The following is a 54,303-nucleotide window of genomic DNA, read 5'->3' as shown; positions in this document are numbered from 1 at the left end:
CATCCTGCGCTGGTTTCAGAAGCCGCCCGCCTGCGGCCTCTGCCTGGCCGAGCACCTCCGCGACATTTTCTTTGTGCCGGACGTTATGCGCGAGGGTGATTGCTCCCTGCCCAATTCCGGCAGGGTCAATGCCAATATCGTCAGCCAGTTTTTCCACGGGATAAAGACCGAGGGTCTGCCCTGTCAGATCAAAAGCGATCACCCCGTCCGGGCTTTGCGTGCGGCGCCAGCCAAGTCGTTCGTAGAACTCTGCAAGCGCGGGTATATCCCGGGCCGCAAGCGTGATCAGACTGACGCGCTGTTCCATTCAGTGATTTCCCGCCGCGTTCAGAACCTCGGTGACTGCACTTTCAATGAGACCCAGACAAGGGCCGTCGGAAAACCGATGATCCGCGTCCTTGACCAGCATCAGCCGCATGTCAGGGCAGGTTGCATGCTCGAGCAGCCGAACAGCGGTCTGTGTACTTACGGCGGTATCAGCCGTGCCCTGCAAACACCGCACCGGAAACGGAAGTTCCAGTGCGGATCTCAGAACGAGCTGATCGCGCCCGTCCGAAATCATGCGTCCGGTGATCACATAGGGCTCCATGTAGTCCGACGGGATTTCGATCCGCCCATCGCGGGCCAGATCCTCTTTCTGTGCATCTGTGAACGACGCCCAGTAGCCGTCTTCTGTAAAGTCCGGTGCGGCGGCGATCGTGACCATGCCAACAATCCTTTCGGGCATCCGGCGGGCCAGCAAAAGCGCCTGCCACCCCCCCATGGAGGACCCCACAGGTAGCACGGTGCCCCTGACAACTTCCGACAGGATGTCGAAAGTGTCCTGTGCCCAGTCTCCGATACACCCCTCCTCAAAAGTGCCCGAAGACCGACCATGCCCGGAATAGTCAAACCGCAGAAAGGCCCGCCCTGCAGACCGTGCCCAGTCTTCGAGATGCAGGGCTTTGGTGCCTTCCATATCGGATTTAAGCCCGCCCAGAAAAACAATGCAGGGGCCTTCGCCGGCGTGGTGATGATAAGCCAGTCTGCGTCCGGCCGGGCTCGCGAAAATCTGTGGGTCAGGCATAGACACCTCCATTTGCGGCAGATCATGCGACGGCGCAGAGAGCCGCCGCAACCGGATTTTTTACGTTACTATATTGTCACGTGACTGTTTAGTAACCTATAAGAATGTATGGATTCGATTTTCAAAGCTCTGGCCGACCCTGCCCGCAGACAGCTGCTCGACAGCCTGCGCGCCAGACCCGGTCAGAGCCTGCAGGACCTGACGGAGCAGTTCGACATGTCGCGTTTTGGCGTGATGAAGCATCTGGGCGTGCTCGAAGAGGCCCGGCTCGTCGTTACCCATAAGAAAGGCCGGTTTAAGTACCACTACATCAACGCCCTGCCCCTGCAGGAAGCGACAGACCGCTGGATCGGGCCCCTGCTCGAACAACCGGCGGCACGAGCGGTGATTGACCTTAAAACCCAACTCGAAGGACCACGGAAGATGACCAAACCCGATTTTATGATGCAAACCTATATCAACTGCACACAGGACGCCCTGTGGCACGCGCTGACCGATCCGGACGCCAATGCAGCCTACAACTTTGTTGCCGGAAGCTGCGAACGCGATGGCAACAAACTGGTGTTCCGCATGCCGGATAAGAACCTCATGCTTGTGCTGACGGAAACGAAGCTGACCCCCAAAACGCGCATCGAGAGCACCTTCGAGCCGCACTGGGCCGGACCGGATGTACCGCTGGAAGCGTCACGTTTTGTCTACATGATCGACCCACAGGGCGATAATTGCCTGCTGACGGTCGAGCACTACGACATTCCTGCCGGTCAGGAAGGGGTCGCAGATGGCTGGCACCGTACGCTTGCAGGGCTGAAGACATGGCTCGAGACCGGCCGTGCCGTGAAATTCTCGCACAGCGAGGAGGCATGAGATGGACAATCCGGCGCTTTCAACCGAACTCGGGATCGTTGTTATGCTGTGTATTATCGCCGCGTCACTGTGGATCCCCTACATCATCGGGGTCAACAAACACCCGCAGACCGGCGTGGACAGCTTTGCTCGACCGCCATCGCTGGAAGGGTTTCCGGAATGGGTGCACCGGGCGCACCGCGCACATCTGAACCTGCTGGAGCAACTCCTGCCATTTGCCGTTCTGGTGCTGATCGTGGATCGTGTGGACGCCTATTCGGCCGTCACGCTCTGGACCGCCATCGTCTTTTTCTGGCTGCGCATCGCACATGCCGTCGGGATGATCTCAGGCAAAGCGCGGATGCCGGTCCGGCCCCTGCTTTTCACTGTGGGATGGCTGTGCTGTCTGGTGATGGCAGGGGCCGCCTGGATGGGCTGAGCCCGCCCGCATCCGGTGCGGTTACCCGCCTACGTAGGGTGACGCGCCGGGGCGGTAAAATATCTTCTGGTTGTGAAGACGGCCCAGCAGCTCTTCATTTTCGCGCTGGTCGGCCTCAATCACCCCGACTGATTGCAGATCGGCGGGGTTTTCTTCGGACAGCGCGCGGCGCATACGGCACAGCTCGCGGCCACGGGCACGCAGGGCCTCTTCAATCAGATCCACGTCATGAATGCTCAGATCGAACGATTTGTTATAGCGTGGCATCTGGTTCCCCTCGGTGGCTGTGGCGGTGCGCCGGTATGTCGGATTTAACACGGGAAATGTCGCAGTCAACGTATTCTTGGGTATACAATGGCGGTCTGGCTGCCATTCATCCTTGACAGCCGACGCGCGCAAGGCGATGAGCGCGGCACCATAACCCGCAACCGGGCGTCTCGTAGGCGCCAAACCGACGAGGAGTGCCCCCGATGGCCCAGATCTCCCTTACTTTTCCCGACGGCAATGCACGCGAATATGACGCGGGCGTCTCTGCAGGCGATGTCGCTGCCAGTATCTCGACCTCACTGCGCAAAAAGGCGATCAGTGCGACCGTGAACGGGGCGCATTATGATCTGGCCTGGCCCATCGAGGCAGATGCGAGCATCGCAATCCACACCATGCAGGATGAAGAACAGGCAAACGAGCTTGTCCGCCACGACCTGGCGCACATCATGGCGCGCGCTGTTCAGGAAATCTGGCCGGACACCAAAGTCACCATTGGCCCGGTCATCAAAGACGGCTGGTACTACGACTTTGACCGCGCCGAGCCCTTCACCCCCGAAGATCTCGGCCTGATCGAAAAGAAGATGAAAGAGATCATCAACAAACGTGACCCCGTGCGCACCGAGGTCTGGGACCGGGCGCGGGCCGTGCAGTTCTATGAAGACAATAACGAGCCCTACAAGGTCGAACTGATCGACGCGATCCCCGGGGACGAACCGCTGCGCATGTACTGGCACGGCGACTGGCAGGATCTGTGTCGCGGCCCGCACCTGCAACACACCGGGCAGGTGCCGGGTGATGCTTTCAAGCTGATGTCGATTGCCGGTGCCTACTGGCGCGGCGACAGCGACCGCGCCATGCTGCAACGCATCTACGGCGTGGCCTTTACCGGCAAGGAAAAACTGCGCGCGCACCTGAACATGCTGGAAGAGGCCGCCAAGCGCGATCACCGCAAACTGGGCCGCGAGATGGATCTGTACCACATGCAGGAGGAAGCCCCCGGGCAGGTCTTCTGGCACCCCAACGGCTGGTCTATCTATACCACCCTGCAGGACTATATGCGCCGCAAGCAACGCGCCGCCGGCTATGTCGAGGTGAACACACCCCAGGTCGTGGACCGCAAGCTGTGGGTAGAATCCGGACACTGGGACAAATACCAGGAGCATATGTTCATCGTCGAAGTGGACGAAGAGCATGCGCGCGAAAAGGCGATTAACGCGCTGAAACCAATGAACTGCCCCTGCCACGTGCAGATCTTCAACCAGGGCCTGAAATCCTATCGCGATCTGCCCCTGCGTATGGCCGAGTTCGGCTCCTGCAACCGCTATGAGCCTTCGGGCGCGCTGCATGGGATCATGCGGGTCCGTGGCTTTACCCAGGACGATGGTCACATCTTTTGCCGCGAAGACCAGATTGAGGCGGAATGCGCCAGCTTCATCAACTATCTGTCGTCTGTCTACAAAGATCTCGGTTTTGAGAGCTTTGAGATCATGTTTGCGACCCGCCCCGAAAAGCGTGTCGGATCCGAAGAAAGCTGGGATCATGTCGAGGCCGCCCTGGAAAACGCGATCAAGGCAACCGGGCATCCCTATACCCTGGATGCAGGCGAAGGCGCGTTTTACGGCCCGAAACTCGATTTCAAACTGACCGACGCGATTGGCCGCGAATGGCAGTGTGGCACCTTCCAGGTGGACCCCAATCTGCCGGAACGGCTGGACGCGACATATGTCGGCGAGGACGGTGCGAAACATCGCCCCTATATGCTGCACCGCGCCTGCCTTGGCTCTTTTGAGCGGTTTATTGGCATCCTGATCGAGAACTCCGCGGGCAAACTGCCGTTCTGGCTGGCGCCGCGGCAGGTTGTGGTGGCCTCGATCATCTCTGACGCCGACGACTACGTGCACGAGATCGTTGCAGAACTGAAAGCAGCAGGGGTGCGCGCCGAAGCCGATGTCCGCAATGAAAAGATCAACTACAAAGTGCGCGAACACTCAGTTGGCAAAGTGCCCGTTATTCTGGCCGTGGGTGCCCGCGAGGTTGAGGAACGGACAGTGACGGTGCGCCGCCTCGGCGAGAAACAGACACGAGTTGAGCCGCTCACAGATGTAACAATTGCGCTGGGACGGGACGCGACGCCCCCCGATCTGTTGTAACATTTAAGGCAGGAGCAGGCGGTTTTCAGCTGCATTCGTGTCCCGATTGTAACAAAACACGCCTGTTCCGCTGCCAGCGCCGATATTTGCTAATCCCTTGCTAACGGTGATGTGACACACAGGCTCGTGAATGGTAACCTGGCGGCCCAAAAACTAGGTTATGCTCACAACAGGCCACGTTGGCCGGTAACAAGGGAATGTACACATGTCGAATACAATGAAATCCGTTGCAATCGCAGGTGCCGTCGCCGCAGCGCTCGTCGGTCAGTCCACCACAACTGCCGAAGCCGCCGCAAAAGAAAAATGCTATGGCGTTTCGCTTGCCGGTGCCAACGACTGTGCAGCCGGACCGGGCACAACATGCGCGGGCACGTCCACAGTCGACTATCAGGGCAATGCCTGGACACTGGTTGATGCCGGCACATGCGCCGAGATTGAACTGCCTGCCATGGCAGATGGCACACCCCGTGAAGGCTCGCTCGAAGAGCTGAGCCGCGACCTGCCGGCATAAGCCACAGGCCAACGATTACTTCAGGCGGCCGCGCGCCGCCTGAACACCTTATTTCAGCCCAGGCCGACCGAACAGACCGGAGCGACAGATGCTGGACAATTCTTCCCGTTTTGACCGCCTGCCCGATGGGCCCGGCGTCGGCTACAAACCCCAGCATTTCTCAGAACTGATGCAGGATCCCGGGCCCGTGTCCTGGATCGAAGTCCATGCGGAAAACTACATGGGCGACGGTGGCCGCCCTCTCGCGCAGCTGCGTGCGCTGTCAGAGCAGTTTGCAGTTTCCGTGCATGGCGTCGGTCTCAGCATCGGTGGTGAAGGCGCACTGGACAGGGATCACCTCGATCGTCTGAAAAAGCTTGTCGAATGGCTGCAGCCCGCCAGTTTTTCCGAACATCTCGCCTGGTCCACCCACGGCGCCGAGTTTCTCAACGATCTGCTGCCACTGCCCTATACCAACGACACGCTGACGCGCGTTGCGGCACATATCTCGCAGGTTCAGGACACGCTGGGCCGCAGGATGCTTCTGGAAAACCCGTCCAGCTACCTCGCCTTTGCCGAAAGTACGTGGTCAGAAACTGATTTTCTGACCGAACTGGTGCGCCGCACCGGTTGTGGCCTGCTGCTGGATGTGAACAACGTGTTCATTTCCGCCACAAATCTTGGGTATTCACCGCAGGATTACATCGACGCCTTTCCTCTGGATGCCGTTGGCGAAATCCATGTTGGCGGGCACGACGAAGACGCAGACGACAACGGCGCGCCGCTGCTGATAGACAGTCACGGGAAACCTGTCGCAGATCCGGTGTGGTCGCTGCTGTCGCTGACACTGGCCACATCCGGCCCGCGCCCGGTTCTTGTGGAATGGGACAATGATGTACCCCTGTGGCCCGCCCTGAGGGCAGAGGCCGTCCGGGCGGCACAGGCCCTGCAACCGGCAGGCCAATGACCGTTTCGCAGACAGAATTTCGCACAGCGCTCCTTGATCCACAGCGCGCAGTGCCCGCCGGGCTGCAGGATGCCAGTTCAGGACCTGCAGGCGCGCGGTTTTCTGTCTATCGCAACAATGTCGTTCACTCGCTGACAGAGGCGCTGGCGACGGCCTTTCCACTTGTCCGGAAACTGATTGGCAAAACGGCGTTTGATCAGGTCGCGGGGCTATATGTGCGCAGTCACCCTCCGGTTTCTCCGCTGATGATGTTCTATGGCGACAGCTTTCCGGATTTTGTAGCCGGTTGCGAACCGCTGGCGCACCTCGGCTATCTCGCTGACTGCGCGCGCCTCGATCTGGCCCTGAGACAATCCTACCACGCCGCCGATGCAACACCGCTTGCCCCTGAGGCTTTGCAAACAGGTCCCGATACGCTCATGGCGATGCACCTGCACCCTGCGCCTTCCACGCGCGTGCTGCGCTCCTCCTGGCCACTTTTTGACCTGTGGCGGTTCAACAATGTGGAAAATGCGCCCAAACCGGCGCCCGGCGCACAGGATGTATTGATCACGCGGCCTGACTTTGACCCCCTGCCCCATCTGCTTCCGCCGGGTGGTGCTGAGTGGTTCCGAGCGCTTTCAGACAATGCGTCGCTGTCCCAAGCACAGACAATCGCAACAGAAAACACACCCTCTTTCGATCTTGCCGCCACGCTCTCGCTTGCACTTTCAACACAGGCGTTTGCCGCGCTCTGACCCAAGGCCCGAACAAAGGACTGACCGATGATTTCCCTCTACAACTCCCTGACCGAACGCCTTTCCTGCGCAGACTGGCTGCTGTCTACTCTGGCACGCCTGATCTTTGCGGCGACACTGCTGTTTTATTTCTGGGTGTCCGGCATGACAAAACTGGGTGAGGGTTTCGCCGGGTTGTTCTCCCCGTCAGTCGGCGCCTATGCACAGATTTTCCCAAAAGCGATGGAAGCCGTCACATACGACGTGACCCAGTTGTCCGGCTTTCACTGGGCCGTTGTCGTCGCCGGGACATGGGCCGAGTTTATCCTGCCCGCACTGATCGTCATCGGCCTGCTGACCCGACTGTCAGCGCTGGGAATGATCGGGTTTGTGGTCGTCCAGTCGCTCACCGACCTACTGGGCCACGGCGGTCTGGCGCATAAGGAAACACTGGGAGCATGGTTTGACCGGTTCCCTGACGGCGTGATTCTCGATCAGCGCGCCTTTTGGGTATTTGTCCTGTTGGTACTGGTGATCAAGGGCGCGGGTCCGTTGTCGCTGGATGCAGCGCTGCGGCGTCAGACCTGATACCCCGGGTCACGCGTTACGTCACGCCGAGGGCTGTCTGAGTGTCACGCGTCCACCCCAGATAAAGCGCATCGCCCGTGTCAATCAGCGGGCGTTTCATCAGTGCCGGATGCTCCCTGATCAGTTCAAGGGGGGCAGTAGCCCGTTCCTGTTCGTTCAGCGAACGCCAGGTCGTTGACCGTGTGTTCAGCAGCGCATCGCCGAACTGCGCCAGCGCGCGCTTCAGAAGCGATGCCGGGATGCCCTCCGCGCGCACATCAATCAGGGTCGCCGCCGGCAAGGCTCTGATCGCTTTGCGGCAGGTATCGCAGTTTTTCAGCCCGTAAATGTGCATAAATTATCCTCGCTCAGACAGTAAGATATCCGTGATCCCCGGGGGTTCCAGGGGCTTTCCCTTGATTTTCAGACGGAATGAGCAATGTCTAGTGGGTGGGACAGGCAACAATGCAACACCTGACCCTGAAGAAGCTGCGCCATAAAACCGGCGCTGCGAAAGTGGAAAGGAGGCACGGAACAATGCCTACTGGCACCGTGAAATGGTTTAATACAACCAAGGGTTATGGTTTTATAGCCCCCGAAGAAGGCGGTTCGGACGTTTTTGTCCATATTTCCGCCGTTGAGAGATCGGGACTGACCGGTCTTGCAGATGATCAGAAAGTAAGCTTTGAGCTGACCGAAGGACGCGACGGGCGTCAGATGGCCAGCGACCTGAAACTCCTCTGATTTTCCCGGGCCGCAGCAGAGCGGCCCGCATTGGAGCGCGGCAATTACGCCGGACCTGCAACCCGCAATGCACGGGAGCAGTACTGTTTTCCGCCCTGTTCAGGTGACACCGCCTGTTGCGCAGCACCGCACGGCTGTCCGGTCGACCCACTCATTCCGGGATAACATAGAGCTCCGAGTACCCGCGAAACCGCACGCGTCCGGCCTCGGTCCGCCGGGTTATGCGGTACTGCGGCCAGGCAGCGACAAACCGTGTCACCGCAATCCTGGCCTCCAGGCGCGCCAGCGTCAGCCCGATACAGACATGCGGACCGCCCCCGAAAGCCAGATGGCGATTGGGTCGGCGGGTAATGTCAAAGACGCCCGGGTTATCGAATACTGTGCCGTCACGGTTCGCGGCACCAATACAAAGATGCAGGTTTGAGCCTGCCGGGATGTGCTCACCCGCAATCATTGCGTCCTGAACCGCGAGCCGGTTGCCAAACTGGTTGGGCGAACGCAACCGCAGAATCTCTTCTGTTGCCGTATCCGCCAGCGCAGGATTGTCTGCCAGTGCAGATCGCTGATCAGGGTGATCGCAAAGCAGAGCCAGCGCACTGCCGATAAGATTGGTCGTGGTTTCATGCCCTGCATTCAGAATGAAGATGCAGTTGTGGATCAGTTCGGTCTGCGACAAGGCCCCGTCAGCGTCACCCGCAATCAGCCGTGTGAGCACATCCGTGTCCGGATCGCCGGGCTGACGCCTGCGCCTGGCAATCAGGTCTGCCAGATATTCCGAAAAAGCCACCACAGCTGCATTTCCTGCCGCTTCCTCATCGGCACCCAGGACCGGTTCCAGCGCCCCCAGAATAGCAAGTGACCATTCCCGCAGAGGTTCGCGTTCGTCATGCGGCACGTCAAGCAGGTTGCCAATCACCTCCACCGGGATACGGGAGGCAAAATCGCGGATCATATCCGGATGCTCGGGCAAGCCTGCGATGAGCCTGTCTACTGTGTCGATCAGTGCGGGCTCCAGCCGGTGCAGCGCCCGCGGCGTCAAAGACGCTGACATGATCCGTCTCACCCGCGTATGCAGCGGCGGGTCATTGAACACCAGGCTGGTTGTATGGTGTTCGAAAAGTGGAGACGCAGCACCGAACTTTGGCTCAAAGACTGCGCGCTTGTCCGAGATAAAGCGCTCAGTGTCGCGGTATATTGCGGTCAGATCGGCATGCCGTGACACCACAAATGATCCGTCGGACTGGGCGCAGACAGGTGTCTCTGCCAGCAACGCATCATAGTGCGGGCCCGGATCATCATGAAAACCGGCAGGAAGGTCTGTCAGACTGAACATCGCCTTACTCTGCCAACAGAATGCGCGCTGTCAATTGTTGCCCCTGGCCACGGACCGCGCTGAAAAGAACCGCGAAATGGCCCAATTGATATCCATTTTGGGCCACGTGAGACAGATAGACCGGGTTTTAGACAAGTTTGTAATGAGTAATCAGGGTTTTTTCCGATGATTTTCACCAGTTTTTCCTGTTTCACCCGGTCGCGACCCTTTTTCCGGGCCCGCGCCTTTACCAGATGCCAGAGCGGCGCGGCCACGTCAGATTTTGTCGTGGTAACAGCCCTCGTGGCCAGCCTGGCCGTTGGCGTTCTGGAAATCACATCCGCCGGCGCGACGGACCTCGCCACAGATGTCGGCAATGACGTTCTGGCCAGCAAATCGCCTTCGATGATACAGGAGCGCCGGTCTTCCGGCGCGCGCAGCACGGCACCGGCAGTGCCCCCGCGTCGCCCCTCAGACACTGGTGGCAATTCAGCCCCGGCCTCAGGCGGCGGTCAGACCAATACAAGCGGCAGCACACCGCCGGCTGCATCTAATGATGATACTGATAAAACTGACACAGGGCAGCAGCCCGCTGACGATAATTCTTCGGAAAAAACAGAAGCGCCCGCCGCAGCGGAAAAGCAGCAGGAAGCGCAGACCGCAGAGAAAAAGCCCAAAGACGAGGCACCCGCTGAGCCTTCGGGCAAAAGCTCTGCAGACAAGCCGGAAACCGAACCGAACACGGCGGAAAACGGCGCGTGGGCGAACAGTCAGCATGACCCGTCCTGCTTTCGCAAAAACGGAAAACTCAAAAAACGCTGCCGCTGATCACCGTCTCAGCCCGGTCTGACACGGACCAGTTCACGCACTGCACAGGCCGGGTCCGCGGGGCGAACAGTCTGACGCCTGATTTCTGTCCATTCAGTGGGCTCAAACGCCGGGAAAACCGCGTCGGGGCTGTCAATCACCAGGTCCACTTCTGTGATCAGTAACCGGTCCGCCAGTGGCATCAGCTGGGCGTATATCTGCTGACCACCAGCCCCGTAGATCCGCGTGTATCCCGCCTCGTAACAGTCGCGGACAGCCGTGACCGGGTCCGCGCGCACCATGTCTGCAAGGCTGGTATCGCGGGAAATGATGCAGTTCAGCCGCCTTGGCAGCGGCCGCACCGGCAGACTGTCCCAGGTATTGCGGCCCATGATCAGCGCACCACCCAGCGTCTCACGCTGAAACAGCTTCAGATCCTCTGGCGCATGCCATGGGATTTCATTGTTTTTCCCGATGGCCCCGTTTATGGCGCGGGCGACAATCAGTGTCAGCACATCACACCGCCACCGGGGCTTTGATTGCGGGCAACGGATCATATCCTTCGAATTCAAAGTCCTCGAACCGGAAATCAAAAATGGAGCTGACGTCCCGTTTCAGGCGCAACTGCGGAAGTGCGCGGGGTTCGCGCTGCAGCTGTTCGTTCACCTGGGTCATATGGTTCGAATAGATGTGCGCATCACCCATTGTGTGCACAAAATCGCCCGCTTCATATCCGGTCACATGTGCCAGCATGACCTGCAACAGCGCATAAGACGCAATGTTGAACGGCACCCCCAGGAACATATCCGCAGAACGCTGATAAAGCTGCAGGTGCAGTTTTCCGCCGATAATCCGGACCTGCCAGAGCGTGTGGCAGGGTGGCAACGCCATCTGGTCCACTTCTCCCGGGTTCCAGGCCGACACAATCAGCCGCCTGCTGTCCGGTGTTTTCCGGATGGCCTCGACCAGCGTGCTGATCTGGTCGACTTCCCCGATCAGCAGACGCGCTTCGGCGTCGTCGCTTTTGGAGATCTTTGGAAAATGCCGCCACTGATGACCGTAAACCGGCCCCAGATCACCATTTTCATCTGCCCATTCGTCCCAGATCGAAACGCCGTTTTCCTTGAGATAGCCGATGTTTGTATCGCCGGAGAGAAACCAGAGCAATTCATGCACAATGGATCGCAGGTGCAGTTTTTTGGTGGTGACCAGCGGGAATCCCTCGCTCAGAGGGTACCGGCACTGCATGCCAAAATAAGAGAGCGTTCCGGTACCTGTGCGGTCTGATGAGGGTGTTCCTTTGTCCAGAACGGTACGCAAAGCGTCGTGATACTGCTTCACCTGTTTCTCCCTGCCGCCATCCGCGTTGCTTTATGCGACCACAATTAACTCAATATCCGGGGGACGCAACAGCGGCGAAACCGGGTATCCACCGCCGGCTCATCGGCTTGTGATCGCCAGGCCACTGAACCGGGTGGCAACCCTGGCGCTGCGTGTTAGGTTCCGCTGCACAACCGCGAATAAACAGGAAGGCTGCTATGACGCTGAAATATCTGCACACAATGGTCCGGGTCAAAGACCTGGAGGCTTCGATTGCCTTTTACAAACTGCTCGGGCTTGAGGAAACGCGCCGGCACGACAGCGAAGGCGGCCGGTTCACACTTGTTTTTATGGCGCCTCCGGGACAGGAAGAATGTCCGGTCGAACTCACATACAACTGGGATGGAGATGATGAGCTGCCGTCTGACAGTCGCCACTTCGGGCACCTGGCCTATCGGGTCGGAAACATTTACGAGCTGTGCCAGCATCTGATGGACAACGGGGTCACCATCAACCGCCCCCCCCGGGATGGACATATGGCTTTCGTGCGCTCGCCCGACAACATTTCCATTGAACTGCTCCAGGAAGGCGACAGTCTGGCCCCGGCAGAGCCATGGGCAAGTATGGAAAACACCGGACATTGGTGATCCGGACCGCTCTGACCGGCGCGCTGTTGCTGTCAGGTGTCTGTGCACAGGCGGCAGACTGCCGCCTGGCGCTGGTTATGGCGATGGATGTGTCGAGCTCGGTTGATGCAGCCGAGGACACGTTACAGCGCGGCGGGCTGGTTGCCGCGCTGACAGCACCGGAAGTCATCCGGGCCTTCTTTTCCAGCGACCTGCCGGTTGCTCTGGCGGTGTTTGAGTGGTCCGGGCGCTACAATCAGGAAATCCTGCTCGACTGGACGCTGATAGACAGCCCGTCAAAACTGACCGGTGCGGCAGAACGCATTGCACAAAGCAAGCGCAGTCATAACGATTTTCCGACAGCCATGGGCTATGCGCTTGGCTATGGGGCTGGCCTGCTGGAACGGGGTCCGGACTGTCTTTACCGCACGATCGACATTGCCGGCGACGGGCAGAACAACGAAGGGTTTGGTCCACAACAGGCCTATAATGCCTTTCCATTTGACGGCGTGACCGTGAACGGGCTGGTCGTAAACGGTGCGGATTTCGAGGCCGAGACAGGGCTGATCGCCTTTTACAAAGCCGAAGTGCTGCATGGTCCCGGCGCTTTTATCGAGATAGCGCAGGGGTTTGACGACTATGAGCGCGCCATGCGGCGCAAGCTGGAACGGGAAGTCACACCGCCAGTCATCGGAGCGGGCCCGCTCCCCGCCACGGGAGGATGACTGTGCGGGCCTGGCAGAATGCGGCTCTTCTGGCCCTTGTTGTGCTGCCGCAGGCCGTGAGCGCCCAATGCCGTCAGGCACTGGCACTGGGGCTTGATGTTTCCGGCTCCGTCGATCTCAGGGAATACCGTCTTCAACTGGACGGGCTTGTGACAGCGCTCAACGACGCGGAAATCGTATCGCTGCTGCTTTCAACGCCATCCGCGCCCGTCAGCATACTGGTCTACGAATGGAGCGGGCCGGAAGATCAGGTTCTGCTGGTGCCCTGGACAGATATCAGAACCGTTGATGACCTCCACCAGGTCAGTGTGACCCTTTCCCGTGTCGAGCGGCGGGCCAGCACACCCGGCACCGCCCTTGGAACAGCCGTGCTCAGAGGCCGGGACTACCTGGAGCAGAAAAAAACCTGCTGGAAACGAACACTGGACATTTCAGGTGATGGGAAATCCAACCTCGGGCCGAGACCAAGGGATGTCAAAAGCGCTGTATCATCACTGGGTATCACGGTGAATGCGCTGGTGATCGGTGCTGATGCACCGGCTTCCGGCGACCGCCGTCAGGTAGAACTGGGGGAGTTGTCGTCGTACTTCCGGGCCGAGGTCATTACCGGCCCGGATGCTTTTGTGCAGACGGCTGTGGGCTTTGAGGCCTATGCCGAAGCCATGACCCTCAAGCTGAAGCGCGAGCTTGACGGTCCGGCGATCAGTGCACTTCAGTAGATGTAGCGGATCTGATCCGACCAGTAACGCTCCATCCGCTTGAGAGAAGCGGTGATATCGTCGATACCGGCAGGCCCCAGAACACCCTTGTCCTCCAAGCCCTCTGCATGGCGCAAAAAGAGCGTTGAGACCACGTCGCGGATTTTGCGGCCCTTATCCGTCAGCTTCACCCGTACCGAACGGCGGTCAATCTCGCAGCGCTGGTGGTGCATGTAGCCCATTTCAACCAGCTTCTTGAGGTTGTAGCTGACATTGCTGCCCTGGTAATATCCGCGGCTCTTCAGTTCGCCAGCGGTTACCTCATTGTCGCCGATGTTGAACAGCAACAGCGCCTGAACCGCGTTGATCTCAAGCACGCCTACCCGCTCAAACTCGTCTTTGATCACATCCAGCAGCAACCGGTGAAGACGCTCCACCAGCGACAATGCTTCCAGATAACTGATCATGAACCCATGACTCTGACTGCCCGATGGCAGGTTTGTTGGGATCTGATCCTGAACACTCATACACACGCTCCGATTCATTCTGATTTGCACAGAAATTGAGATGGAAACGCCAATATTTCGTTAAAAGTCTGAAAAACTATCGCGCGGTGTGTTTCAGGCGGGGCCTTCTGACATCTGATCCGAGATTCGGGTGATCAGATCCGCATAAGGCCCGGGCACGTCCGTCTGGCCTGTAACCCATTGATAAAGATCATGATCATTCTCGCTCAGCAACGCGTCGTAGAGGGACAGCCCGGCGTCATCCATGGTGTCCAGGCTGCTTTCCGCAAAGCGCTGCAGGATCAGATCCATTTCTTTGATGCCGCGTCTCATCGACCGCATTTTCAGACGTTTGATGCGGTGTTCATGCAATTCGGTCATGGGTTTCCGTCAACATCGCCTGCCGCAGTTTCTTTTCCAGACGCCCCAGCTGCTCGACACGTGACAGCATATCGGCACGCAGATCGCGGATCTCGTTCAGGATGTCATGTGACCCGGCAGGCAGTTCGGTCTCTGCACCCGGCGCATCCAGTCCAACGCCCTCGCCATTGATCAGCCACATCATTGAGACATTCAGCAGACCCGCCATCATCGACAGCCGGTTCGCACGCGGCTCGCTCAGGTCATCTTCCCAGGCGCGCAGGGTAGCGACACGGACGCCCAGCCGGCGTGCCAGCTCGCTCTGGTTCATGCCTGCCGCTTCACGCGCTGCGGCCACGCGGTCGCCGAAAGTTGCAGTGTCCGGGCCATACCAGTCCTGGAAATCGTTCATTCCAAAGTCTCCTTGTCCGTTAACGCGCTTGATACATCAGGGTCTCCCCCCTAACAATGCGCCTCAGTTCTATCAACCAGAGGCCGATATGGAATTGCTTTCTGCGACACTTGCACGTGTCAAACCGTCTCCGACCATTGCCGTGACAACCAAAGCCGGCGAGCTGCGGGCGGCGGGTCACGATATCATAGGTCTTGGTGCGGGCGAGCCGGATTTCGACACCCCTCAGAACATCAAGGACGCCGCCATCGCGGCGATTGCCTCTGGCAAAACCAAATATACCGCTGTGGACGGAATTCCAGAACTGAAACAGGCGATCTGCGACAAATTCAGGCGCGACAACGGTCTGACCTACACTCCCTCGCAGGTCAGTGTGGGGACAGGTGGTAAACAAATCCTTTACAACGCCCTGATGGCGACCCTGAACCCTGGAGAAGAAGTTGTTATTCCGGCACCTTACTGGGTCAGTTACCCGGATATGGTTCTTCTGGCTGGCGGGGAACCTGTAATTGCGCCCGCGACACTGGAGCAGGATTTCAAGCTGAGCCCCGAAGCGCTGGAAGCCGCCATCACGCCGAAAACCAAATGGTTCATCTTTAACTCCCCCAGCAATCCGACGGGCGCAGGCTACACCCGGGCCGAACTCAGGGCCCTGACGGATGTTCTTATGCGTCACCCTCATGTCTGGGTTATGACCGACGACATGTATGAACACCTGGCCTACGACGATTTTGAATTCTGCACCCCTGCCGAGGTTGAACCGGGTCTTTATGACCGGACGCTGACCGTCAACGGGGTGTCCAAGGCCTATGCCATGACAGGCTGGCGCATCGGCTACGCGGCAGGTCCGGAAAAACTGATCGCTGCAATGCGCAAAATACAGTCGCAGAGTACTTCGAACCCCTGCACAATCAGCCAGTGGGCCGCGGTTGAGGCACTGAACGGTACTCAGGACTATATCGCGCCGAACAACGAGATGTTCACCCGCCGTCGCAATCTGGTTGTAGAGATGCTCAATGCCATCAATGGCATCACCTGTCCGAAACCAGAAGGCGCGTTTTACGTCTATCCGTCCATCGCGGGTCTGATCGGCAAAACCTCGGCTGCCGGAACCCTGATCGCAGATGACGAGGCCTTTGCAACAGCACTGCTGGAGGAAACCGGCGTGGCCGTCGTCTTTGGCGCGGCCTTTGGCCTGAGCCCCAATTTCCGGGTCAGCTATGCCACATCGGATGACGCGCTCCGCGAAGCCTGCACCCGCATTCAGAAATTCTGCGCCGGGCTGACGGGCTGACGGGCTGACCACACGCCGGGCGCAGTCAAAGATCACGCCAGACGTCCCGCAACGCGCACGTGTTTCTCTGGTGCGGGCCATGTGCGACCTTTGGTACGGTTGGAGTGCTTAATTGCCCGCAAGAATCGGTGGATCACTGAATAAGAGCTGAAATCTCTTCAGCTTTGTCCGCCACGGCCCCGTTACATCTAAGCTAAAACTGTCAGAAATTCATGACGGGTACAGGCACCCGCCCCCTTTGAGCCGGGCGAAGCGCATATCAATACACTGAAATTATTCGGCATTTTTTTCCTATGGCACAAACCATGTGACGGTTCTGCACGCCGAACGCGCTCCGGAAGAAATGAAAAGGCATAACAGCAAAGGCTCCGGTTAAATCTTTGTTGAACGTTTTGGTGTCCAGAGTGTCCCAGTTTTAACAAACCGGGAAATCAGCAATGTTTCATCTCACCAGAATGACGGCGATGGCCGCCGTACTCTGCGCCGCCGCACCGCTTGCGGCCGAACAGGGTGTCACTGACGACACCATCAACCTCGCACAGGTTGCCGCCATGGAAGGCCCGGCCGCTGCTCTGGGCACAGGCATGCGCCAGGGTATGCTTGCCGCATTCGAGGAAGCGAACCGAGCAGGCGGCATCAATGGCCGCATGATTTCCCTGACAAGCATTGATGACGGCTATGAACCCGACCGCTCCGTGAACGAAGTACGCGATGTCATCGCCAGTGGCGATTACCTTGCCCTGGTCGGTCCTGTGGGCACACCCACAACCAAGGCCACGCAGCCTATCGCAACCGAGGCCGGTATGCCGATGATTGCGCCTTTTACCGGTGCCGGCTTCCTGCGCGCGCCTGAGCTGTCCAATGTCGTAAACGTGCGGGCCACCTATGATGCCGAAACACAGGCCTGGATTGACCATCTGGTTGACGTCGAGGGCCTGACAGATATCGCGATCCTTTACCAGGATGACGGGTTTGGTCGCGTCGGCCTGTCCGGTGTGACCAAAGCACTGGAAGCACGCGGCATGTCCCTCGTTGCCGAGGGCACTTATACGCGCAACACAGTCGCGGTGAAATCCGCCCTGCTGGAAATCCGCAAAGCCAAACCACAGGCCGTTGTCATGGTGGGCGCGTACAAGCCACTGGCGGAATTCATCAAACTGTCGCGCAAAATGAAAATGGATGCGACTTTTGTCACCATTTCCTTTGTCGGGTCCAAAGCACTTGCAGCGGAACTCGGTGCCGATGGCGAGGGCGTCATCATCAGCCAGGTGGTTCCTCAGCCGTGGGATGCCAACCTCCCAATTGTGGCCGAATATCAGGCAGCGCTGGCAGCGCATGATGCTGCAGCAGAGCCGGGCTTTGTCTCTCTGGAAGGCTATGTTGCCGGGCGCCTGACCATCGAAGGCCTGCGCAACGCCGGTGCGGATCTGACCCGTGACAGCTTCATGAATGCCATGAACACACTGGGCACAGTCGACTTTGGCGGCATGACCATGACGTTTGGCCCCGGCGACAACCAGGGCTCGGACGATGTGTTTCTGACACGCATTGAAACGGACGGCTCCTTCACGGCGATGACGCCCGGAAGCTGACACTGATAAACGGCACCGTCCGGGCATCGCGCCCGGGCGGTATCTCTTAACAATACTTCCAACTGCCATCCCCGGAACAAGAGAGAACACGAGATGATCAACGCAATTTCCGGACTTTTCGGTTCAGTACTTGTTCGCCTGGCATTGATTTTCGGCGCGCTCGCGACAATGACAACCGCTGCAATTGTCGTGAGCTGGTTTGTGTTTCAGTCGATTGCAACCAATATGGCTGTTCTCTCAGAGGAACGACTGCCAGAGCTGACGGACAGCGCGCGGGTTGTTTCAGTGGCAGATCGTTTACGGGGCGTTTTGTCTGACCTTCTGGTTGCTGACGAGCCCGAAGATCTGGAATCGCTGAGTTTCAAAACTGCGCTCATCATGAAAGATATCCGATCTGCCGCAGAAGCTTTCGGGCCGGAAAAACGCGAGGCGTTGATTGCAAAAATTGACACTGTTGAAGCGGCACTGACGAACCTGACTGCTGCAAGGACGGCCCAGTTCCAGAGTTCAGACGGTGTCGCCAGCGCCGTTGAAGAAGCCCTCGGGCAGGCGACCGTGGCAACCGGTCTGCTCGCGGAAGCATCTGACAATGCCTTTTTTGATCTGACGATTGGCGGTGAAGAAACGATTACGGCAATTGATGACACGCTGACCGACCTGATCGAGGCTGACTTTGCGCTCTATCAGTCGACGCTCGCTGTCCGCGCTGAGGTCAATCTGATTTCGGGGCTGGCACTTGGCATGACTCAGACGCGCGATACCGCCATCCGTTCTATTTTGCAGGATCTCGGCAGTGCCGCAGACAACAGACTGACAGCACTTCTGCCTGTGCTTGCTGCGTCCGCCTCCACAGAAGACGTTGCGACAACCGTCAGTATGTCGCAAACGCAGTTCAGCAAAGCGCTGAACGGAGCCCGTGGTGCGATGCGCCCGTCTGATATCCTCTCCACCAGACAGGAGATTGATGCGGCACTCTCGTCCTCTCTGGACGACATCTATTTCGAACTGGTGATCAACAGCGACGACGCCAAAACGAACAACTCCGAGGCAATTCAGTCTCTGCTTGATGACCAGGTCGCGCGCATCCGTGCTCAGGCAGCTGTTGATTCAGCCGCACAGTCTTTTTTCGCGATGGCCATGCAGGCGGCACTTTCGCGCGACGCCATGGAACTGGCCCAGCGCGCGGATATGCTCGATCTGGCCGGTCAGCGCCTGTCAGAAGCGATGGAAGGTGTTGACGCCGAGATCACCGCACCTCTCCAGGACATTCTGCAAATTGCCGATACTGAAACAGGTATCGTGTCAATTAGAGCCGCAGCCTTTGACGCTCAGGCGAGTGCCGCCGAAGCAACAGGAATTGCAGCTGAAGCCGTACGCGATATCGCAGTGACCGTGAGCGAATACTCTCAGGCCTCCAAAAAACAGATCGAAGCAACCGCAGAACAGTTGAACGGCGAAGTCCTGTCAGCTCGGTCGCAGCTTGAGACAATCGGCCTGCTGAGTGCAGCGATCGTTCTGCTGGCCCCCGTCCTCATCTGGCTGATGGTCACACGCCCGCTGAACCGGGTTACAGCGATCACCGAACGTCTGGCGGGTGGCGATCTTTCTGAAATTGAAAACGCGTCACGCTACCGCGGAGAAATCGGGCGGCTGGCTAAAGCTCTTGAAGTCTTCCGTACCGGTGCTCTCGAACGCATTCAGCTGCAGGAAGAAGAAAAGAAACGCGAGGCCGAAATGCGGGAAGCGGAGCGCAAAGCAGAACTGGCACAGCGTGAAGCCGAGGAAAAAGAGCGCATCGCTGAAGCTGAGCGCGAGCGCGAAGCCCGGGAACGCGAAAAAGCGGAACAGGCGCGGGAAGAGGCGAGCAGAAAAGTCGCCGAGGCCGAGCGGGAAGAACGCGCACGGGAACAGGAAACCGTTGTCGGCGAACTGGCTTCGGGCTTGCAAAAGCTGTCTTCCGGAGACCTCACACACTTCATCAATGCAGAATTCCCCGGGAAATATGCCGCACTTAAAGATGACTACAATCTGGCTGTCGAAAATCTCGCCGACCTGATCCGCCGCATCGGCGAAAGCGCCGGGACAATCGACACAAGCAGCGCTGAAATCGCCGCTTCTGCCGTTGATCTGTCCCGTCGCACAGAAAACTCTGCCGCGACCCTGGAGGAGACGGCAGCGGCCCTCAACGAACTGACAAGCAGTGTGTCCTCGGCAGCAAAAGGTGCCACGGATGCGTCCGGCACAGTGGAGAAAGTGCGCGCCGATGCTGAAAACAGCGAAACCATCATGCAGGATGCCGTCACGGCAATGAGTGAGATTGAAAACTCTTCGGGAGAAATCGCCAAAATCGTAGAAGTCATTGATTCAATTGCGTTCCAAACCAATCTTCTGGCTCTGAACGCAGGCGTCGAAGCCGCACGGGCGGGAGATGCAGGCAGAGGGTTTGCTGTGGTGGCCTCTGAAGTTCGTATCCTGGCACATCGTTGCTCGGAAGCGGCGCTTCAGATCAACGAGCTGATATCGGCGTCTGCCGGGCATGTTGAGAACGGTGTCACCCTGATCGACAAAACAAAGGACGCACTGGGCACTATTCTGAAAGGCATCACAGATGTATCCCGGAATGTTTCTGACATCGCGCTCTCTGCTTCCGAGCAGTCAGGCGGGATTGCTGAGATCAACACAGCCGTGGAAGCGCTTGACCGTGGCACGCAGCAAAACGCTGCCATGTTTGAGCAAACGACCGCTGCCAGCCAGTCCCTGACCGGGGAAGCGTCTCAACTGTCCAGAACAATCTCCAGTTTCCGCGTTGCGAATGAAACGGCGAACCCGAAGGCGCACGACCATCAGGACGATGAAGTCGCGTGAACCATCCGCATTTGTAAAGAGTTCCCGTTTGTCAAAAGCACCGCCTCCGGAGTGATCACAAAGTGTCCGGGTGACGACGGCGGCGGGACCAGGCAGCAAAAAGAAACGCATGACTGAATGAGAGATCAGCCAGACCTTTGATCCGGTCCTGCGCGGGCCTCGCTGGTCGCGGCTACAGTGCACAAGATGATGCGGGAGCATGGGCCCCGCCCAAAAAACGACCGCCTATGAGCAGACAATCAGCGCACTAATACACCGACCAGGCACCTCAGGTGTTAAACAGGAAATGCAGAACGTCGCCGTCCCGCACCACATAAGACTTCCCCTCTGCACGCAGCTTGCCTGCTTCGCGCGCGGCACTCTCGCCTCCAAGGGTGACGAAATCATCGTATGCAACCGTCTCAGCCCGGATAAACCCTTTTTCAAAATCGCCATGGATCACGCCGGCGGCCTTTGGCGCCGTCGTTCCTTCCCGGATGGTCCATGCACGTGCTTCCTTGGGCCCAACCGTAAAATAGGTCTCAAGATGCAACAATTCATAGCCCGCGCGGATCAGACGATCGAGACCCGCCTCTGACAACCCCATCTCTTCCAGAAACATCCCGGCTTCATCGGGTTCCAGCTGGCTGATTTCTTCTTCGATCCTGGCCGAAATAATCACATGGGAGTTTCCCTGTGCCGCGGCCATTTCCGCTACACGGGCGGAAAGTGCATTGCCCCCGGCGGCTTCTGCCTCATCCACATTGCACACATAAAGCACCGGTTTGGTGGTCAGCAGCTGCAGCATTTTCCAGGCCCGCTCATCCTCCGGATCCACCTCAACGACCCGCGCAGGCTTGCCCTGCTCCAGCACGTCCAGCGCCATCCGGAGAAGCCGTTCCTGCTGCACCGCTTCTTTGTCGCCACCGCGCACTTTGCGCACAATGTTCTGGAGACGCTTTTCAATGCTCTCGATATCGGCCAGCATCAGCTCTGTGTCGATTGTTTCGGCGTCTGCCACGGGGTCGACCTTGCCCTCCACATGGGTAACATCGCCGTCCTCAAAACACCGCAGGACATGCGCGATGGCGTCAACTTCACGGATATTGGCCAGAAACTGGTTGCCCAGCCCCTCCCCTTTGGACGCGCCTTTGACGAGCCCGGCAATATCCACAAAAGTCATGCGTGTGGGAATAATCTGACGGGACGAGGCGATCTCGGCCAGCCGGTCGAGCCGGTCGTCCGGCACGGCCACCTCACCAACGTTGGGCTCAATGGTACAAAACGGAAAATTGGCCGCCTGCGCCGCCGCGGTCCGCGTCAGCGCGTTGAACAATGTGGATTTACCGACATTCGGCAGCCCCACGATACCCATTTTGAAACCCATGACGATGTCCTTTGTTGCTGGCGCAAGTCCTTATGACCTGCGCCCGCTCAAGACAAGTCTCATCGTCCGCGCCGGTCCTCACGGGCATGAAAGATCAGCGCCCAGGCCAGGAGAATGAACATCGGATGGGTCAGCCCGCCTGAAAAGAACAGGGCGGGGATCCAGATGATAAACACCAGGATTGCGATGATCGGGCGCCCGGTCAGCAGAATCGAAAGCGGCGGAAGCAGTATGGCAAGAAGGTAATTCATGAACCCCATATAATCACCATCCGGCCCGCGTAGAGGGGAAATCCGGATTTTTTTACCCGTGGGCAGGGCGGAGCGCGCCGGACACCGGTTTTGATGCATTGATTTCCCGGGCTGATTTGGGCATTCGGGACCAGAGATTTCCAGAAGGCCGCAGAAAATGACCCGTATCGACGCCAAGTTTGCCGAGCTGTCCCGAGCAGGGAAAAAAGCATTCGTCTCCTATGTGATGGCCGGGGACCCGGATTTTGACACCTCGCTGGAGATTGTGCGCGGCCTGCCCGCCGCCGGCGTGGATGTCATCGAACTGGGCCTGCCCTTCACCGATCCGATGGCCGACGGCCCGACGATCCAGCTGGCAGGCCAGCGCGCGCTCGAAGGCGGTATGACCCTCAGGCGCACGCTCGATCTCGCCCGCGCCTTCCGGGAAAGCGACCAGGTAACGCCGATCGTTCTGATGGGCTATTACAACCCGATCTACAGCCACGGTGTGGATGACTTTCTGAAAGAGGCCGTCAGCGCCGGAATTGACGGTCTGATTGTTGTTGATCTGCCGCCCGAAGAAGACGCTGAGCTCTGCCTGCCTGCGCAAAAAGCCGGGCTGAACTTTATCCGTCTTGCCACACCGACCACAGATGACAAAAGGCTGCCGCGTGTTGTCCGGAACACCTCGGGTTTTGTGTATTATGTGTCCATCACCGGGATCACCGGCGCGGCAGAGGCTCAGGCGGGCGATGTGGGCCCCGAGGTCAAACGCATCCGCGAGGCCAGCGGGCTGCCCGTCATTGTGGGCTTTGGTGTGAATACACCGGAAAAATCGCGCTCAATTGCCAGTGTGGCGGACGGGGTCGTCGTGGGCTCGGCCATTGTGAGCCGCATTGCTGCCGGTGACAGCACGGCCGATGTGCTGGATTTTGTGCGTACCCTCGCAGACGGGGCGCATTCAGCCTGACGGATCGGGGGTGCCAGGCCGGTCACGGTCCGCATCCAGAAAGGCGCGCAGCGCCCGCAGGGCAGGCAACATGCCCACCAGGTCCGCCACATCGACACCTTTCGAAAGACGCTCCAGATCAGGCGCCAAAGCGCGGATGGTCTGATCGCGAAACGCACGTCCCGCCGGGGTCAGCCAGACCCGCTTGGACCGCCCGTCATCCGGGTTTGGCCGCACCTCCACCAGGCCATGCGCCTCCAGCCCTTTGACCGTATGGGTCATGCTGGTCTTGGGCACCTGAAACGCGCGGGCCATCTCTATCGGCGTGCGCCCGTCGCCGCGGCGCACCAGATGACTGATCACACCGAAATGCGGCGCGATCAGACCGTCTGGCAGACGCGCCTCAAGCAGCGACCTGCTCAGTTGTTCGATAATCCCTATTTCGTTGAAAACCTCGAAACAGAGCGCGACGGGATCGTCAGCCATTCAACAGTTTTGCCTCCAGCGGCCAGCGCGGCGACGGCGCCACGCCCGGACCATAGCCCACCCGCCCGAGCATTTGAACTGTCTCGCCGGGTGCGGCCAGCAGTTTATGCGCCCGGTCGTAATGCGCGCTCATCTCGGGGTATTCCTGCAGACACTGGCTGACCGGATGCAGCGACAGCCCGAGTGCTGTGCATTTCAGGTTCAGGCGCAGCCAGGCGCGCCCGGCACCGATCTGCGCCTCGCGGCTGTTGTCCGAACTGGTCAGAACCGCATAAGCCGGCGTGGCAAACAACATTTCGTTGTAGATTTTCACACCCTCCTGAAACCCGCGGCTGTCCGGGTCAGCCTGCACCTTGCGGCTGACCACACCGGCCAGCATCAGGGTCTCCAGAAAGGGTCCGCCCAGATCGATGCCATCCGGGCTGGCGTTGATCTCTGCTTTGCCAAAACGCATCAGATCAACCGATTCCATCAGCGTCCGGGGCGTCTCCATCTCTGTCACCCAGGCGTCCCAGGTCAGGGATTTCAGCTGCACGACCTGCCTGGCATCCGTGATGATCCCGGCATATTCGCTTAATGCTGCCACGGCATCGGCCGCCAGTGCGCGCGCTTCAAAGGGTTCTTTGCAGGACCGACGCGCCAGCATATGTGCCGCAAGAGGGTCTGCCGCCCCGCCCTGCGCAAAAACCGCGCGCGCGACCGGGCCTTCTTCCCCGTCCGGCCAGAGGCTGACATCCGCGCTGTAACCCGCACCCCCTGCCGCCAGCACCATCTGTTCCAGAAAGCAGCCCAGCCCTATGATGATCTGCCGGTCAAAGGGGTCGGTTTCCGGCAGCCGTTTGTCTGTGTCCTGCCACAGCAGAACCGTGTCCTCCCCCACCAGCTCAACTTTCCAGGGTTGCAGGTTGTGTGGGTTCGGCGCCAGCAGCGCAAAGCTCAGCGCGTTTTTGCGCGGATCGGCATAGCTGCCGGCAAGCTGCCAGGGTGCGACAGCGGCCTGTGGTGTGCGCGTGTTCAGAAAGGCCGCAGCGGGAATGGCTGCCGCGACAATGGCACCGCCACCGACAAGGGACAGAACTTTTCTTCGGGACAAAGTCATCTTGGATCTCCTATTAGTACAATATCGCACCAATATAGTACAATATCGCACCATTCAAGAATTTTCTGCTCTGATTTCCGAGTTGATGGCCCGCGCTGAAATTGGTAATGAAAACTAACCAAAGTGAGAAAACCCATGCCCGTCATCACAAACATCAATGATCTCAAGCGTATTTATGAGCGGCGCGTCCCGCGCATGTTCTTTGACTACACAGAATCCGGCAGCTGGACGGAACAGACGTTCCGCGAAAACACATCCGATTTTGACCAGATACGGCTGCGCCAGCGTGTGGCGGTAGACATGACAGGCAGGACCACCGCTGGCACCATGATCGGCGAGGAGGTGGCGATGCCCGTGGCGCTCGCCCCGGTGGGCATCACCGGCATGCAGCACGCCGACGGCGAAATGAAAGCCGCGCGGGCTGCGGAAAAATTCGGCGTGCCCTTCACACTCAGCACCATGTCCATCAACTCCATCGAGGACGTGGCGGGTTTCACCGGCAAACCCTTCTGGTTCCAGCTTTATATGATGCGCGACACCGACTACGTCTCCCGCCTGATCCAGCGGGCAAAGGACGCGAACTGTTCAGCACTGGTGATCACGCTTGATCTGCAGATCCTGGGTCAGCGTCACAAGGACCTGAAAAACGGCCTGTCTGCGCCGCCGAAACTGACCCTGAAGACCATGGCCAATCTGGCGACCAAATGGGCCTGGGGCATCGAAATGCTCAGCGCGAAACGGCGCGAGTTTGGCAATATCGTGGGGCATGTGCAGGGGATCTCCGACCCCAAATCCCTCAGCACCTGGGCTGCGGAATCCTTTGATCCGTCGCTCGACTGGGACAAGGTCGCCAAGATCAAAGAGGAATGGGGCGGCAAGGTCATTCTCAAGGGTATTCTGGATGCAGATGACGCAAAAATGGCGCTTAAGGTGGGTGCCGATGCCATTGTGGTTTCCAACCATGGTGGCCGTCAGCTGGACGGCGCACTCAGCTCCATCCGTGCCCTGCCCTCAATCCTCGAGGCGGTGGGCGACCAGATCGAAGTGCATCTCGACAGTGGTATCCGCTCCGGCCAGGACGTGCTCAAGGCCCTCGCGATGGGCGCAAAGGGCACGTACATCGGGCGTGCCTTCATCTACGGTCTGGGGGCCATGGGCCAGCCTGGCGTGACCAAAGCCCTGGAGATCATTCAAAAGGAACTGGACACGACGATGGCGCTCTGCGGCGAGACCGATGTGAACCGCCTGGGCCGTCATAACCTGCTGGTTCCCGAAGAGTTTGAAGGACGCTGGCAGAGCTGACCGGTCACAAACCCACACGGCGCCGGGTGGTCATAACGCCACAATGGCGGGCCCGGCCCTCTGACCCGCTGCGCGCCGCGCGGGCGGAATGACCAGGCGGAGCGCCCGCAGATACCTCAGACGCGGCCTGCTTCCTGCCGGGACATGACCGTGCGCCCCAGCGCGGGCACCAGGGCCAGGGCCGCCAGAACCATGATCCCGCCCACCAGGATAAACCCGGCGCGCAGGCCCAGCAGCTCGGATGTCAGCCCCATCAGCGGCGGCCCCATGAAAAACGCCCCGTACCCCAGCACCGACACCCGGCTGATGGCCGCAAGCCTGGCCTTTGGGGGCACCACCCGTCCCACCAGCGCCAGCGTCAGCGGGGCAATGACAGACACCCCAAGGCCGGTCAGGCCAAACCCGAAATAGGCGACAAAAAGCCCCGGCGCGGCACCGGCAATGACCAGACCAGCCGCCGCCGCCAGACAGGCCACAACCATCAGCTTCAGCTCTGGCAGACGGTCCGACAACAGATGCCCGGCCAGACGCCCGATCCCCATGGTCAGGCCCAGGATCGCCGGCCCCATCGCACCCTCTGCCGGGCCACCGCCCAGCGTGCGTTCCAGATGCAGCGTTGACCAGCCCTCTGATGAGGCCTCGACCAGAAAGGCCACCATCACCATGCCGCCACCCAGCCAGACCAGACGGGCGGGCAGCACCGTATCCGGCACCGCGTCGCTTTTGTCTGCAAGACCCACGGCCCGCCGCTCCAGCATCACAGCGGCCAGCACCACCACGATGCAGAAAAAAGCGGTGAAAATCTGCAGCGGTGTCCATGCCAGCTCGCGCAGCACCCCGGTCAGCAGGGCGGCACCCGCGTATGTAAAAGAGTACATCGCGTGGTTCAGGTTCATCAGGGGGCGGCCCAGCTGTTCCTCTTTTTCGGACACACGCACATTGACCAGCACATCCACCACACCCGATCCGACAGCCGCCAGCAACAGCCCCAGCACAAAGGCCATCGGCCCCGCCGCCGCACCCGCAGCGGCCATGCCGCCCGCCACCAGCAGTGACGAGCCGGGCAGTGCCCATCGGCCCATCAGCCGGTCGGCCAGCGGCGCCAGCCACATCGCCGCCAGCGCCCCCATTGAGGAGAAGAGTACCAGCGTGCCGTAGACACCGTCGGATGCACCGATGGCCGCCTTGATCACCGGCATCTGGGCGAAAAACGCAGCCCACGCCCCGCCAATGACCAGAAAGCCGGCGAGTGGTTTGCGCGAGACCCGGAGATCGTTCAGAATGCCCATGCGCACCCCTCGCACGGGGCCGTGTCGCCCGCAAGCAGGGCCAGCGCAAAAACCTCTTTCCAAGGCACCGATTCCGGTCTATACGCGCGGCTTCACGCGGGGCTACAGCCTTGGAGGAGCCCCGCCCTTATTTATTGGAGAGTATCAATGGCTGGAGAAATTCCGGATCTTGTCGCTCAGGAACGGACGGGGACAGGCAAGGGCGCCGCTCGTCAGGCACGCCGCGATGGCATGGTTCCTGGTATTGTTTTTGGTGGTGACACGGACCCGCTTCCGATCAACATCCCCTTTAACGTGCTGATCAAAAAGCTGCGTGCAGGTCGGTTCAAGTCGACCCTGTTCAACATGAAGGTCGAAGGACATGACGACGTCCGCGTGATCTGCCGCGACGTGCAGCGTCACGTGGTCAAGGATCTGCCGACGCACATCGATTTCATGCGCCTCAAGCGTACCACAAAAATCAACCTCTTCATCGCGGTTGAGGTTGTGGGCGACGATGTGGCTCCCGGCCTGAAAAAGGGCGGCGTGCTGACGCTGATCCGTCCGGAAGTCGAACTGGTTGTGACAGCGGGCGATATCCCCGATCACATCACAATCGACATCTCGGAAATGGAAATCGGCGACAACATCACGATCTCCTCGGTTGACCTGCCCGCAGGGGCAAAACCGACGATTGACCGTGACTTTGTCATTGCCCAGCTCTCTGCACCTGCTGGTCTCACGTCCGCCGACGAGGACGACGAAGACGGCGAAGAGGGCGATGCACCCGAGGCGGAAGCCGACGCAGAAGAATAAGATTTCCCATCACGGGAATGACGGATACGGGGCCCCTTGCGGCCCCGTATTTCGTTTCTGCAGACCCGGTGTTATGCTGCGCTGCAATATCAGGGAGCAGACAGCGTGAAACTCATCGTCGGCCTGGGCAACCCGGGGGCCAGATACGCGGGAAACAGGCATAATATCGGGTTCATGGCATTGGACCGCATCGCGGCGGATCACGGCTTTGGCCCCTGGAAGGGCAAACATCAGGGCAGTCTGACCGAGGCGCGTTTCGGCTCTGATCGCGCGGTGCTGCTCAAGCCCGAAACCTTCATGAACAACTCCGGCCAGTCGGTGCAGGCGGCCATGCGGTTTTACAAGCTGACGCCCGGGGATGTCGTGGTGCTGCATGACGAGATCGACCTCGCCCCCGGCAAGGTGAAACACAAGGTGGGCGGCGGGCACGCCGGGCACAATGGCCTGCGTTCTGTGCATGCGCATATCGGCCCCGACTATGCCCGTGTGCGGCTGGGGGTCGGGCACCCCGGTCACAAGGACCGCGTGCCCTCCTATGTGCTCAGCGATTTTGCCAAAGCAGACCAGGACTGGCTCGATGATGTGCTTCGCGGCATCAGCGACGGCGCCGCCTGGCTGGCCGCCGGAGCCCCGGACAAATTCCTCAACGCCGTGGCGCTGCGCACAGCCCCGCCGCGCTCCGGCACCGGAAACCAGAAACCCGCCGCTGCAAAAGCTGCAAAACCCGCCAAACCCGCCGCCATAGACAAACCCGCACAGCCCCGGGCAGCAGCCCCGGACACGCCCGCACCCGACGACAGAACGGCCATGCAGAAACTGCTGGACCGGTTCCGGTGAGCCTGCAGGAGGCTTTCGCCCATCAGGCTATCAGCTGCGAACGGCTCGGCTCGCCCTTTATGGGCCGCCTGCTGAACCTGCTCGCACAGGCCTGGCCCACAGACACCGCTCTGGCGCGCAAATTTGACACCTTCACCGGTGACATCGGCCCCGCCGGCCACTCCCTGCCCCTGCGCACGGCGGGCGGTCTGCATGCGCTGGTGCTCACCGGCCAGGCACCGGAGCTGGCGGCGGTCTACCCCCCGCACCAGTGCGGCGACGACAGGCTGCGTGCGGCTGTGCTGCAGGCGCTGCACACCCACGAGGCCTTTCTGCTCGACTGGACAGACAGCCCGCCCCAGACCAACGAGGTACGCCGCTCTGCTGCCCTGATTGCCGGTGCCGCCGTTGCCGCACAGCACGCCGACCTGCCCGTGCACCTGTCAGAACCGGGCGCCAGCGGTGGTCTGAACCTGATGTGGGACCACTACGCACTCGCACTGCCGGGCCACACCACCGGCCCGGATGCCCCCGTCCTCACCCTGACACCCGACTGGGACGGCCCGCTGCCACCGCAGCACCGGCCCCGCATCGCGTCCCGCGCGGGTGTCGATCTCAACCCGCTTGATCCGCGCAGCGATGCGGATCTGCTGCGTCTGACGGCCTATCTCTGGCCCGACCAGCCCGACCGCCTGGCCCTGACACGGGCGGCGGCCTCGGTGATGGACGCGCCCATCGACCGCGCCGATGCCATCGACTGGCTGGCAACGCGGCTGGATACGGCCCCCACCGGTCATCTGCACCTCGTCCAGCACACGGTCGCCTGGCAGTATTTCCCGCAGCCTGCTCAAAAACGCGGCCAGGCCCTGATCGAAACCGCAGGGGCCCGGGCCACACCCGAACGCCCGCTCGCCTGGCTCTCGATGGAAAGCGACGGCGACACCAAAGGGGCCATCGGTGCCGCACTGACCCTGCGCCTCTGGCCCGGCGATCAAACAGTCTTTCTGGGCCGGGCGGATTTCCACGGCCGCTGGATCCGCTGGCAACACCCTTAATAAGGAACGGCACCACTATGCGCAGAATAGGAAAATGGCTGGGTCGTATCCTGCTGGTGCTCTGTCTGGCGCTCATCGCCACAGGCCTGTGGAAACGCGAAGAGATCAAACGGCTGATGGCCGTCAATTCCCTCTTTGCCCCGGACCGCATCGTGCAGAACTTCTCCAACATGGATGCAGCCTTTCTGCATGTGCCCGTGCCGAAAGGCGACGCGCCGCCTTCTGATCTGCCCCGGGGCACGCCCGCCACCATGCCCGCCACCCTGGACAGCTTTGTGCGCGACCGCCATGTAACCTCCCTGCTCGTGCTGCGCGACGGCGCTGTGGTTTTTGAGGAGTATTATCTGGGCACAGGCCCCAATGATCTGCGCATCGGCTGGTCACTGTCCAAAAGCTTTCTCTCGGCCCTGACCGGCATCCTGCACCACGACGGCACCCTGCCCGATCTCGACGCGCAGGTCACAGACTGGGTGCCCCTGCTCAAAGGGGGGGCCTATGACGGGGCCACCGTGCGGAACGTCCTGCACATGGCCACCGGCGTCACCTTTGACGAGGACTATAAGGACAGGAACTCCGACATCAACCGCATGGGCCGCATCCTGGCGCTGGGGGGCGAGATGGACAGCTTTGCCGCCGGTCTGCAGGACCGTTTTGCCCCGCCCGGCAGCGACTGGAAATACACCTCCATCGACACCCATGTGCTGGGCATGGTGCTGCGCGCAGCCTCCGGGCGCTCGCTTCCCGATCTGATGTCCGAAAAAATTGTCCGGCCTCTCCGGCTCGAACGCGCGCCCTACTACCTGACCGATGGCACCTCTGTCGCCTTTGCTCTGGGCGGGATCAACATGACCACGCGGGACTATGCGCGCTTTGGCCAGATGTACCTGCAACAGGGTGAGTGGCAGGGCCGGCAGATCGTGCCTGCCGACTGGATTGTGACCGCCACAACCGCCACCGCCCCCACCGATCCCGACCAGATGGGCTATGGCTATCAGTGGTGGATGCCCCGCGATGCGCGCCCGCGCGAATACATGGGACGTGGCGTTTACGGACAATACCTCTACATCAATGAACCAGCGGGGGTGGTTATCGTGCTGACAGCCGCCGATCCGCCGTTTCAGGACCGCGCCGTCCAGCGCGAAAACCTGGAGCTCTTTCGCGCAATCGCCGACACCCGCTGAGGAGGACCCGATGGAGCCAGATGAGAGCATCAACGTACTGGGCACGGACCTGACCGTCTGTGGCACCGACCCGCTGACCGGGTTTTTCCGCGATGGCAGCTGCAACACCTGTGCCGCGGACCAGGGCAGTCACACGGTCTGCGCCGTCATGACGGCAGAATTCCTCGCCTTCTCCAAATACGTCGGCAACGATCTCAGCACCCCGCGCCCCGAATTTGGCTTTACCGGTCTGAAACCGGGCGATCCCTGGTGTCTGTGTGCGGGCCGGTTCATGCAGGCCTATGACGAGGGCTGCGCCCCTGCCGTCAACCTCACCGCGACCCACCAGCGCGCGCTCGAAGTGGTGCCGCTGTCGGTTCTGACTGCACACGCCCTGTCAGAATAGCCCGGCCCGTGCAGCGCCCCGCCGTTCAGACATCGTCAACCTTTACACCGCGCACGCCGCATTAAACCGGGCAAACGGCCCGGACCGTACGCTGCGAACCGACGTAATACCGACGTTTTACCGACGCGATACCGACAGCGGATTTTCCATATTTTCAAGGGCTGCGGGGGCCACATTCCGCCCCGGGGCCCCAAAGACCGACACGGGCCCGGCGCACGCCGGGTTAACCTCTCCCGGCGCAGGCCAGGCAAGGTCGCTCAGACGAATCGTTCAGATGGGCGCACCATGATCCGGTTCAGGCAAATTCACCCATCTCAAACCCCAGCGCTTTGGCCACGGTAAAGATGTCTTTGTCGCCCCGCCCGCACATGTTCATGCAGATGATGTGGTCTTTGGGCAGGTCCGGCGCGATCTTCATGACATGGGCCAGGGCATGGCTCGGCTCCAGCGCCGGGATGATCCCTTCCAGCTCACAGCACAGCTGGAACGCCTCCAGCGCCTCGCGGTCGGTGATCGCCACATACTGCGCCCGGCCGATCTCGTGCAGCCAGGCGTGTTCCGGCCCGATGCCCGGATAATCCAGCCCCGCCGAGATCGAGAACCCTTCGAGGATCTGACCATCGTCATCCTGGAGCAGATAGGTGCGATTGCCATGCAGCACGCCCGGACGCCCACCTGTAAGCGACGCACAATGCTCCATTTTTTCGTTCACGCCCTTGCCACCGGCCTCGACACCGATAATGCCGACCTCCTTGTCATCAAGGAAGGGATAGAAAAGCCCCATCGCGTTGGAGCCGCCGCCAATGGCCGCAATCACCGTGTCCGGGAAACGCCCCTCTGCAGCGGTCATCTGCTCGCGCACTTCCTTGCCGATGATCGCCTGAAAATCGCGCACCATCGCCGGATAGGGATGCGGGCCCGCCACCGTGCCGATGCAGTAAAACGTATCACGCACATTGGTCACCCAGTCGCGCAGCGCGTCATTCATCGCGTCCTTGAGCGTCCCACGCCCCGAGGTCACGGGAACAACCTCCGCCCCCAGCAGGCGCATGCGGAACACATTGGGCGCCTGGCGCTCAACGTCATGCGCGCCCATGTAAACAATGCATTTCAGCCCGAATTTGGCGCAAACCGTAGCCGTGGCCACACCGTGCTGGCCCGCACCGGTTTCCGCGATGATGCGGGTCTTGCCCATGCGGCGGGCCAGAATGATCTGGCCCAGTACGTTGTTGATCTTGTGCGCGCCGGTGTGGTTGAGCTCATCGCGCTTCATATAAACCTTTGCACCACCAAGCTTTTCCGTCAGCCGCTCGGCAAAATAGAGCGGGCTGGGACGCCCGACATAGTGCGTCCAGAGGTCATTCATCTCTGCCCAGAAACTGTCGTCCGTCTTGGCTCTTTCATACTGCTCTTCCAGCTCCAGGATCAGCGGCATCAGCGTCTCAGAGACAAACCGTCCACCAAAATCCCCAAAGCGGCCCTGCTCGTCCGGACCGGTCATAAAAGAGTTGAAAAGATCATTCGCCATGGCGCACCTGCTCCCGATTTCTGGCGTTCTGCCTACCGTGCGCGGGCACAGGAAACAAGGCGTTTTGCCGGGTCCGGGGGGCGGCGTTTCCGCGCGTCCCGGCGGGGACAGGCGCCGGGGCTGCGGGTGCCAGCTGCGCCTTACTCGGCGACGGGCTCTGCAGCTTTGCCTGCGTTTTCGGCACGGTCCGCAAACTGCAGGATAATGCTCTGCCCGGCGGCGGATTCCGCGTCCGGCCCCTGATCGGACAGCAGCCCCGTCACAAAGCCAAGACCGGCCACCAGAATAGCCGCAACTGCTATGGTTGTTCTGAAAGTCATCGTACCGCTCCCTAACTGGCTGAACACAAATCACAGAACTCTGTCTGTACTTTGGTTCTAACCGCCAGAGGGTGGCCGGTATGTGAACTGGATTACGGGGCCGGCACTTTTTGTGCCGCCGACACAAATTTTCTGATCAGCTCTGCGTCTTTTTCGCCCGGTGCACGCTCCACGCCTGATGACACATCGACCTGACGCGCACCGGTCAGACGCATGGCCTCTGCGACATTGTCCGGGGTCAGCCCGCCCGCCAGCATCCAGGGCCGGATCCAGTATTTACGATCCGCCAGCAGCCGCCAGTCAAAGGCCAGACCATTTCCCCCCGGCAGTTCTGCATCCTCCGGGGGCCGCGCATCGATCAGCAACTGATCTGCCACAGCCGAATAGGTATCGATGGCTACCAGATCCGCGCTTTTGGCAATGCCGATGGCTTTCATAACGGGCAATCCATAGCGCGCCCTGATCTCGGCCACCCGCGCCGGTGTCTCGCGCCCATGCAGCTGGAGCATGTCCAGCGGCACGTTCTCTGTCAGGGTGTCCAGAAAGCTGTTGTCCGCATCTACGACCAGCGCAACCTTGGCCAGGCCCGCAGGCGCCAGCGTCGCCAGATCACGGGCGGGTCCGATTTCAACATGTCTGGGGGATTTCGGAAAAAACACAAAGCCGCAATATGCAGCCCCTGACCGGGCGGCGGCCTCGACATGTTCGGGCCGGGACAGGCCACAGATTTTTACGGCAGTTTCTGACATCATCTGATGTGTTGATCACAGTGCCCGGTCACCTGCAACCGGAATAGGCCGCGCAATCAGCCGGTCTGTTCCAGCAGCGCCAGCACCTCGTCCTTGCCCTCGTGCTTTTCGCTCCTGAGCTTGCTGACCTCGCGCTGCAGCCGGCGCAGTTCCCGCGCCTGACGCGCGGCCTCTGCGCGCTGGGTATGCTCGCGGATCCACTCCCACACAAAGCCGACCAGCAGGCCAACAACGATCCCGCCAAAGATCACGAGAAAGAGCGGCAGCTCGATCTGTGGGTTCACCGCAAACCAGCCCGCCACTTCGGCCGGGATCAGTTGCAGTGAAACCATGCCACGGTTTGCAATGGCGACGGCAATCAGCGCCGCGCCGAAAACAGCAATGCAGGCATAGCGGATATAACGCATCAGGCTTTCCCGTTCAGACGATCACGCAGCAGTTTACCGGTTTTGAAAAACGGCACATGTTTTTCCTCGACATGGACAGTGGCCCCCGTGCGCGGGTTGCGCCCGACACGCGCGTCACGCTTTTTGACAGAGAAGGCGCCAAAGCCGCGCAGCTCAACGCGGTCGCCGCGTGACATCGCGCCGGTCACTTCCTCAAAGATGGTGTTCACGATGCGCTCTACGTCACGCTGGTACAGATGTGGATTTTCGTCCGCGATCTTTTGAATCAGCTCAGACCGTATCATTGCATCACCCCCCGGGATTTTTCTGACGGCATTCTGCCGACCGTTGATCAAACTATAGAAAAATTAACGCGCCACGGAAAGTCAGCCATTTAGGCATCGGCCGGTTTTTTCCGCCAGAACACCCTGTATTTGCGCAGTTTTTCATCTTGACTTGTGACAGATGGCCTCTGTTTGCCCCTCCGGCTGTGACGCCGCAATGCAGCGGCAGTGAATGATTCGGGACCTTTGCAGCCCGCAGGCTGTCTGTCCGTAACGCGCCTGCCGCGAGCCCGGCGACCGCCTTTGACGACTTTCCTTGCGCCAGGGCATACTTCTCCCTAGGGTTGCAGAACCCCGGATGGAGGCGCATTTCAATGGAACACAAAGATGGATTTGTCGTGGCGATCGGCGCGTCGGCAGGAGGTCTCAAAGCGATCCGCGCGCTGCTGACGACACTGCCGGAACATCTGAACGCACCGATTGTCATCGCGATGCACAGCAAACCGGCCTCGCAACTGACGGAAATTCTGAAAATCCAGTGCCCGCTCAAAATCAAGCGGCTGGAGGACGCAGAGACCCTGGTGCCCGGGCAGATCTACATCGTACCGGGCGCGACACATGCGTTTTTCCGCGATGGCCGCGTCAGGCTGTCCGAACCCGTGCGCAATTCAGGGTTCCGGCCCTCTATCGACGCGCTCTTTATGACGCTGGCCGCCGAATACAAAGACAGGGCAATTGCTGTGGTGCTGTCAGGCACCATGAACGACGGCACACGGGGCGCACAGGTCATCTATGACATGGGCGGGCGGACGGTTGTGCAAAACCCCGATGACGCGACATTTGAAGGCATGCCGCGCAATGTCATTCTGTCCGATCATCCTAAAAAGATCCTGTCCGCAGAAGGGTTGGGGGAGTGGATCGCCAAAGCCGTCGGCACTACCAGCTCCGAACCCGCCTGAACCGGCAACCCGGCACAAAAAAAAGCCCCGCATGACGCAGGGCTTTCTGATTTCGGGAAGTGCCCGGAGGGAACTTATTCGTCGCCCTTCAGCGCGGCACCCAGGATATCGCCCAGCGATGCACCGGAGTCGGAGGAGCCGTACTGCTCCACGGCCTCTTTCTCTTCTGCAATCTCGCGCGCCTTGATCGACACGCCCAGACGACGGGCTTTGCTGTCCACGTTTGTGATGCGGACGTCGACCTTGTCACCGACAGAGAAACGCTCGGGGCGCTGCTCGGCACGGTCACGCGACAGATCGGAGCGGCGGATAAAGGACTTCATGCCCTCGTATTCCACTTCGATGCCGCCATCTTCGATGGCTGTGACGTTCACGGTTACGATGGAGCCGCGCTTCACGCCGCCAACCGCTTCTGCAAACTTGTCGCCGCCAACCGCTTTGATGGAGAGCGAGATGCGCTCCTTCTCGACGTCAACCTCAGAGACAACCGCCTGAACCATGTCGCCTTTGCGGTAGTTCTGGATGGCTTCCTCGCCACGTTCGTCCCAGCTCAGGTCGCTCAGGTGCACCATACCGTCGATGTCGCCGTCGAGGCCAACAAACAGACCGAACTCGGTGATGTTTTTGACTTCGCCTTCGACCTCTGTGCCCTCGGGGTGTGTTTCTGCAAACACTTCCCATGGGTTGCGCATGGTCTGTTTCAGGCCCAGGGACACGCGGCGCTTGGCACCGTCGATTTCCAGAACCATGACTTCGACTTCCTGAGAGGTCGACACGATCTTGCCCGGGTGGACGTTCTTTTTGGTCCAGGACATCTCAGAGACGTGCACAAGGCCCTCAACACCGGCTTCCAGCTCAACAAAGGCACCGTAATCCGTGATGTTGGTCACGCGGCCTGTGTGTGTGGATTCCAGCGGGTATTTCGCGGCCACCAGATCCCACGGATCTTCCTGCAGCTGCTTCATGCCAAGGCTGATACGGTGTGTCTCTTTGTTGATCTTGATGACCTGCACCTTGATCGTCTCGCCGATCGACAGGATCTCGGACGGGTGGTTCACCCGGCGCCATGCCATGTCTGTGACGTGCAGCAGGCCGTCAACACCGCCCAGGTCAACAAACGCACCGTATTCGGTGATGTTCTTGACCACACCGTCGACCGTCTGGCCTTCGGTCAGGTTGCCGATAACCTCGGCGCGCTGTTCGGCACGGGATTCTTCAAGGATCGCACGGCGCGACACAACGATGTTCCCCCGGCGACGGTCCATTTTCAGGATCTGGAACGGCTGCTTGAGACCCATCAGCGGGCCCGCATCGCGCACAGGGCGCACATCGACCTGAGAGCCGGGAAGGAAGGCCACGGCACCGCCAAGATCGACAGTGAAACCACCTTTGACGCGGCCAAAGATTGCGCCTTCGACGCGCTCTTCGTCTGCATATGCTTTTTCCAGACGGTCCCATGCTTCTTCACGGCGCGCCATTTCGCGCGAAATGACAGCTTCGCCACGCGAGCTTTCGACCTGGCGGAGGAACACCTCTACCTCGTCGCCGACTTCGATTTTGGGAGCTTCGCCCGGATCAGCGAATTCTTTCAGTTCAACGCGGCCTTCCATTTTGTAGCCTACGTCGATAATAGCCTGGCCCGCTTCAATTGCGATGACCTTGCCTTTGACAACGGACCCTTCTTCGGGCGTGTCCATTTCGAAGCTTTCTTCTAAGAGTGCTTCAAACTCATCCATCAGATTTGCCATGTGGCGTCGTTTTCCTAACTTGGTTTGTTTCCGGCCGTGCGGTTGTCTCCGCCGGTCTTTGGGGTTTCAGTTGGTCTCGGCAAGGAACAAAGAAGGGCCGGCTGAACCGACCCTGCTCATGCTCACGGTGTTTTCCCCGCCTTGACGAGGGCGCGTATAGGCGCAAATGCTGCGGTCTGCAAGCCTTTATGCGCTGTTCCGGCAGTCCGTTGCCGGCACCCGGGCACGCCTTTCGGGGTCTGCCGGGATCATGCGAAAGCCCGCGCGCGGGGGGGCAACCAGCCCCCTGCGACCGATCACATTCTGCGAGAAACACTTGACACAAACGACGCGTGCCGCATTTCTGTGCGCACAAGGGGAAGATATATGCAGCTGAATTACGTGCTGTATGCGTCAGAATTCAACAGCGACATGGGGTACAGGTCGCTGAATGCGCTGCTCGACGTCAGCCAGCGCAACAATCACCTTCATGATATCACCGGCTTTCTGCACATCGAAGACAGGGTTGTTCTGCAGTACCTCGAAGGGCCCGCCTTTGAGCTTGGTGTGACAGTGGACAAAATACGCCGGAACGCCCTGCACCGGGATTTTTCGATCCTGTCCTATGGCCCTTCCGAACGGCGTTTCTTTGACGGTTGGGACATGGCGCTGGTGGAAAGTACCACGCTGACCCTCTCTGACCTGCTCGGAAAAACCTGTTCCAGCACCCGGGAACTCGTCGAAACCGATCCGTTTGAACTGATCAGCCTCCTGTCCACAAACGCTTCACTGCTCCAGCACCGCTACAGCGTGGCCTGAATGGCGTTTTACAGCTCTTGGCCCTGGCGCAGTGTGTCCAGCAGATTCTGATAGATGCCATTGGAATCGCCGCCACCAAAGATATTGGCGCCCCCCGAATAGGTCTGGCCATAGGTGCGCGCCACATTCACCGTCTGCGCCAGACCGGACAGGAACTGGTCCTGCTCCAGCGGCGACAGGGGATGGATGAACACCCCCCAGAGCCGTCCCTGCGCCACGGCATAACGCGCATCCAGGGCACTGTCGAAATTGGCCTGCATCAGCCGCATCAGTTCCTCCGGCTCCAGACCGTCGGCCGCGCGGATCGGGATCATCGCCCGCATTCTGTCCGCGCGCACATCCGCAATGACAATGACCGGTATGTCCTGAACCGTGAATTCCATCGCCGGTCCGTGCGCCTGCGCCTCAGGATCAATCGTCAGGATAATCTGTGCCAGACGCGACAGCGTCATCGGCGGCTCTGCGGCCTGTTGGGGCGGATCAGACGGCGGCGTGGCCTCCTGTGCCGTCAGGGCAGTTGCGCCAAGGACCAGGGTCAGTGTGATCAGCAGTTTCTTCATCGTGGGCATCCTCAAAGAGTTACCCCCAAAGCTAGGCCGCCGGCGTTTCATTATCCATGCACCCTTTGGTGAACGGACTGAAACACCTTCAGGGCGCTGGCGCTGGCAGGGAACCCGCGTTATGGTCACCGGGCAGAGAAAAGGGGGCAATATCTGGAACTTACTGTAGAATCCGCCTTTTCCACCGGCGGTCTGGTCGGACATCTGTCCTATCTGCTGCTTGTGGTTTCGATGTTGATGCGATCCATTACCTATCTTCGGATTCTGGTGATCGCCTCTGCATTTGTGGCAATTGCCTATGATACGATCTGGCTCAAAGACCCCGTTGGCGTGTTCTGGGAATCCCTGCTGGTGCTGGTCAATATCGTGCAGATCTCGCGCGAGTGGTTCAGCGAAAGGCGGGTCAGGTTTACCCCCTACGAGCAAAAATTCGTTTCCTCCCGCCTGCGCGGCGTGTCAAAAAAAGATGCCAAACGCCTGCTCAATCTTGGCCGGTGGGTCGACGGCGCCCCGGGAACGGTTCTGACGACCGAAGGCGATCCGGTGCCCTATGTGGTCTATCTGGTCACGGGCCGCGTTGATATTCTGTGCTCGGATGTTCTGGTGGGCACCTGTGGTCCGGGCAATTTCGTCGGAGAAATGTCCATTCTGGCCGAGGAACCGGCATCGGCCACCGCCATCGTCGCCGAGCCCTCGCACTACTGGATTATCTCGTCCGAGAAACTGCGGGTTCTGCAGGATACCGACCCGCAGGTGTCCGGCGCGCTGGATGTTGGTATTGCGCGCGATCTGCGGCGCAAGATCATTGCTGCAAACGCCGAACGCAGCGGACAGGTCTAGCCTGTTCGCGCCCGCTCCACGGCCCCGATGGCCCGGGTGACGGCCTGGTCGATCGTCATGTCCGAGGTATCGATTGTCACAGCATCCGGCGCGGGTTTCAGCGGGGCGGCAGCCCGGTCCCGGTCGCGGGCGTCACGCTCGCGGACATCGGCCAGCACCTGTGCAGGGCTGACTTCGCTCCCCCCGGCCACCAGCTCAGCATACCGTCTTTGCGCCCGCACTTCTGCGCTGGCCGTCACGAAAAGCTTCACCTCTGCCTGGGGGCAGATCACCGTGCCAATGTCGCGCCCGTCCAGCACGGCCCCCCCTGCGCGCCGGGCAAAGCTGCGCTGAAAGTCCAGCAGCGCCGCGCGCACCTCTGGCAGCACGGCCACCCGGCTGGCGGCCTGAGCGACCTCTGGCGAGCGCAGACCGGCCCCCTGGGTATCTGCCGCCGTCAGGCCACGCGCCGCATCCGCCGGGTCCTGGCCCAGCAGCATTTTGGCACCGACTGCGCGGTAGAGCAGCCCGGTGTCCAGATGCGCGCAGTTGAAATGCGCGGCCACAGCACGCGAGATCGTCCCCTTACCGGCCGCTGCCGGTCCGTCGATAGCGATGGTGAAGGGCTCAGTCACGCGGCTCAGCCCGAGGGTTGGTTGTCGCGGACCAGCTGTGCGCCAAGGTCTGTCATCAGGGGCTCAAACACCGGGAAGGACGTCGCAATCGGCCCGCCGTCATCCACGCTGACCGGTTTTGTTGCCGCCATGCCCAGGATGAGGAACGACATCGCGATGCGGTGATCCAGGTGGCTGGCACACACCGCACCGCCCGGCACGTTGCCATGCCCCAGACCCGTGACAATCCACCAGTCCGGCCCGTCTTCCACAGTGATGCCGTTCGCGCGCAGACCCGTGGCCATCGCGTCGATACGGTCGCTTTCCTTGACCCGAAGTTCCCGGACACCGCGCATGACAGTTTCGCCGCTGGCAAAAGCCGCAACCACCGACAGCACCGGATATTCGTCGATCATACTGGCCGCCCGGTCCTCGGGCACCTCGATGCCCTTCAGGTCCGGCGAGAAACGTGCGCGCAGATCGGCCACGGGCTCACCGCCCTCGATCCGTTCGTTTTCATAGCTCAGATCAGCCCCCATGTCGCGCAGCGTGGTAAAAAGCCCCGCGCGCGTCGGATTGAGGCCGATGCCCGGCACCAGAACATCCGAGCCAGGCACGATCAGCGCCGCACAGACAGGAAAGGCCGCTGACGACGGATCACGCGGTACGGCAATTTTCTGGGCTTTCAGCTCCGGCTGACCGGTCAGCGTGATGACCCGCCCGGCATCGGTTACTTCGGTCGCGATCTCCGCACCGAACCCGGCCAGCATACGCTCCGTGTGATCCCGTGTCGCCTCGGTCTCTGTCACAACGGTCTGGCCCGGCGCATTCAGGCCCGCCAGCAGGACGGCAGACTTTACCTGGGCGGATGGCACAGGCACGGTATATTCAACCGGCACCGGGTCTGCTGCGCCAACGACCGTCATCGGCAGCCGCCCTCCCGAACGTCCGTACGCCCGGGTGCCGAAAAGGTCCAGCGGATCGGTCACGCGCGCCATCGGTCGCCCGTTGAGCGAGGCATCGCCTGTAAAGGTCGCCGAGATATCGCAGGTCGCCATTGCGCCCATGATCAGCCGCACACCGGTGCCTGAATTGCCGCAGTCGATGACCTGTTCCGGCTCGGCAAAGCCGCCCGTGCCCACCCCGGACACTGTCCAGGTGCCACCGCCATGATCTGTCACTTCCGCACCAAAGGCCCGCATGGCCCGCGCAGTGTCGAGCACATCCTGCCCTTCCAGCAAACCGGTGATTTCCGTCTCGCCGATGCACATCGCCCCCAGGATCAGCGACCGGTGCGAGATCGATTTATCCCCGGGCACGCGCGCCTCCCCCTTCAGCGGGCCGCAGGGGCGTGAGGTCATCGGGATGGGGGCGCCGTGGCTGGACATGATCAGGTTTCCGCTTGTGGGTCGTGTTTCCTGGGTGGCTTAGCGCCTCGGTTCCGCAGGGTCCAGCCCGTTGTCACTTCGGCTGTGTCAGGTCCTGCGAAAGGTCAGGTAATGCGGGCGGCGCCCCTCGCGGATGGCCTTTTGCTCATAGCGTGTCGAAATCCAGTCGTCCCAGGGGGTTCGCCAGTCTTGCGGGTGCTCTGCCAGCCATTCAAACCCACAGCGCGGCACCTGCTCCAGTGTCTGACGCACATAGTCTTCGATATCCGTCGCCACCCGGAAAATGCTGCCCGGACGCAGACAGCATGCCAGTGGCTCAAGGTGTTCCGCTGTGACAAACCGGCGGCGATGATGACGCGATTTTGGCCAGGGATCCGGATAGAGCAGAAAGGCGCGGTCCACTGATTGTGCGGGCAGGACATCCATCAGATCACGCGCATCGCCGGGGTGCACGGCCACATTGTCGACCTGAGCGCGGCGGATTTTACCCAGCAGCATCGCGACGCCGTTGATATAGGGTTCGGCACCGATGATGCCCACGTCAGGGTTCTGTGCGGCCTGATGCACCATATGCTCGCCGCCGCCAAACCCGATTTCCAGCCAGACCGGACGCCCGCCAAACAAAGCCTCTGTGTCAAGAACAGTCCGCTCGGGGTTGTCCTCCCAGCTCACCGGGCCGGGCGACAGCGACCCGAGGTCTTCCTCCAGATAGCGGCGCTGCGACTGTTTCAGCGCCTTGCCTTTAAGGCGGCCATAAAAATTCCGATGCGGGCGTTGAGAGGACTGGGTCATAAGCGCCCTTTACCGCTGGTGCGCACGCGCTGCAACACATCCGCCGCTGCTGCCCGGCGGCATCCTGTCTGCGCCAGAGGCAAAGACAGGAGAAATGTCGTGCAGCGCAGCTGCGCCGTCGGATCAGACGGCCGCTTTCAGCGCGTCCACCAGATCTGTTTTCTCCCAGCTGAACCCGCCATCTGCTTCAGGAGCCCGGCCAAAGTGACCATAGGCTGCGGTCCGCGCATAGATCGGACGGTTCAGTTGCAGATGCTCGCGGATGCCGCGGGGTGTCAGGTCGATCACCTGGCCGATGGCCTTTTCAATGGCGTGGTCTGCAACGTCGCCGGTGCCAAAGGTGTCGCAGTAGATCGACAGCGGTTTGGAAACCCCGATCGCATAGCTGAGCTGGATTGTGCATTTTTCTGCCATGCCCGAGGCAACAACGTTTTTGGCCAGATAACGTGCGACATAGGCAGCCGACCGGTCCACTTTGGTCGGGTCTTTGCCGGAGAATGCGCCACCGCCATGCGGTGCGGCCCCGCCATAGGTATCAACGATGATTTTGCGCCCCGTCAGGCCCGCGTCCCCGTCCGGTCCGCCGATCACAAAAGTGCCCGTCGGGTTTACCCACCATTCCGTATCCGGGCTGATCCAGCCGTCCGGCAGCACATCGCGGATATAAGGCTCAACTATGGCGCGGATATCATCCGACGTCTGGCTTTCATCCGCATGCTGCGTGGACAGAACAATGGAGCTGACGCCAACAGGCACCCCGTTTTCATACCGGACCGACAGCTGGCTCTTGGCATCCGGCCGCAGCGTGGGCTCGGTGCCATTCTTGCGCACTTCAGCGAGACGCCGCAGAATCGCATGCGCATAGTGGATCGGTGCGGGCATGAGTTCAGGCGTCTCGCGCGTCGCAAAGCCAAACATAATGCCCTGATCGCCCGCGCCCTCGTCCTTGTCAGCTGCAGAATCCACACCCTGCGCAATATGTGCCGACTGTTCATGCAGCAGATTGGTAATTTCACAGGTTGCGTGGTGGAATTTGTCCTGCTCGTAACCGATATCGCGGATACAGGCCCGCGCGATATCCTCGATACGGCCCATGTATTCGTGCAGGCGCTCCTTGTCCGAGAGCCCCACCTCACCCCCGATGACCACCCGGTTGGTGGTTGCGAAGGTTTCCGCAGCAACCCGCGCTTCGGGTTCTTCACTCAGAAAAGCGTCGAGCACCGCATCAGAGATACGGTCACACACTTTGTCAGGGTGACCTTCGGACACGGATTCCGAGGTGAATACATAGTTCTGTCTGGACATGATACGCTCCAATGATCAAATCGCAGCCCGTCAGGAAGCCGTTGGGCGCGTCCGGATGTGCCTACGTGCAGGACCCGCCGGGGTCAATTGCTATTTCCGTGCATTTTGTGGCGTATCGCGCCCACCGGCACGAAAAAGCAACACAACCGCTAAAGCTGACAGCAAAAGAACAACAACCGGATAATCGCCCGTGCGACTGTAGAGCGTCGGTGCCAGCGGGGCAGGCAACGGCGCGTCCAGCGCATCCGCAACCCCGAGCGGCAAATCCGCAAGGACCCGGCCCCGCGGACCAATCACGGCAGAAACACCTGTGTTTGCAGCCCTCAGCAGCGGCAACCCCTGTTCCACAGCCCGCATCCGCGCCTGCGCCAGATGCTGATGCGGCCCGGCAAAACTGCCAAACCAGGCGTCGTTTGTCACCTGTAATAAAAAGGCCGGACGCGACGGCGCTGCATTCACATCATGTGCAAAGACGGCCTCATAGCAGATCAGCGGCATTCCCATGCCAAGGTCCCCGAAATCCAGCAGCCCCGGCCCGGGTCCCGGGGCAAACCCGATCCCGGTTGCGGCCAGCGCTGTCAGCCCGATCCAGTCCGCCAGAGGCGACAGCGGCATGTATTCGCCAAAGGGCACAAGGTGATGTTTGTCGTAAACCTGCTGGCCGCCTTCCGGTCCCGAAACGACCATCGCATTGCGCAGCCGCTGCCCGTCATCGCGCAGAATGCCAAGAGCCACCTGCGCCTGCGTCACCGCGCGGATCTGTTCAAACACAGGTGCCGCATCGCGCAGCCGCCAGGGCACGGCTGTTTCAGGCCAGACCACCAGCGCCGGTGACGGCGTGCCGGGGGCCGCCGGGCGGGCTGTCAGAGCAAGCTGGCGTTCATAGAAAATGCGGACATGGTCTGGCTGCCATTTCAGGTGCTGTTCGGCATTGGGCTGCACCAGGCGCACATAGTGCCCTGTCATGACCGGAGGTGCCGCACCCGGCGGCACAAGGAGCAGCAGGAAAGCCGCGGCAATCGCCCCTCCCTGAACGGTCCGCAGGGCCACACGCCCCCGGAACAGTTCCGGCAACGACAGCGCCCAGGCAGACGCCATGAGCCACAGCATCATGCCATAAGGGCCCACCAGGGCGAACCCCTGCCCGGCCAGCACCCCGACCAGCGCCTGCGAAGGCGTGGCCCAGGGAAACCCTGTGAAAATATAGGCGCGGGCCAGCTCGGCGGCTGTCCAGGTGAACACCAGCGGCCACGTGCGGGCGGAGAGTTTCCGCGCGCCCCAGAAGGCCATCGCCCAGAAAAGTCCCAGACCCGCGCTCAGAAACACAAGGGCAAAGGGGGCCATCCAGCCGTGCCGGGCTGCATCAACCTGAAAGGGCTCTGTGATCCAGTGCAGCGCCAGAGCAAAATAGCCCGCACCGAATGCCCAGCCCAGCAATGCCGCATCGACGGGTGTTTTCTGGCACCGCAACAGCAAGAACCCGCCCGCCAGCGCAAGAAGCAGAACAACCGGCAGATCCCAGGGGGCCTGCCCGAAGGCACCCGCCATACCGGCTGCCGCTGCAAAGAGCAGTCTCACACTGCGCGGGCGTGCGGAAATCCAGCGGGTCGTCGCGCCAGCCGGGATCATTTCATTGTTCAAGAAACCGGCGCGCCGATACGTACCCGGAGCCGTTTGATCCGGCGCGGATCAGCATCGAGCACCTCGAACTCGGGGCCATCGGGGTGGATGACGACCTCTCCGCGCGCAGGCACCCGGCCCGAGAGCATAAAGACCAGCCCCCCCAGCGTGTCGATCTCCTCTTCGTCCACTTCCTCGTGGTCGGTCAGCGAACGCCCGATCTCGGCCTCAAAGTCCTGCAACGGTGTTTTGGACAGCGCCAGGTAGCAGCCGGGTTTTTCCTGTGTCCAGTAAAGCCCTTCGTCCACGTCATGCTCGTCTTCGATCTCACCGATGACCTGTTCGATCAGGTCCTCGATGGTCACCAGACCGTCCACACCACCGTATTCGTCGATAACCAGCGCCATATGCCGCCGTTCGGCCTGCATTTTGGTCAGCAGCACGCCAATGCTCATCGATGGCGGCACAAACAAAAGCGGGCGCAGCATGGCCTGCATGTCAAAATCAGCGCCACCCCCGTTAAATCCGTGATGCAGCGCAATGTCTTTGAGGTGCAGCAGACCCACAGGCGTGTCCAGCGTGCCCTCGTAGACCGGCAGGCGGGTCAGCCCGCTTTCCTTGAACACTGCGACCGCCTCTTCCAGCGTCGCGGACTGGGACAGCGCGGTAATATCTGCTTTCGGGACAGAAACGTCCTCAACCCGCATGCGTCGCAGATTGATCATGCCATGTGTCGGAGAGTGCAGGTCAGGCAATGGTCCCGCCTGCGGCTGTTCCGGCGTCTCTGCCGGGCTCAGTGCATCAAATACGCGGCTGAAAAAACCGCCGGACCTCGAAGGATCGGGGTCCGTTGATATGTCATTTTCCGGCTGCGCGCCCCGCGCTGCGTCAGAAGATCCGTCGTTGTCGCCCATCAGGTCCTTGTCCGGTCAGCAGCAGCCAATGGCTGCCTTCAGTTTCTATATGGGTCATCCAGACCCATTTTGCCAAGTATCTGTGACTCGAGCCCTTGCATCAGCGTGGCATCCTTGTCACGGACATGATCATAGCCCAACAGATGTAACAGGCCGTGAACGACCAGATGCGTCACATGATCCGCCATCGGTTTACCCGCGGCCTCTGCCTCGCGTGCACAGGTTTCCCAGGCAATGGCAATATCCCCCAGTGTCAGCGCGCCGTCAAAATCCGGCTCCGGTGGTGCGGGGTCAGCACCTGCCTCGCCGGGCGCAAGCTCCTCTGCAGGCCAGCTGAGGACGTTCGTCGGGCCGGGCTTGCCGCGAAAATCCGTATTCAGAACCGAAATGCGCGCGTCATCGCAGGCCAGCAGCGATATGCCGGCATCCCCGGGCAGCCCCAGATGCCCGAGGGTCTGCGCCGCAGCATCGCCCGCAAGCTCTTCCAGCTTCAGGCTGTTCCACCGGGCGTCCTCAATCAGCACATCAAGCATCACAGGGGGCGGTCATGATTGCGGGGTATCCGCCTCATAGGCTTCGATAATGGCTGCAACAAGCGGATGGCGCACGACGTCTTTGGACGTGAAGTAGTTGAAGCTGATCTTTGGGATGGTTTTCAGCAACCGCTCTGCATCTGCGAGACCCGAGGCCGTCCCGCGCGGCAGGTCAATCTGTGTCCGGTCCCCGGTGATCACCATACGCGATCCTTCGCCAAGACGGGTCAGGAACATTTTCATCTGCATTGTCGTCGCGTTCTGCGCCTCATCCAGAACGACAAAGGCATTGGACAGCGTCCGACCCCGCATAAAGGCAAGGGGCGCGATCTCGATCTGTTTTTCCTCGATCAGCCGGGCCAGCTGTTTGCCCGGCAGAAAGTCTCCCAGCGCGTCATAGAGCGGCTGCATATAGGGATCGACCTTGTCCTTCATGTCACCGGGCAGAAAACCAAGGCGCTCCCCCGCCTCGACCGCCGGGCGCGACAGGATTATTTTGTCCACCTGACCTGTCAGGAACATCGACACGCCCACGGCGACGGCCAGATAGGTTTTCCCGGTACCCGCAGGCCCGATACCAAAGGCCAGCTCATTCTCAAAAAGGGACTGAACATATGCTTTCTGGGCGTCGGTGCGTGGCTCAACGCGTTTTTTGCGGGTCTGTATCTCGATACGGCTGCCAATCGGCATTTCCAGCTGATCACCGTTTTCCGGTCCCGCTTCTTCAAAGGGGCCCATGCGCAACTCACGGTCCACATCGGCGGTCTCGACCACGCGACCGCTTTCCAACCGCGCATAAAGCGCATGCAGAACACGCATCGCATCCACCTGGGAATCGCTTTCACCGATCACCGCCAGTTGGTTGCCACGGCGTACGATCTGCACACCCAGCGCATTTTCAATCTGCGCCAGATTTGCATCATAGGGGCCACACAGATCAATCAGCAGCCTGTTGTCGGGAAATTCGACGACGCCGCCCGGGGCAGCAGTCAGGGTGTCGGGGGCACTCGGGTCACTTGGGGACAATAGCTGTTCCTTGCCGAAAAACTTGTCTGTTCTGACGGTGCCAATTCCCAACCCCATGCGCAAGGCGCTGTATCGTGGAATAGTGCACTGTGGCCATAAAAACCGGGCAGACCACAGCCTGCGCCCATAAATTTGCGCAAAGGCCGCTGATCGGCCCGTGAAAGAACCCACAAATCGGGGTGATCACCGGTGACGGGCGGCAAGTGAGTTGCGTTTTGCCTCAACGATTCTCACCGGAACCATATCGCCAATGGCCGCGCTGCACTGATCGATGTGAACAGCGTGCAGATACTCTGACTTGCCGACCATCTGGCCATCATGACGCCCTGCTTTTTCAACCAGGACGTTCAGATCCCGCCCGACCATACCGGCCTGGATTTCCTGTTGCTGCTGGGTGATCAGGGCCTGAATACGCTGCAGACGGTCGTCCGCCTCGGCCGGGTCAACAAGCGTGCGTTCCGCCGCGGGCGTTCCGGGCCGCGTCGAATATTTGAACGAATAGGCATAGCCGTAATTCACAGCACGGATCAGGTCGAGCGTTGCCTGAAAATCCTCTTCAGTCTCTTCGGGAAACCCGACAATGAAATCCCCCGACATCAGGATATCCGGGCGGGCGTCCCGTATTTTCCCGATCAGGCGCAGATAGCTTTCCGCCGTGTGACTGCGGTTCATCCGCTTGAGAATACGGTCCGAGCCGGACTGCACCGGCAGATGCAGATAGGGCATCAGCTTGTCGCATTCAGCATGTGCCGCAATCAGGTCGTCGTGCATGTCGTTGGGGTGCGAGGTTGTGTAGCGAATGCGCTCCAGCCCGTCGACACCGTTAAGGTGCCAGATCAGATCGGCGAGGGTCTGCTCACTGCCGTCCGCCCCGTCACCGTGATAGGCGTTCACATTCTGGCCCAGCAGGGTAATTTCACGCACACCGCGTTCCACCAGATCGCGCGCTTCCTCGACAATCCGTGTCACCGGGCGGCTGACTTCTGCGCCCCGCGTGTAAGGAACCACACAAAAGGCGCAGAATTTATCGCAGCCTTCCTGCACGGTGAGAAATGCCGAAGGGGCACGCCGCGCTTTGGGGCGCTTCTTAAGCTCTTCGAATTTGTCCTCTTCGGGGAAATCTGTATCCAGCGCCCTGTGCCCGTCGCGGACATGCTGCTCCATTTTGGGCAGGCGGTGATAGGACTGCGGCCCCACAACCAGATCCACAGCGGGCTGACGCCGCATGATTTCTTCGCCCTCGGCCTGGGCCACACAGCCGGCCACGCCGATTTTCAGATCCGGATTCGCCGCTTTGAGCGGTTTCAGTCGCCCCAGTTCCGAGTATACCTTTTCCGCGGCTTTCTCGCGGATGTGGCAGGTATTCAACAGGATCATGTCGGCCTCGCCCGCATCCTGCGTCTCAACATACCCCTGCCCGCCCAGCGTTTCCGCCATGCGTTCGCTGTCATAGACGTTCATCTGGCAGCCGTAGGTCTTGATAAAGAGCTTTTTGGGCGCAGTCATAAGGCAGGTCCGGGATCTGGAGTGTTGCGCGGCTGAGTAACAGCCCCTCTGCCAGCTTGCAATGCGTCGTCGCATAGCGGGGTTTTCGCCGACCCCTTTGGTGGTCACGCTCCGCTGGCAGATACCGACAAAGTTTTCCTGGTGGCCCGCTCTGTACTGTCACGCTGGCCTGTGGCAATCACACTGATCGACGTCAATGTCGGGGTGGACATGACTCCGCGGCACCTTCACCGACGTGAATTCAAGACTGTGATCGCGCGGGTACCAGAACGGTTTCCGCTGGCACACGCCCCGCAGATCATCATTCATCGCACCTGACTTTGTCGGTGTTCCCGAAAACACAGCACTTGCGTGCCCACAACGCGCTTGTTCAGGCGGCAAAGATAATGGTCAGGGCAGTTGCGAATAGGGGCAGACATCGTCTTCAAAAGGAACATGCCGACGGCGGAAAGGCGCATCTTTCACCACCTCTGGCTGGCTGATCCGGTCCATTCGAAAATGTCGGAAATCACACCGCAACGGATCCCAGGCAACCAGATACCAAAGCGGCGGCAGGATCAGCATCGCCTGCGGTTCCACTTCGCGCTGCGACTGTCGGCCTTTCGCGTCCCTGTACCTGAACCGCAGATGCAGACGCTGCAAAAAACCGGCCTCAAAAGCCGGCAATAAATCCGGATCGATCTTTCCCGTGTCGCTGAGGTCCTGCAGGGGCGACACCTGACCGACATAAAGACAGTCCAGAAAGCGGCGCAGATCTGCCACTTTGTCTCTTGGCAGCGCTTTTTCGATCTTGGCCAGCCCAGCATCCGCCAGGTCCGAGAACGGCAGGCTGCCTGCTGCGCGCATGGCCGCAACACTGATCAGAAGTGCGAAAACCTCTGTCACTGAGAGCCGCGCGGTTGTCTGCACTGACCCCGGATCAAGCTGCACGCCGCCACCACGCCCGCATTCTGTATGGATAACGAAACCCTGCTCCCTCAGGGCCCCAATATCGCGGATTACAGTCCGGCGGGAAGTGCCAACTTCACCGGCCAGTGCCTCGACTGTTGATGAACCGCTGCGCCGGAGGCTGCGGACAATGGCGTCATGTCGGTTCCGAACATTCATTTTTTGACCATAGCACATTCGGTGACATATTTTGTCACCGTTTTTCTTCAAACATGATCCTGCAACGGCTCAACCAGGAGAATCACCATGACCACCCCCAGCGACACGACCGCCAGACCAGAGATTTTCAACCCCGCACATCTGCACGACCCCACACCGAACGGCTACAGCACGGCGGTGATTGCACCCGATGCAGGACGCCTTGCTTTTGTCTCGGGGCTGGGCGGTCAGGATCACACCGGCGGGCTTTCCCCGGATTTTGCAGCACAGGTAGCGCAGGCCTATGCCAATCTTCAGGCCGTGCTCGACGCACTGGGGGCAACCCCGGACCAGGTTGTGAAGCTCACGGTCTATGTGGTCGACCATGACATGTCGAAACTGGGTGTGCTGACCGAGAATGTGCAGGCCATGTTCGGCGCCACCCTGCCCGCGCAAACGCTCGTTCCGGTCCCAAAGCTGGCCATCGACCCGATGCTTTTCGAAGTGGAAGCTGTCGTCTCCCTCACCTGATTGGTTTTCAACGGTCCGGTAATCCGCCGGGCCGGCAGGACAGACCCTGGCGACATGGTTATTGCAATACAGGGAACCAGTCTTCGCGCAGACGGTCGCCTTCTTCCATCCCGTGGCCCGGGAAAGGCGGTGACGTCGGCCCGGGGCGCTCGGTATAGCGGGCGTCCTCGCCGATCAGCCGCAGCGAAAAGGCCCGGCGCCGCGCCTGTGCCGTATTGCCCCGTGCGCCGTGAAGCGTCCGGAAATGAAACGCCACGGCGTCACCGGGCTCCATATCAAATTCGATGATACGCATGCCTTCGGCTTCTGGATCCGGCACGGGCATATAGGGTGCCGGATCAAAAAAGGCGTCGCCCTTTGCCCAGCGGGTAGGCAGCACGTCCTTTTCCCACAGGTGTGATCCCGCCACGCAGCGCAGTGTCGCGTCCCGCACCGGATCAAGCGGCGACCAGAAACTGACCGTCTGCTGACCGCCCACAAAATAATAAGGCCCGTCCTGATGCCAGGGGGTCGCCATTGACGTTCCAGGCTCCTTGACCAACACATGATCATGAAAAAGCTGCACGCGTTCAGACTGCATCAGCGCAGAGGCTGCCGCTGCTGCCGGAGAGCCCAGTGCGGCACGGCGAAAGGCGTCTATCCGCTGCCAGTTGCAATAATCGTCAAAAAACCGGCCGCTTTCGCCCTCCCGGCGGTTTTCCGAGGCGTAGGGGCCGGGATGTTCCATGTTCTCCGCGATACCGTTGCGCAGATCATCGACAAAATCCGCGAAAAGGCCCCGCACCAGAACAACACCGTCACGTGCGTAGTCCGCGACCATCTCCGGTGTCACGAGGGAAGCTTTCATCATACTGCTGTCAGGCTGCTGCGTCAGGTTTTACGCCGCAGACGGATTACCACATCAACCGATGCAATCTCTGCCCCGTCCGGCGCATCCGGCACCTGGGCAATAACCAGTTGATCAGAGGGTGCATCCGTCAGCCGGCCATCGTCTTCCCAGTAGAAATGCGGGTGGTCATGTGTGTTGGTGTCAAAATAGCTTTTGGACCCGTCCACGGTAACTTCCTGCACCAGGCCCACGTCGCAAAAGGCGCGCAGGGTGTTGTAGACGGTGGCGAGTGATACCGCCTCACCCTGGGCTTTGGCCGCATCGAACAAGCTTTCAGCGGTCACATGACGGTGCTGGCCGTCGCCGATGAGCAGGCTCGCAAGGGTCACACGCTGCCGCGTCGGACGCAGTCCGCCCTTTGCCAGCCAGGCCGTGCCAGTGTCGTGTTGATGCGTGTTCATCGCGCCCTCGTTCCTCTTCCCTTACATATATAAAGGTTTCTGCGAACGGTTTTCAATTCAAAAGCGGCAGTTCGCACCGGCAGGGACGTATTGTGCAGGGTGTGCGCCTGCACTTGCAGGACGGGCAAACGCGGTGCTAGAGGGATCAGAACGAAATTTCGCAGGAGCCGCAACGCAATGAGCCAGTACCCCACCAGTTTCGACAAGGACGAACTGCTGAAATGCGCCCGCGGTGAACTCTTTGGACCGGGCAATGCCCAGCTGCCCGAACCGCCGATGCTGATGATGGACCGGATCACCGGTATCTCCGGTGACGGCGGCGAACATGGTAAAGGCCATGTGGTTGCGGAATTCGACATTCAGCCGGACCTGTGGTTTTTCGACTGCCATTTCCCCGGCAACCCGATCATGCCCGGCTGTCTCGGGCTTGACGGGCTGTGGCAGCTGACCGGCTTTAACCTCGGCTGGCGCGGCTGGCAGGGGCGCGGATATGCGCTGGGTGTTGGGGAGGTCAAGCTTACCGGTATGGTGCGACCTGACCGCAAAATGCTGACCTACTACGTGGACTTCACAAAAGCGATCCAGACGCGGCGTCTGACAATGGGCGTCGCCAACGGCCGGGTCGAGGCGGACGGGGAAACCATCTACCAGGTGACCGACATGAAAGTCGCGCTGTCAGAGAACTAAGCGGGTAAAGCCCGCTGAAATGACGATGGTTCTGCCGCAGATTTTCTGCGTGGCGAGGTTCATCACGGTTTGAGTCGCGAATGCTCCGTTCAGTCGCACCCTGAAGAGTTCTGTTTTGCCCGACGGCATGACACTGTCTGACAAAAGACGCGCCATCTGCTTTATAATTTACAACAGGGATAACGGCCCGGATTCTTTTGGATTTGCTGGCCGTCAGGAAAGCGTCTGATCGATAAGCGGTATCATACGCCTGCGACATGGCGTGCCGCGTTTTTGTCCAACGCTGTAACACACGGATCAAGACACCCGGGTCCGGCCATCCTGCTGTGACGTCCAGGAAAATGTCCGACCTGCAGGAGAAAGTCCTGGGAACCTTCCGTGCTGACCACGTCTGCCTCATGGAAAAATCTTGCCAGCCGCGATGCAAAGTTGCGTTGTCTGCAAACGCCGGACAGTTGGTGACGCTCAGGGCAGGCGATGGGATTGTTCTGTATGAAAACCTGGGAACCGAATGAACCGTAGGTCGATTTGTCAGCAAAATGGGTTCCGTCTGCACTGTCTGAGCATTCAGCTGGCAGCCAGCCCGCATCGGGGCGCCCCCCCCGATCAGCGCAGAAACAGTCGTCTTCATTGGGGTCGTTCTTTGCATGAGCTGCTTTTCGAACGCGATCAAAGAACACTGACCCTATAGACCCAATACGGAACCGAGCGAACTGCCCCAGCTCTGGGAAGAGCCATAAGTTCACGTGTTCAGATAATGGTGCTCAGCAGAGGCGGAATTCTGGTCACGACAATACTTTGCATAGACATTCTGCGGCTTTTTTCGCGGCTCACAGCACGTCTGGTTGGCCGACCCGCGCGCAACTGGCAATCTCACATTGCAACGAACTTTTTGGTTTCAATGCATCGGATGGACAAGTCATGCGTCTCCGCCACGGTGCGGCCACACCGGACGGTCCCTGACCAGGAATTTATCCAGGCGGACATTGCACCATAGGCCTTACTATTCTTGCTCTGAATACAGTTGCGGTTTCGAGGGTAGATTTGCTGAACCGTTGGAACGGGAAGCTTCCATGGCAGCACTCAGCAAGCCAAAACCCGTATGACAGAGCGCCAGAGGCTGATGGAGGGTGGCACGAAA

Annotated in this window: 62 protein-coding genes (1 of these 62 cut by a window edge); 28 read left to right on the top strand and 34 right to left on the bottom strand. The window is 60.2% G+C overall.

Going from position 1 to position 54,303, the window contains the following annotated elements; genetic code table 11:
- Both Q1A34_RS18735 and Q1A34_RS18730 read right to left on the bottom strand, forming a co-directional pair.
- Window positions 1–307, bottom strand: partial view of a VOC family protein gene (locus Q1A34_RS18735; protein ID WP_300038047.1) — the 5' portion only. 119 nt of this gene lie to the left of the window's left edge; only the first 307 of its 426 coding nucleotides appear in the window; the start codon lies at window positions 305–307; its stop codon lies beyond the left edge, outside the window.
- On the bottom strand, window positions 308–1,066 hold the full coding sequence (locus Q1A34_RS18730) for an alpha/beta hydrolase (protein WP_300038044.1): 759 nt from the start codon (window positions 1,064–1,066) through the stop codon (window positions 308–310). It abuts the gene before it with no gap.
- A 108-nt stretch (window positions 1,067–1,174) separates the two neighbouring features.
- Here Q1A34_RS18730 and Q1A34_RS18725 point away from each other — a divergent pair, with 108 nt between their 5' ends.
- Together Q1A34_RS18725 and Q1A34_RS18720 are read left to right on the top strand one after the other, a co-directional pair.
- Window positions 1,175–1,930 carry a metalloregulator ArsR/SmtB family transcription factor gene (locus Q1A34_RS18725; protein ID WP_300038042.1) on the top strand — a complete coding sequence of 252 codons (756 nt, stop codon included), beginning with the start codon at window positions 1,175–1,177 and terminating at the stop codon, window positions 1,928–1,930.
- A 1-nt stretch (window position 1,931) separates the two neighbouring features.
- A complete protein-coding gene (locus tag Q1A34_RS18720; RefSeq protein WP_300038039.1) occupies window positions 1,932–2,348 on the top strand; it encodes an MAPEG family protein in 417 nt (138 codons plus the stop codon).
- A 21-nt stretch (window positions 2,349–2,369) separates the two neighbouring features.
- Here the strand turns inward: Q1A34_RS18720 and Q1A34_RS18715 are convergent, their stop codons facing one another.
- The gene (locus Q1A34_RS18715; RefSeq protein ID WP_300038037.1) at window positions 2,370–2,615 is read right to left on the bottom strand and encodes a hypothetical protein; all 246 of its coding nucleotides are present in this window, start codon (window positions 2,613–2,615) and stop codon (window positions 2,370–2,372) included.
- 203 nt (window positions 2,616–2,818) lie between these two features.
- On the opposite strand from Q1A34_RS18715, the gene thrS reads away from it, so the two are divergent.
- From thrS to Q1A34_RS18690, 5 genes are all read left to right on the top strand, one after another.
- Window positions 2,819–4,765: a threonine--tRNA ligase gene (thrS, locus tag Q1A34_RS18710; protein WP_300038034.1), complete on the top strand. Its 1,947-nt coding sequence runs from the start codon at window positions 2,819–2,821 to the stop codon at window positions 4,763–4,765.
- Window positions 4,766–4,970: 205 nt separating this feature from the next.
- On the top strand, window positions 4,971–5,276 hold the full coding sequence (locus tag Q1A34_RS18705) for a DUF2282 domain-containing protein (RefSeq protein WP_300038031.1): 306 nt from the start codon (window positions 4,971–4,973) through the stop codon (window positions 5,274–5,276).
- Window positions 5,277–5,364: 88 nt separating this feature from the next.
- On the top strand, window positions 5,365–6,222 hold the full coding sequence (locus Q1A34_RS18700) for a DUF692 domain-containing protein (protein WP_300038028.1): 858 nt from the start codon (window positions 5,365–5,367) through the stop codon (window positions 6,220–6,222).
- Window positions 6,219–6,959: a DNA-binding domain-containing protein gene (locus tag Q1A34_RS18695; protein ID WP_300038025.1), complete on the top strand. Its 741-nt coding sequence runs from the start codon at window positions 6,219–6,221 to the stop codon at window positions 6,957–6,959. The genes Q1A34_RS18700 and Q1A34_RS18695 overlap by 4 nt, the downstream gene beginning before the upstream one ends.
- Window positions 6,960–6,986: 27 nt before the next feature.
- Window positions 6,987–7,526 (top strand): DoxX family protein, encoded by a 540-nt coding sequence (locus tag Q1A34_RS18690; protein WP_300038022.1) that lies wholly within the window; start codon window positions 6,987–6,989, stop codon window positions 7,524–7,526.
- A 16-nt stretch (window positions 7,527–7,542) separates the two neighbouring features.
- Here Q1A34_RS18690 and Q1A34_RS18685 read toward each other — a convergent pair whose 3' ends face one another.
- Entirely contained in the window at window positions 7,543–7,860 is a 318-nt protein-coding gene (locus Q1A34_RS18685; RefSeq protein WP_300038019.1) for an ArsC/Spx/MgsR family protein, read from the bottom strand.
- A 182-nt stretch (window positions 7,861–8,042) separates the two neighbouring features.
- Here Q1A34_RS18685 and Q1A34_RS18680 point away from each other — a divergent pair, with 182 nt between their 5' ends.
- On the top strand, window positions 8,043–8,249 hold the full coding sequence (locus Q1A34_RS18680) for a cold-shock protein (RefSeq protein WP_298838868.1): 207 nt from the start codon (window positions 8,043–8,045) through the stop codon (window positions 8,247–8,249).
- 151 nt (window positions 8,250–8,400) lie between these two features.
- On the opposite strand, the gene Q1A34_RS18675 is transcribed toward Q1A34_RS18680, so the two are convergent.
- The gene (locus tag Q1A34_RS18675) at window positions 8,401–9,582 is read right to left on the bottom strand and encodes a cytochrome P450 (protein WP_300038016.1); all 1,182 of its coding nucleotides are present in this window, start codon (window positions 9,580–9,582) and stop codon (window positions 8,401–8,403) included.
- A 165-nt stretch (window positions 9,583–9,747) separates the two neighbouring features.
- On the opposite strand from Q1A34_RS18675, the gene Q1A34_RS18670 reads away from it, so the two are divergent.
- A complete protein-coding gene (locus tag Q1A34_RS18670; protein WP_300038013.1) occupies window positions 9,748–10,389 on the top strand; it encodes a hypothetical protein in 642 nt (213 codons plus the stop codon).
- Window positions 10,390–10,397: 8 nt separating this feature from the next.
- On the opposite strand, the gene Q1A34_RS18665 is transcribed toward Q1A34_RS18670, so the two are convergent.
- Both Q1A34_RS18665 and Q1A34_RS18660 read right to left on the bottom strand, forming a co-directional pair.
- The gene (locus tag Q1A34_RS18665; RefSeq protein ID WP_300038010.1) at window positions 10,398–10,883 is read right to left on the bottom strand and encodes a dihydrofolate reductase; all 486 of its coding nucleotides are present in this window, start codon (window positions 10,881–10,883) and stop codon (window positions 10,398–10,400) included.
- A gap of 1 nt (window position 10,884) precedes the next feature.
- Complete coding sequence (locus Q1A34_RS18660; protein ID WP_300038007.1) at window positions 10,885–11,709, bottom strand: thymidylate synthase; 825 nt, start codon at window positions 11,707–11,709, stop codon at window positions 10,885–10,887.
- 197 nt (window positions 11,710–11,906) lie between these two features.
- Between Q1A34_RS18660 and Q1A34_RS18655 the strand changes: the two genes are divergently transcribed.
- The 3 genes from Q1A34_RS18655 to Q1A34_RS18645 are packed head-to-tail and all read left to right on the top strand — an operon-like array spanning window position 11,907 to window position 13,758.
- Window positions 11,907–12,335 (top strand): VOC family protein, encoded by a 429-nt coding sequence (locus Q1A34_RS18655; RefSeq protein WP_300038004.1) that lies wholly within the window; start codon window positions 11,907–11,909, stop codon window positions 12,333–12,335.
- Window positions 12,332–13,039 (top strand): DUF1194 domain-containing protein, encoded by a 708-nt coding sequence (locus Q1A34_RS18650; RefSeq protein WP_300038001.1) that lies wholly within the window; start codon window positions 12,332–12,334, stop codon window positions 13,037–13,039. Before Q1A34_RS18655 ends, Q1A34_RS18650 begins: the two co-directional genes overlap by 4 nt.
- Window positions 13,040–13,041: 2 nt before the next feature.
- On the top strand, window positions 13,042–13,758 hold the full coding sequence (locus tag Q1A34_RS18645; protein ID WP_300037998.1) for a DUF1194 domain-containing protein: 717 nt from the start codon (window positions 13,042–13,044) through the stop codon (window positions 13,756–13,758).
- Here Q1A34_RS18645 and Q1A34_RS18640 read toward each other — a convergent pair.
- From Q1A34_RS18640 to Q1A34_RS18630, 3 genes are all read right to left on the bottom strand, one after another.
- Window positions 13,752–14,204, bottom strand: a complete 453-nt coding sequence (locus Q1A34_RS18640) for a winged helix DNA-binding protein (RefSeq protein WP_300038211.1) — start codon at window positions 14,202–14,204, stop codon at window positions 13,752–13,754. The two genes, Q1A34_RS18645 and Q1A34_RS18640, sit on opposite strands and share 7 nt — an antisense overlap.
- A 153-nt stretch (window positions 14,205–14,357) precedes the next feature.
- On the bottom strand, window positions 14,358–14,624 hold the full coding sequence (locus tag Q1A34_RS18635; protein ID WP_300037995.1) for a succinate dehydrogenase assembly factor 2: 267 nt from the start codon (window positions 14,622–14,624) through the stop codon (window positions 14,358–14,360).
- Complete coding sequence (locus tag Q1A34_RS18630; RefSeq protein WP_300037992.1) at window positions 14,608–15,015, bottom strand: helix-turn-helix domain-containing protein; 408 nt, start codon at window positions 15,013–15,015, stop codon at window positions 14,608–14,610. Before Q1A34_RS18630 ends, Q1A34_RS18635 begins: the two co-directional genes overlap by 17 nt.
- Window positions 15,016–15,103: 88 nt before the next feature.
- Here Q1A34_RS18630 and Q1A34_RS18625 point away from each other — a divergent pair, with 88 nt between their 5' ends.
- The 3 genes from Q1A34_RS18625 (at window position 15,104) to Q1A34_RS18615 (ending at window position 20,766) form a co-directional block, all read left to right on the top strand.
- The gene (locus tag Q1A34_RS18625; protein WP_300037989.1) at window positions 15,104–16,309 is read left to right on the top strand and encodes a pyridoxal phosphate-dependent aminotransferase; all 1,206 of its coding nucleotides are present in this window, start codon (window positions 15,104–15,106) and stop codon (window positions 16,307–16,309) included.
- Window positions 16,310–16,746: 437 nt separating this feature from the next.
- Window positions 16,747–17,901, top strand: coding sequence for an ABC transporter substrate-binding protein (locus tag Q1A34_RS18620; protein ID WP_300037986.1), 1,155 nt, complete (start codon window positions 16,747–16,749; stop codon window positions 17,899–17,901).
- Window positions 17,902–17,994: 93 nt separating this feature from the next.
- Window positions 17,995–20,766 (top strand): HAMP domain-containing methyl-accepting chemotaxis protein, encoded by a 2,772-nt coding sequence (locus tag Q1A34_RS18615; RefSeq protein WP_300037983.1) that lies wholly within the window; start codon window positions 17,995–17,997, stop codon window positions 20,764–20,766.
- A 268-nt stretch (window positions 20,767–21,034) separates the two neighbouring features.
- Here the strand turns inward: Q1A34_RS18615 and ychF are convergent, their stop codons facing one another.
- A complete protein-coding gene (ychF, locus tag Q1A34_RS18610; protein WP_300037980.1) occupies window positions 21,035–22,132 on the bottom strand; it encodes a redox-regulated ATPase YchF in 1,098 nt (365 codons plus the stop codon).
- Window positions 22,133–22,191: 59 nt separating this feature from the next.
- A complete protein-coding gene (locus tag Q1A34_RS18605; protein ID WP_300037977.1) occupies window positions 22,192–22,383 on the bottom strand; it encodes a hypothetical protein in 192 nt (63 codons plus the stop codon).
- Between the two features lie 157 nt (window positions 22,384–22,540).
- Here Q1A34_RS18605 and trpA point away from each other — a divergent pair, with 157 nt between their 5' ends.
- Window positions 22,541–23,332 (top strand): tryptophan synthase subunit alpha, encoded by a 792-nt coding sequence (gene trpA, locus Q1A34_RS18600; protein ID WP_300037975.1) that lies wholly within the window; start codon window positions 22,541–22,543, stop codon window positions 23,330–23,332.
- On the opposite strand, the gene Q1A34_RS18595 is transcribed toward trpA, so the two are convergent.
- Both Q1A34_RS18595 and Q1A34_RS18590 read right to left on the bottom strand, forming a co-directional pair.
- Entirely contained in the window at window positions 23,324–23,797 is a 474-nt protein-coding gene (locus tag Q1A34_RS18595) for a MarR family transcriptional regulator (RefSeq protein ID WP_300037973.1), read from the bottom strand. The genes trpA and Q1A34_RS18595 overlap by 9 nt on opposite strands.
- Window positions 23,790–24,896, bottom strand: a complete 1,107-nt coding sequence (locus Q1A34_RS18590; RefSeq protein ID WP_300037970.1) for a twin-arginine translocation pathway signal protein — start codon at window positions 24,894–24,896, stop codon at window positions 23,790–23,792. The genes Q1A34_RS18595 and Q1A34_RS18590 overlap by 8 nt, the downstream gene beginning before the upstream one ends.
- A 135-nt stretch (window positions 24,897–25,031) precedes the next feature.
- Here Q1A34_RS18590 and Q1A34_RS18585 point away from each other — a divergent pair, with 135 nt between their 5' ends.
- Window positions 25,032–26,198 carry an alpha-hydroxy acid oxidase gene (locus tag Q1A34_RS18585; protein ID WP_300037967.1) on the top strand — a complete coding sequence of 389 codons (1,167 nt, stop codon included), beginning with the start codon at window positions 25,032–25,034 and terminating at the stop codon, window positions 26,196–26,198.
- A 116-nt stretch (window positions 26,199–26,314) separates the two neighbouring features.
- Here the strand turns inward: Q1A34_RS18585 and Q1A34_RS18580 are convergent, their stop codons facing one another.
- Window positions 26,315–27,487, bottom strand: a complete 1,173-nt coding sequence (locus Q1A34_RS18580; RefSeq protein ID WP_300037964.1) for an MFS transporter — start codon at window positions 27,485–27,487, stop codon at window positions 26,315–26,317.
- Between the two features lie 147 nt (window positions 27,488–27,634).
- Here Q1A34_RS18580 and Q1A34_RS18575 point away from each other — a divergent pair, with 147 nt between their 5' ends.
- From Q1A34_RS18575 to Q1A34_RS18555, 5 genes are all read left to right on the top strand, one after another.
- Entirely contained in the window at window positions 27,635–28,282 is a 648-nt protein-coding gene (locus Q1A34_RS18575) for a 50S ribosomal protein L25/general stress protein Ctc (protein WP_300037961.1), read from the top strand.
- 105 nt (window positions 28,283–28,387) lie between these two features.
- A complete protein-coding gene (pth, locus tag Q1A34_RS18570; RefSeq protein ID WP_300037958.1) occupies window positions 28,388–29,119 on the top strand; it encodes an aminoacyl-tRNA hydrolase in 732 nt (243 codons plus the stop codon).
- A complete protein-coding gene (locus tag Q1A34_RS18565) occupies window positions 29,116–30,153 on the top strand; it encodes a DUF2332 family protein (RefSeq protein WP_300037955.1) in 1,038 nt (345 codons plus the stop codon). Before pth ends, Q1A34_RS18565 begins: the two co-directional genes overlap by 4 nt.
- A 17-nt stretch (window positions 30,154–30,170) precedes the next feature.
- Entirely contained in the window at window positions 30,171–31,334 is a 1,164-nt protein-coding gene (locus Q1A34_RS18560; protein WP_300037952.1) for a serine hydrolase, read from the top strand.
- 10 nt (window positions 31,335–31,344) lie between these two features.
- Window positions 31,345–31,719: a DUF2237 domain-containing protein gene (locus tag Q1A34_RS18555; RefSeq protein WP_300037949.1), complete on the top strand. Its 375-nt coding sequence runs from the start codon at window positions 31,345–31,347 to the stop codon at window positions 31,717–31,719.
- A 295-nt stretch (window positions 31,720–32,014) separates the two neighbouring features.
- Here Q1A34_RS18555 and trpB read toward each other — a convergent pair whose 3' ends face one another.
- The 5 genes from trpB to ihfB form a co-directional block, all read right to left on the bottom strand.
- A complete protein-coding gene (gene trpB / locus Q1A34_RS18550) occupies window positions 32,015–33,247 on the bottom strand; it encodes a tryptophan synthase subunit beta (protein WP_300037946.1) in 1,233 nt (410 codons plus the stop codon).
- A gap of 140 nt (window positions 33,248–33,387) precedes the next feature.
- The gene (locus tag Q1A34_RS18545; RefSeq protein WP_300037943.1) at window positions 33,388–33,567 is read right to left on the bottom strand and encodes a hypothetical protein; all 180 of its coding nucleotides are present in this window, start codon (window positions 33,565–33,567) and stop codon (window positions 33,388–33,390) included.
- A gap of 92 nt (window positions 33,568–33,659) precedes the next feature.
- Window positions 33,660–34,319: a phosphoribosylanthranilate isomerase gene (locus tag Q1A34_RS18540; protein WP_300037940.1), complete on the bottom strand. Its 660-nt coding sequence runs from the start codon at window positions 34,317–34,319 to the stop codon at window positions 33,660–33,662.
- Window positions 34,320–34,372: 53 nt separating this feature from the next.
- Entirely contained in the window at window positions 34,373–34,723 is a 351-nt protein-coding gene (locus tag Q1A34_RS18535) for a LapA family protein (RefSeq protein ID WP_300037937.1), read from the bottom strand.
- Entirely contained in the window at window positions 34,723–35,007 is a 285-nt protein-coding gene (ihfB, locus tag Q1A34_RS18530; protein WP_298838941.1) for an integration host factor subunit beta, read from the bottom strand. The genes Q1A34_RS18535 and ihfB overlap by 1 nt, the downstream gene beginning before the upstream one ends.
- Window positions 35,008–35,360: 353 nt before the next feature.
- Between ihfB and Q1A34_RS18525 the strand changes: the two genes are divergently transcribed.
- On the top strand, window positions 35,361–35,945 hold the full coding sequence (locus Q1A34_RS18525; protein ID WP_300037934.1) for a chemotaxis protein CheB: 585 nt from the start codon (window positions 35,361–35,363) through the stop codon (window positions 35,943–35,945).
- Between the two features lie 74 nt (window positions 35,946–36,019).
- Here the strand turns inward: Q1A34_RS18525 and rpsA are convergent, their stop codons facing one another.
- Entirely contained in the window at window positions 36,020–37,693 is a 1,674-nt protein-coding gene (gene rpsA / locus Q1A34_RS18520; protein WP_300037931.1) for a 30S ribosomal protein S1, read from the bottom strand.
- A gap of 366 nt (window positions 37,694–38,059) precedes the next feature.
- On the opposite strand from rpsA, the gene Q1A34_RS18515 reads away from it, so the two are divergent.
- Window positions 38,060–38,491, top strand: coding sequence for a BLUF domain-containing protein (locus Q1A34_RS18515; protein ID WP_300037928.1), 432 nt, complete (start codon window positions 38,060–38,062; stop codon window positions 38,489–38,491).
- A gap of 8 nt (window positions 38,492–38,499) precedes the next feature.
- Here Q1A34_RS18515 and Q1A34_RS18510 read toward each other — a convergent pair whose 3' ends face one another.
- Window positions 38,500–39,051, bottom strand: a complete 552-nt coding sequence (locus Q1A34_RS18510) for a hypothetical protein (RefSeq protein ID WP_300037925.1) — start codon at window positions 39,049–39,051, stop codon at window positions 38,500–38,502.
- A gap of 231 nt (window positions 39,052–39,282) precedes the next feature.
- Here Q1A34_RS18510 and Q1A34_RS18505 point away from each other — a divergent pair, with 231 nt between their 5' ends.
- Window positions 39,283–39,891: a cyclic nucleotide-binding domain-containing protein gene (locus Q1A34_RS18505; protein WP_300037923.1), complete on the top strand. Its 609-nt coding sequence runs from the start codon at window positions 39,283–39,285 to the stop codon at window positions 39,889–39,891.
- Here the strand turns inward: Q1A34_RS18505 and cmk are convergent.
- The 9 genes from cmk to miaB form a co-directional block, all read right to left on the bottom strand.
- The gene (gene cmk, locus Q1A34_RS18500; RefSeq protein ID WP_300037920.1) at window positions 39,888–40,505 is read right to left on the bottom strand and encodes a (d)CMP kinase; all 618 of its coding nucleotides are present in this window, start codon (window positions 40,503–40,505) and stop codon (window positions 39,888–39,890) included. The two genes, Q1A34_RS18505 and cmk, sit on opposite strands and share 4 nt — an antisense overlap.
- 5 nt (window positions 40,506–40,510) lie before the next feature.
- A complete protein-coding gene (aroA, locus tag Q1A34_RS18495) occupies window positions 40,511–41,872 on the bottom strand; it encodes a 3-phosphoshikimate 1-carboxyvinyltransferase (RefSeq protein ID WP_300037917.1) in 1,362 nt (453 codons plus the stop codon).
- Between the two features lie 87 nt (window positions 41,873–41,959).
- Window positions 41,960–42,664, bottom strand: coding sequence for a tRNA (guanosine(46)-N(7))-methyltransferase TrmB (locus Q1A34_RS18490; RefSeq protein ID WP_300037914.1), 705 nt, complete (start codon window positions 42,662–42,664; stop codon window positions 41,960–41,962).
- 123 nt (window positions 42,665–42,787) lie between these two features.
- Window positions 42,788–43,969, bottom strand: a complete 1,182-nt coding sequence (gene metK / locus Q1A34_RS18485) for a methionine adenosyltransferase (protein ID WP_300037911.1) — start codon at window positions 43,967–43,969, stop codon at window positions 42,788–42,790.
- A 90-nt stretch (window positions 43,970–44,059) separates the two neighbouring features.
- The gene (gene lnt / locus Q1A34_RS18480) at window positions 44,060–45,598 is read right to left on the bottom strand and encodes an apolipoprotein N-acyltransferase (RefSeq protein WP_300037908.1); all 1,539 of its coding nucleotides are present in this window, start codon (window positions 45,596–45,598) and stop codon (window positions 44,060–44,062) included.
- 8 nt (window positions 45,599–45,606) lie between these two features.
- Complete coding sequence (locus Q1A34_RS18475) at window positions 45,607–46,503, bottom strand: hemolysin family protein (protein WP_300037905.1); 897 nt, start codon at window positions 46,501–46,503, stop codon at window positions 45,607–45,609.
- Between the two features lie 38 nt (window positions 46,504–46,541).
- Window positions 46,542–47,039 carry an rRNA maturation RNase YbeY gene (ybeY, locus tag Q1A34_RS18470; protein WP_300037902.1) on the bottom strand — a complete coding sequence of 166 codons (498 nt, stop codon included), beginning with the start codon at window positions 47,037–47,039 and terminating at the stop codon, window positions 46,542–46,544.
- Window positions 47,040–47,048: 9 nt separating this feature from the next.
- Entirely contained in the window at window positions 47,049–48,062 is a 1,014-nt protein-coding gene (locus Q1A34_RS18465; RefSeq protein ID WP_300038208.1) for a PhoH family protein, read from the bottom strand.
- Window positions 48,063–48,245: 183 nt separating this feature from the next.
- Window positions 48,246–49,568, bottom strand: coding sequence for a tRNA (N6-isopentenyl adenosine(37)-C2)-methylthiotransferase MiaB (gene miaB, locus Q1A34_RS18460; RefSeq protein ID WP_300037899.1), 1,323 nt, complete (start codon window positions 49,566–49,568; stop codon window positions 48,246–48,248).
- Between the two features lie 141 nt (window positions 49,569–49,709).
- Between miaB and Q1A34_RS18455 the strand changes: the two genes are divergently transcribed.
- Entirely contained in the window at window positions 49,710–49,886 is a 177-nt protein-coding gene (locus tag Q1A34_RS18455) for a hypothetical protein (RefSeq protein WP_300037896.1), read from the top strand.
- Window positions 49,887–49,958: 72 nt separating this feature from the next.
- On the opposite strand, the gene Q1A34_RS18450 is transcribed toward Q1A34_RS18455, so the two are convergent.
- The gene (locus Q1A34_RS18450) at window positions 49,959–50,675 is read right to left on the bottom strand and encodes a WYL domain-containing protein (protein ID WP_300037893.1); all 717 of its coding nucleotides are present in this window, start codon (window positions 50,673–50,675) and stop codon (window positions 49,959–49,961) included.
- 87 nt (window positions 50,676–50,762) lie between these two features.
- Here Q1A34_RS18450 and Q1A34_RS18445 point away from each other — a divergent pair, with 87 nt between their 5' ends.
- The gene (locus Q1A34_RS18445) at window positions 50,763–51,185 is read left to right on the top strand and encodes a RidA family protein (protein ID WP_300037890.1); all 423 of its coding nucleotides are present in this window, start codon (window positions 50,763–50,765) and stop codon (window positions 51,183–51,185) included.
- Window positions 51,186–51,243: 58 nt separating this feature from the next.
- Here the strand turns inward: Q1A34_RS18445 and Q1A34_RS18440 are convergent, their stop codons facing one another.
- Both Q1A34_RS18440 and irr read right to left on the bottom strand, forming a co-directional pair.
- Entirely contained in the window at window positions 51,244–52,032 is a 789-nt protein-coding gene (locus tag Q1A34_RS18440; protein WP_300037887.1) for a phytanoyl-CoA dioxygenase family protein, read from the bottom strand.
- A gap of 23 nt (window positions 52,033–52,055) precedes the next feature.
- Window positions 52,056–52,475 (bottom strand): Fur family transcriptional regulator Irr, encoded by a 420-nt coding sequence (gene irr / locus Q1A34_RS18435; RefSeq protein WP_300037882.1) that lies wholly within the window; start codon window positions 52,473–52,475, stop codon window positions 52,056–52,058.
- Between the two features lie 177 nt (window positions 52,476–52,652).
- Between irr and fabA the strand changes: the two genes are divergently transcribed.
- A complete protein-coding gene (fabA, locus tag Q1A34_RS18430) occupies window positions 52,653–53,162 on the top strand; it encodes a bifunctional 3-hydroxydecanoyl-ACP dehydratase/trans-2-decenoyl-ACP isomerase (protein ID WP_300037879.1) in 510 nt (169 codons plus the stop codon).
- Window positions 53,163–54,303: the final 1,141 nt, after the last annotated feature.

Source organism: uncultured Roseobacter sp., from assembly GCF_947491795.1.
In the GTDB taxonomy this organism is placed as follows: Bacteria; Pseudomonadota; Alphaproteobacteria; order Rhodobacterales; family Rhodobacteraceae; genus Roseobacter.
The sequence above is the reverse complement of the archived record's forward strand: the minus strand, read 5'-3'. Positions and strand labels throughout refer to the sequence as shown.

What these genes read in the sequence shown, in the direction of transcription:
- Q1A34_RS18730 (WP_300038044.1), bottom strand. Translation starts at nt 1,066, where the DNA reads ATGCCTGACCCACAGATTTTCGCGAGCCCGGCCGGACGCAGACTGGCT.
- Q1A34_RS18725 (WP_300038042.1), top strand. Translation starts at nt 1,175, where the DNA reads ATGGATTCGATTTTCAAAGCTCTGGCCGACCCTGCCCGCAGACAGCTG.
- Q1A34_RS18720 (WP_300038039.1), top strand. Translation starts at nt 1,932, where the DNA reads ATGGACAATCCGGCGCTTTCAACCGAACTCGGGATCGTTGTTATGCTG.
- Q1A34_RS18715 (WP_300038037.1), bottom strand. Translation starts at nt 2,615, where the DNA reads ATGCCACGCTATAACAAATCGTTCGATCTGAGCATTCATGACGTGGAT.
- thrS (WP_300038034.1), top strand. Translation starts at nt 2,819, where the DNA reads ATGGCCCAGATCTCCCTTACTTTTCCCGACGGCAATGCACGCGAATAT.
- Q1A34_RS18705 (WP_300038031.1), top strand. Translation starts at nt 4,971, where the DNA reads ATGTCGAATACAATGAAATCCGTTGCAATCGCAGGTGCCGTCGCCGCA.
- Q1A34_RS18700 (WP_300038028.1), top strand. Translation starts at nt 5,365, where the DNA reads ATGCTGGACAATTCTTCCCGTTTTGACCGCCTGCCCGATGGGCCCGGC.
- Q1A34_RS18695 (WP_300038025.1), top strand. Translation starts at nt 6,219, where the DNA reads ATGACCGTTTCGCAGACAGAATTTCGCACAGCGCTCCTTGATCCACAG.
- Q1A34_RS18690 (WP_300038022.1), top strand. Translation starts at nt 6,987, where the DNA reads ATGATTTCCCTCTACAACTCCCTGACCGAACGCCTTTCCTGCGCAGAC.
- Q1A34_RS18685 (WP_300038019.1), bottom strand. Translation starts at nt 7,860, where the DNA reads ATGCACATTTACGGGCTGAAAAACTGCGATACCTGCCGCAAAGCGATC.
- Q1A34_RS18680 (WP_298838868.1), top strand. Translation starts at nt 8,043, where the DNA reads ATGCCTACTGGCACCGTGAAATGGTTTAATACAACCAAGGGTTATGGT.
- Q1A34_RS18675 (WP_300038016.1), bottom strand. Translation starts at nt 9,582, where the DNA reads ATGTTCAGTCTGACAGACCTTCCTGCCGGTTTTCATGATGATCCGGGC.
- Q1A34_RS18670 (WP_300038013.1), top strand. Translation starts at nt 9,748, where the DNA reads ATGATTTTCACCAGTTTTTCCTGTTTCACCCGGTCGCGACCCTTTTTC.
- Q1A34_RS18655 (WP_300038004.1), top strand. Translation starts at nt 11,907, where the DNA reads ATGACGCTGAAATATCTGCACACAATGGTCCGGGTCAAAGACCTGGAG.
- Q1A34_RS18640 (WP_300038211.1), bottom strand. Translation starts at nt 14,204, where the DNA reads ATGATCAGTTATCTGGAAGCATTGTCGCTGGTGGAGCGTCTTCACCGG.
- Q1A34_RS18635 (WP_300037995.1), bottom strand. Translation starts at nt 14,624, where the DNA reads ATGACCGAATTGCATGAACACCGCATCAAACGTCTGAAAATGCGGTCG.
- Q1A34_RS18630 (WP_300037992.1), bottom strand. Translation starts at nt 15,015, where the DNA reads ATGAACGATTTCCAGGACTGGTATGGCCCGGACACTGCAACTTTCGGC.
- Q1A34_RS18625 (WP_300037989.1), top strand. Translation starts at nt 15,104, where the DNA reads ATGGAATTGCTTTCTGCGACACTTGCACGTGTCAAACCGTCTCCGACC.
- Q1A34_RS18620 (WP_300037986.1), top strand. Translation starts at nt 16,747, where the DNA reads ATGTTTCATCTCACCAGAATGACGGCGATGGCCGCCGTACTCTGCGCC.
- Q1A34_RS18615 (WP_300037983.1), top strand. Translation starts at nt 17,995, where the DNA reads ATGATCAACGCAATTTCCGGACTTTTCGGTTCAGTACTTGTTCGCCTG.
- ychF (WP_300037980.1), bottom strand. Translation starts at nt 22,132, where the DNA reads ATGGGTTTCAAAATGGGTATCGTGGGGCTGCCGAATGTCGGTAAATCC.
- Q1A34_RS18605 (WP_300037977.1), bottom strand. Translation starts at nt 22,383, where the DNA reads ATGAATTACCTTCTTGCCATACTGCTTCCGCCGCTTTCGATTCTGCTG.
- trpA (WP_300037975.1), top strand. Translation starts at nt 22,541, where the DNA reads ATGACCCGTATCGACGCCAAGTTTGCCGAGCTGTCCCGAGCAGGGAAA.
- Q1A34_RS18595 (WP_300037973.1), bottom strand. Translation starts at nt 23,797, where the DNA reads ATGGCTGACGATCCCGTCGCGCTCTGTTTCGAGGTTTTCAACGAAATA.
- Q1A34_RS18590 (WP_300037970.1), bottom strand. Translation starts at nt 24,896, where the DNA reads ATGACTTTGTCCCGAAGAAAAGTTCTGTCCCTTGTCGGTGGCGGTGCC.
- Q1A34_RS18585 (WP_300037967.1), top strand. Translation starts at nt 25,032, where the DNA reads ATGCCCGTCATCACAAACATCAATGATCTCAAGCGTATTTATGAGCGG.
- Q1A34_RS18580 (WP_300037964.1), bottom strand. Translation starts at nt 27,487, where the DNA reads ATGGGCATTCTGAACGATCTCCGGGTCTCGCGCAAACCACTCGCCGGC.
- Q1A34_RS18575 (WP_300037961.1), top strand. Translation starts at nt 27,635, where the DNA reads ATGGCTGGAGAAATTCCGGATCTTGTCGCTCAGGAACGGACGGGGACA.
- Q1A34_RS18560 (WP_300037952.1), top strand. Translation starts at nt 30,171, where the DNA reads ATGCGCAGAATAGGAAAATGGCTGGGTCGTATCCTGCTGGTGCTCTGT.
- Q1A34_RS18555 (WP_300037949.1), top strand. Translation starts at nt 31,345, where the DNA reads ATGGAGCCAGATGAGAGCATCAACGTACTGGGCACGGACCTGACCGTC.
- trpB (WP_300037946.1), bottom strand. Translation starts at nt 33,247, where the DNA reads ATGGCGAATGATCTTTTCAACTCTTTTATGACCGGTCCGGACGAGCAG.
- Q1A34_RS18545 (WP_300037943.1), bottom strand. Translation starts at nt 33,567, where the DNA reads ATGACTTTCAGAACAACCATAGCAGTTGCGGCTATTCTGGTGGCCGGT.
- Q1A34_RS18540 (WP_300037940.1), bottom strand. Translation starts at nt 34,319, where the DNA reads ATGATGTCAGAAACTGCCGTAAAAATCTGTGGCCTGTCCCGGCCCGAA.
- Q1A34_RS18535 (WP_300037937.1), bottom strand. Translation starts at nt 34,723, where the DNA reads ATGCGTTATATCCGCTATGCCTGCATTGCTGTTTTCGGCGCGGCGCTG.
- ihfB (WP_298838941.1), bottom strand. Translation starts at nt 35,007, where the DNA reads ATGATACGGTCTGAGCTGATTCAAAAGATCGCGGACGAAAATCCACAT.
- Q1A34_RS18525 (WP_300037934.1), top strand. Translation starts at nt 35,361, where the DNA reads ATGGAACACAAAGATGGATTTGTCGTGGCGATCGGCGCGTCGGCAGGA.
- rpsA (WP_300037931.1), bottom strand. Translation starts at nt 37,693, where the DNA reads ATGGCAAATCTGATGGATGAGTTTGAAGCACTCTTAGAAGAAAGCTTC.
- Q1A34_RS18515 (WP_300037928.1), top strand. Translation starts at nt 38,060, where the DNA reads ATGCAGCTGAATTACGTGCTGTATGCGTCAGAATTCAACAGCGACATG.
- Q1A34_RS18510 (WP_300037925.1), bottom strand. Translation starts at nt 39,051, where the DNA reads ATGAAGAAACTGCTGATCACACTGACCCTGGTCCTTGGCGCAACTGCC.
- Q1A34_RS18505 (WP_300037923.1), top strand. Translation starts at nt 39,283, where the DNA reads ATGTTGATGCGATCCATTACCTATCTTCGGATTCTGGTGATCGCCTCT.
- aroA (WP_300037917.1), bottom strand. Translation starts at nt 41,872, where the DNA reads ATGTCCAGCCACGGCGCCCCCATCCCGATGACCTCACGCCCCTGCGGC.
- Q1A34_RS18490 (WP_300037914.1), bottom strand. Translation starts at nt 42,664, where the DNA reads ATGACCCAGTCCTCTCAACGCCCGCATCGGAATTTTTATGGCCGCCTT.
- metK (WP_300037911.1), bottom strand. Translation starts at nt 43,969, where the DNA reads ATGTCCAGACAGAACTATGTATTCACCTCGGAATCCGTGTCCGAAGGT.
- lnt (WP_300037908.1), bottom strand. Translation starts at nt 45,598, where the DNA reads ATGATCCCGGCTGGCGCGACGACCCGCTGGATTTCCGCACGCCCGCGC.
- Q1A34_RS18475 (WP_300037905.1), bottom strand. Translation starts at nt 46,503, where the DNA reads ATGGGCGACAACGACGGATCTTCTGACGCAGCGCGGGGCGCGCAGCCG.
- miaB (WP_300037899.1), bottom strand. Translation starts at nt 49,568, where the DNA reads ATGACTGCGCCCAAAAAGCTCTTTATCAAGACCTACGGCTGCCAGATG.
- Q1A34_RS18450 (WP_300037893.1), bottom strand. Translation starts at nt 50,675, where the DNA reads ATGAATGTTCGGAACCGACATGACGCCATTGTCCGCAGCCTCCGGCGC.
- Q1A34_RS18445 (WP_300037890.1), top strand. Translation starts at nt 50,763, where the DNA reads ATGACCACCCCCAGCGACACGACCGCCAGACCAGAGATTTTCAACCCC.
- Q1A34_RS18440 (WP_300037887.1), bottom strand. Translation starts at nt 52,032, where the DNA reads ATGAAAGCTTCCCTCGTGACACCGGAGATGGTCGCGGACTACGCACGT.
- irr (WP_300037882.1), bottom strand. Translation starts at nt 52,475, where the DNA reads ATGAACACGCATCAACACGACACTGGCACGGCCTGGCTGGCAAAGGGC.
- fabA (WP_300037879.1), top strand. Translation starts at nt 52,653, where the DNA reads ATGAGCCAGTACCCCACCAGTTTCGACAAGGACGAACTGCTGAAATGC.